The sequence below is a fragment of the Streptomyces sp. GQ60 genome (genome assembly GCF_059758875.1).
This window is the reverse complement of sequence record NZ_JCAXEG010000030.1, coordinates 1-48,976: the sequence shown is the minus strand read 5'-3', so window position 1 is coordinate 48,976 and position 48,976 is coordinate 1. Positions and strand designations below refer to the sequence as shown.

46 protein-coding genes and 8 pseudogenes are annotated in these 48,976 nt (G+C 69.5%); 31 read left to right on the top strand and 23 right to left on the bottom strand.

Annotated elements, in window-relative coordinates; genetic code table 11:
- Positions 1–160: 160 nt before the first annotated feature.
- The gene (locus AC6CKD_RS36200) at positions 161–1,456 is read right to left on the bottom strand and encodes a Fic family protein (RefSeq protein ID WP_498333422.1); all 1,296 of its coding nucleotides are present in this window, start codon (positions 1,454–1,456) and stop codon (positions 161–163) included.
- Positions 1,457–1,637: 181 nt separating this feature from the next.
- Between AC6CKD_RS36200 and AC6CKD_RS36195 the strand changes: the two genes are divergently transcribed.
- Both AC6CKD_RS36195 and AC6CKD_RS36190 read left to right on the top strand, forming a co-directional pair.
- Positions 1,638–1,808 carry a hypothetical protein gene (locus AC6CKD_RS36195; protein WP_498333421.1) on the top strand — a complete coding sequence of 57 codons (171 nt, stop codon included), beginning with the start codon at positions 1,638–1,640 and terminating at the stop codon, positions 1,806–1,808.
- An 89-nt stretch (positions 1,809–1,897) separates the two neighbouring features.
- Entirely contained in the window at positions 1,898–2,080 is a 183-nt protein-coding gene (locus AC6CKD_RS36190; protein ID WP_498333419.1) for a hypothetical protein, read from the top strand.
- Positions 2,081–2,216: 136 nt separating this feature from the next.
- Here AC6CKD_RS36190 and AC6CKD_RS36185 read toward each other — a convergent pair whose 3' ends face one another.
- Entirely contained in the window at positions 2,217–2,777 is a 561-nt protein-coding gene (locus AC6CKD_RS36185; protein WP_498333417.1) for an NUDIX hydrolase, read from the bottom strand.
- A 369-nt stretch (positions 2,778–3,146) separates the two neighbouring features.
- On the opposite strand from AC6CKD_RS36185, the gene AC6CKD_RS36180 reads away from it, so the two are divergent.
- The 6 genes and pseudogenes from AC6CKD_RS36180 to AC6CKD_RS36155 form a co-directional block, all read left to right on the top strand.
- Positions 3,147–5,036: an ATP-binding cassette domain-containing protein gene (locus AC6CKD_RS36180; RefSeq protein ID WP_498333415.1), complete on the top strand. Its 1,890-nt coding sequence runs from the start codon at positions 3,147–3,149 to the stop codon at positions 5,034–5,036.
- 140 nt (positions 5,037–5,176) lie between these two features.
- Positions 5,177–6,064 carry a phosphotransferase enzyme family protein gene (locus tag AC6CKD_RS36175; protein ID WP_498333413.1) on the top strand — a complete coding sequence of 296 codons (888 nt, stop codon included), beginning with the start codon at positions 5,177–5,179 and terminating at the stop codon, positions 6,062–6,064.
- Entirely contained in the window at positions 6,061–6,534 is a 474-nt protein-coding gene (locus AC6CKD_RS36170; protein ID WP_498333410.1) for an NUDIX domain-containing protein, read from the top strand. Before AC6CKD_RS36175 ends, AC6CKD_RS36170 begins: the two co-directional genes overlap by 4 nt.
- A gap of 153 nt (positions 6,535–6,687) precedes the next feature.
- On the top strand, positions 6,688–7,776 hold the full coding sequence (locus AC6CKD_RS36165; RefSeq protein ID WP_498333405.1) for a bifunctional class I SAM-dependent methyltransferase/NUDIX hydrolase: 1,089 nt from the start codon (positions 6,688–6,690) through the stop codon (positions 7,774–7,776).
- 204 nt (positions 7,777–7,980) lie between these two features.
- Positions 7,981–8,574: an NUDIX domain-containing protein gene (locus AC6CKD_RS36160; RefSeq protein ID WP_498333403.1), complete on the top strand. Its 594-nt coding sequence runs from the start codon at positions 7,981–7,983 to the stop codon at positions 8,572–8,574.
- 50 nt (positions 8,575–8,624) lie between these two features.
- Positions 8,625–9,371 (top strand): annotated as a pseudogene (locus tag AC6CKD_RS36155) (PIG-L deacetylase family protein); the annotation flags it as partial.
- Positions 9,372–10,901: 1,530 nt separating this feature from the next.
- On the opposite strand, the gene AC6CKD_RS36150 reads toward AC6CKD_RS36155, so the two are convergent.
- A complete protein-coding gene (locus AC6CKD_RS36150) occupies positions 10,902–11,483 on the bottom strand; it encodes a YdeI/OmpD-associated family protein (protein WP_498333401.1) in 582 nt (193 codons plus the stop codon).
- 691 nt (positions 11,484–12,174) lie between these two features.
- On the opposite strand from AC6CKD_RS36150, the pseudogene AC6CKD_RS36145 reads away from it, so the two are divergent.
- Positions 12,175–12,340 (top strand): annotated as a pseudogene (locus AC6CKD_RS36145) (ATP-binding protein); the annotation flags it as partial.
- A 1,719-nt stretch (positions 12,341–14,059) separates the two neighbouring features.
- Positions 14,060–14,200, top strand: coding sequence for a hypothetical protein (locus AC6CKD_RS36140; RefSeq protein ID WP_498333399.1), 141 nt, complete (start codon positions 14,060–14,062; stop codon positions 14,198–14,200).
- A 13-nt stretch (positions 14,201–14,213) separates the two neighbouring features.
- Here AC6CKD_RS36140 and AC6CKD_RS36135 read toward each other — a convergent pair.
- A pseudogene (locus AC6CKD_RS36135) lies at positions 14,214–14,596 on the bottom strand (barstar family protein).
- A 367-nt stretch (positions 14,597–14,963) separates the two neighbouring features.
- Between AC6CKD_RS36135 and AC6CKD_RS36130 the strand changes: the two are divergent.
- From AC6CKD_RS36130 to AC6CKD_RS36110, 5 genes are all read left to right on the top strand, one after another.
- Entirely contained in the window at positions 14,964–15,152 is a 189-nt protein-coding gene (locus AC6CKD_RS36130; protein ID WP_498333424.1) for a tetratricopeptide repeat protein, read from the top strand.
- Positions 15,098–15,388 (top strand): tetratricopeptide repeat protein, encoded by a 291-nt coding sequence (locus AC6CKD_RS36125; protein ID WP_498333398.1) that lies wholly within the window; start codon positions 15,098–15,100, stop codon positions 15,386–15,388. The genes AC6CKD_RS36130 and AC6CKD_RS36125 overlap by 55 nt, the downstream gene beginning before the upstream one ends.
- Positions 15,389–15,560: 172 nt before the next feature.
- A complete protein-coding gene (locus AC6CKD_RS36120; RefSeq protein WP_498333396.1) occupies positions 15,561–15,677 on the top strand; it encodes a helix-turn-helix domain-containing protein in 117 nt (38 codons plus the stop codon).
- Positions 15,678–15,955: 278 nt separating this feature from the next.
- On the top strand, positions 15,956–16,468 hold the full coding sequence (locus AC6CKD_RS36115) for a hypothetical protein (protein ID WP_498333394.1): 513 nt from the start codon (positions 15,956–15,958) through the stop codon (positions 16,466–16,468).
- Positions 16,465–17,211 carry a hypothetical protein gene (locus AC6CKD_RS36110; protein WP_498333392.1) on the top strand — a complete coding sequence of 249 codons (747 nt, stop codon included), beginning with the start codon at positions 16,465–16,467 and terminating at the stop codon, positions 17,209–17,211. The genes AC6CKD_RS36115 and AC6CKD_RS36110 overlap by 4 nt, the downstream gene beginning before the upstream one ends.
- Before the next feature lie 434 nt (positions 17,212–17,645).
- On the opposite strand, the gene AC6CKD_RS36105 is transcribed toward AC6CKD_RS36110, so the two are convergent.
- Both AC6CKD_RS36105 and AC6CKD_RS36100 read right to left on the bottom strand, forming a co-directional pair.
- Positions 17,646–17,888, bottom strand: a complete 243-nt coding sequence (locus AC6CKD_RS36105) for a hypothetical protein (RefSeq protein ID WP_498333390.1) — start codon at positions 17,886–17,888, stop codon at positions 17,646–17,648.
- Positions 17,881–18,609, bottom strand: a complete 729-nt coding sequence (locus AC6CKD_RS36100) for a site-specific integrase (RefSeq protein ID WP_498333388.1) — start codon at positions 18,607–18,609, stop codon at positions 17,881–17,883. Before AC6CKD_RS36100 ends, AC6CKD_RS36105 begins: the two co-directional genes overlap by 8 nt.
- An 843-nt stretch (positions 18,610–19,452) precedes the next feature.
- Between AC6CKD_RS36100 and AC6CKD_RS36095 the strand changes: the two genes are divergently transcribed.
- Positions 19,453–20,490: a NucA/NucB deoxyribonuclease domain-containing protein gene (locus AC6CKD_RS36095; protein WP_498333386.1), complete on the top strand. Its 1,038-nt coding sequence runs from the start codon at positions 19,453–19,455 to the stop codon at positions 20,488–20,490.
- 57 nt (positions 20,491–20,547) lie between these two features.
- On the opposite strand, the gene AC6CKD_RS36090 is transcribed toward AC6CKD_RS36095, so the two are convergent.
- Positions 20,548–21,003, bottom strand: coding sequence for a hypothetical protein (locus AC6CKD_RS36090; RefSeq protein WP_498333384.1), 456 nt, complete (start codon positions 21,001–21,003; stop codon positions 20,548–20,550).
- A gap of 137 nt (positions 21,004–21,140) precedes the next feature.
- On the bottom strand, positions 21,141–21,422 hold the full coding sequence (locus AC6CKD_RS36085; RefSeq protein WP_498333382.1) for a hypothetical protein: 282 nt from the start codon (positions 21,420–21,422) through the stop codon (positions 21,141–21,143).
- Positions 21,423–22,411: 989 nt separating this feature from the next.
- On the opposite strand from AC6CKD_RS36085, the gene AC6CKD_RS36080 reads away from it, so the two are divergent.
- Positions 22,412–25,003, top strand: a complete 2,592-nt coding sequence (locus AC6CKD_RS36080) for an NACHT domain-containing protein (RefSeq protein ID WP_498333380.1) — start codon at positions 22,412–22,414, stop codon at positions 25,001–25,003.
- 692 nt (positions 25,004–25,695) lie between these two features.
- Here the strand turns inward: AC6CKD_RS36080 and AC6CKD_RS36075 are convergent.
- A complete protein-coding gene (locus AC6CKD_RS36075) occupies positions 25,696–27,093 on the bottom strand; it encodes a glycoside hydrolase family 43 protein (RefSeq protein ID WP_498333379.1) in 1,398 nt (465 codons plus the stop codon).
- A 313-nt stretch (positions 27,094–27,406) separates the two neighbouring features.
- A complete protein-coding gene (locus AC6CKD_RS36070) occupies positions 27,407–27,625 on the bottom strand; it encodes a GNAT family N-acetyltransferase (RefSeq protein WP_498333377.1) in 219 nt (72 codons plus the stop codon).
- Between the two features lie 258 nt (positions 27,626–27,883).
- Here AC6CKD_RS36070 and AC6CKD_RS36065 point away from each other — a divergent pair, with 258 nt between their 5' ends.
- Together AC6CKD_RS36065 and cutA are read left to right on the top strand one after the other, a co-directional pair.
- Positions 27,884–28,108, top strand: coding sequence for a hypothetical protein (locus tag AC6CKD_RS36065; protein ID WP_498333375.1), 225 nt, complete (start codon positions 27,884–27,886; stop codon positions 28,106–28,108).
- 108 nt (positions 28,109–28,216) lie between these two features.
- Positions 28,217–28,534 (top strand): divalent-cation tolerance protein CutA, encoded by a 318-nt coding sequence (gene cutA, locus AC6CKD_RS36060; protein ID WP_498333373.1) that lies wholly within the window; start codon positions 28,217–28,219, stop codon positions 28,532–28,534.
- A 498-nt stretch (positions 28,535–29,032) separates the two neighbouring features.
- On the opposite strand, the gene AC6CKD_RS36055 is transcribed toward cutA, so the two are convergent.
- Together AC6CKD_RS36055 and AC6CKD_RS36050 are read right to left on the bottom strand one after the other, a co-directional pair.
- Positions 29,033–29,914 (bottom strand): hypothetical protein, encoded by an 882-nt coding sequence (locus AC6CKD_RS36055; protein ID WP_498333371.1) that lies wholly within the window; start codon positions 29,912–29,914, stop codon positions 29,033–29,035.
- 148 nt (positions 29,915–30,062) lie between these two features.
- Entirely contained in the window at positions 30,063–30,578 is a 516-nt protein-coding gene (locus AC6CKD_RS36050; protein WP_498333369.1) for a hypothetical protein, read from the bottom strand.
- Between the two features lie 9 nt (positions 30,579–30,587).
- Here AC6CKD_RS36050 and AC6CKD_RS36045 point away from each other — a divergent pair, with 9 nt between their 5' ends.
- Positions 30,588–30,878, top strand: coding sequence for a hypothetical protein (locus AC6CKD_RS36045; RefSeq protein ID WP_498333368.1), 291 nt, complete (start codon positions 30,588–30,590; stop codon positions 30,876–30,878).
- 72 nt (positions 30,879–30,950) lie between these two features.
- Here the strand turns inward: AC6CKD_RS36045 and AC6CKD_RS36040 are convergent, their stop codons facing one another.
- Positions 30,951–31,211 (bottom strand): hypothetical protein, encoded by a 261-nt coding sequence (locus AC6CKD_RS36040; protein ID WP_498333366.1) that lies wholly within the window; start codon positions 31,209–31,211, stop codon positions 30,951–30,953.
- A 330-nt stretch (positions 31,212–31,541) separates the two neighbouring features.
- Between AC6CKD_RS36040 and AC6CKD_RS36035 the strand changes: the two genes are divergently transcribed.
- The 7 genes and pseudogenes from AC6CKD_RS36035 (at position 31,542) to AC6CKD_RS36005 (ending at position 37,417) form a co-directional block, all read left to right on the top strand.
- Positions 31,542–32,135, top strand: a complete 594-nt coding sequence (locus tag AC6CKD_RS36035) for a hypothetical protein (RefSeq protein ID WP_498333365.1) — start codon at positions 31,542–31,544, stop codon at positions 32,133–32,135.
- A complete protein-coding gene (locus AC6CKD_RS36030; protein WP_498333364.1) occupies positions 32,024–32,413 on the top strand; it encodes a recombinase family protein in 390 nt (129 codons plus the stop codon). The genes AC6CKD_RS36035 and AC6CKD_RS36030 overlap by 112 nt, the downstream gene beginning before the upstream one ends.
- Before the next feature lie 212 nt (positions 32,414–32,625).
- Positions 32,626–34,341 (top strand): LPXTG cell wall anchor domain-containing protein, encoded by a 1,716-nt coding sequence (locus AC6CKD_RS36025; protein WP_498333363.1) that lies wholly within the window; start codon positions 32,626–32,628, stop codon positions 34,339–34,341.
- A 108-nt stretch (positions 34,342–34,449) separates the two neighbouring features.
- A pseudogene (locus tag AC6CKD_RS36020) lies at positions 34,450–34,644 on the top strand (YceI family protein); the annotation flags it as partial.
- An 892-nt stretch (positions 34,645–35,536) separates the two neighbouring features.
- Entirely contained in the window at positions 35,537–36,073 is a 537-nt protein-coding gene (locus tag AC6CKD_RS36015) for a hypothetical protein (RefSeq protein WP_498333362.1), read from the top strand.
- A gap of 701 nt (positions 36,074–36,774) precedes the next feature.
- The gene (locus AC6CKD_RS36010) at positions 36,775–36,867 is read left to right on the top strand and encodes a transposase (RefSeq protein ID WP_498333361.1); all 93 of its coding nucleotides are present in this window, start codon (positions 36,775–36,777) and stop codon (positions 36,865–36,867) included.
- A gap of 97 nt (positions 36,868–36,964) precedes the next feature.
- The gene (locus AC6CKD_RS36005; RefSeq protein ID WP_498333359.1) at positions 36,965–37,417 is read left to right on the top strand and encodes a DUF6463 family protein; all 453 of its coding nucleotides are present in this window, start codon (positions 36,965–36,967) and stop codon (positions 37,415–37,417) included.
- A gap of 73 nt (positions 37,418–37,490) precedes the next feature.
- Here AC6CKD_RS36005 and AC6CKD_RS36000 read toward each other — a convergent pair whose 3' ends face one another.
- The 6 genes and pseudogenes from AC6CKD_RS36000 to nhaA form a co-directional block, all read right to left on the bottom strand.
- On the bottom strand, positions 37,491–37,649 hold the full coding sequence (locus tag AC6CKD_RS36000; protein WP_498333357.1) for a hypothetical protein: 159 nt from the start codon (positions 37,647–37,649) through the stop codon (positions 37,491–37,493).
- 61 nt (positions 37,650–37,710) lie between these two features.
- On the bottom strand, positions 37,711–37,851 hold the full coding sequence (locus AC6CKD_RS35995) for a hypothetical protein (protein WP_498333355.1): 141 nt from the start codon (positions 37,849–37,851) through the stop codon (positions 37,711–37,713).
- A 136-nt stretch (positions 37,852–37,987) separates the two neighbouring features.
- Positions 37,988–38,637, bottom strand: a pseudogene (locus tag AC6CKD_RS35990) (ATP-dependent DNA ligase).
- Between the two features lie 189 nt (positions 38,638–38,826).
- Positions 38,827–38,997: a hypothetical protein gene (locus AC6CKD_RS35985; RefSeq protein ID WP_498333353.1), complete on the bottom strand. Its 171-nt coding sequence runs from the start codon at positions 38,995–38,997 to the stop codon at positions 38,827–38,829.
- Between the two features lie 214 nt (positions 38,998–39,211).
- Positions 39,212–39,655: a hypothetical protein gene (locus AC6CKD_RS35980; protein ID WP_498333352.1), complete on the bottom strand. Its 444-nt coding sequence runs from the start codon at positions 39,653–39,655 to the stop codon at positions 39,212–39,214.
- Between the two features lie 379 nt (positions 39,656–40,034).
- Positions 40,035–41,365, bottom strand: a pseudogene (nhaA, locus tag AC6CKD_RS35975) (Na+/H+ antiporter NhaA).
- A gap of 730 nt (positions 41,366–42,095) precedes the next feature.
- Between nhaA and AC6CKD_RS35970 the strand changes: the two are divergent.
- The 3 genes and pseudogenes from AC6CKD_RS35970 (at position 42,096) to AC6CKD_RS35960 (ending at position 44,946) form a co-directional block, all read left to right on the top strand.
- Positions 42,096–42,770 (top strand): HalD/BesD family halogenase, encoded by a 675-nt coding sequence (locus AC6CKD_RS35970; protein ID WP_498333350.1) that lies wholly within the window; start codon positions 42,096–42,098, stop codon positions 42,768–42,770.
- 370 nt (positions 42,771–43,140) lie between these two features.
- Positions 43,141–44,141: pseudogene (locus AC6CKD_RS35965) on the top strand (IS5 family transposase).
- 64 nt (positions 44,142–44,205) lie between these two features.
- Entirely contained in the window at positions 44,206–44,946 is a 741-nt protein-coding gene (locus tag AC6CKD_RS35960) for a class I SAM-dependent methyltransferase (RefSeq protein ID WP_498333348.1), read from the top strand.
- A 358-nt stretch (positions 44,947–45,304) separates the two neighbouring features.
- On the opposite strand, the gene AC6CKD_RS35955 is transcribed toward AC6CKD_RS35960, so the two are convergent.
- Both AC6CKD_RS35955 and AC6CKD_RS35950 read right to left on the bottom strand, forming a co-directional pair.
- Positions 45,305–46,282, bottom strand: a complete 978-nt coding sequence (locus AC6CKD_RS35955) for an NADPH:quinone reductase (RefSeq protein ID WP_498333347.1) — start codon at positions 46,280–46,282, stop codon at positions 45,305–45,307.
- Between the two features lie 18 nt (positions 46,283–46,300).
- Positions 46,301–46,879, bottom strand: coding sequence for a PadR family transcriptional regulator (locus AC6CKD_RS35950; protein WP_498333345.1), 579 nt, complete (start codon positions 46,877–46,879; stop codon positions 46,301–46,303).
- A gap of 126 nt (positions 46,880–47,005) precedes the next feature.
- On the opposite strand from AC6CKD_RS35950, the gene AC6CKD_RS35945 reads away from it, so the two are divergent.
- The gene (locus AC6CKD_RS35945) at positions 47,006–47,398 is read left to right on the top strand and encodes an ester cyclase (protein ID WP_498333344.1); all 393 of its coding nucleotides are present in this window, start codon (positions 47,006–47,008) and stop codon (positions 47,396–47,398) included.
- A gap of 341 nt (positions 47,399–47,739) precedes the next feature.
- On the opposite strand, the pseudogene AC6CKD_RS35940 reads toward AC6CKD_RS35945, so the two are convergent.
- A pseudogene (locus AC6CKD_RS35940) lies at positions 47,740–47,940 on the bottom strand (VOC family protein); the annotation flags it as partial.
- Positions 47,850–48,545 carry a VOC family protein gene (locus AC6CKD_RS35935; RefSeq protein ID WP_498333342.1) on the bottom strand — a complete coding sequence of 232 codons (696 nt, stop codon included), beginning with the start codon at positions 48,543–48,545 and terminating at the stop codon, positions 47,850–47,852. The gene AC6CKD_RS35935 and the pseudogene AC6CKD_RS35940, both read right to left, overlap by 91 nt.
- Between the last annotated feature and the right edge of the window lie 431 nt (positions 48,546–48,976).

Here is a 48,976-nt window from a genome sequence, read left to right as displayed (position 1 = left end):
CGAGAGCTGATCGCCGATCATGTACAGCGCCACTGACAACGACTCTCCGTGTCGGCTGGGATGCATGGTGGCTCACTCGCAAAGAACGATGGCCGTTCGCAAACCGTGCTGGCCGGTGGGACTTAGCGCTGTACTCGGCGACGGTCGCCAACTGGGGCGCTCACCTGGATGTCGAGCCGGTCGAGTCGGCGCTGCGGCGCCGGGTCTCCGTGAGATGGACGTTGATGTAGCGGACAAGGATCAGCGGGTCCTGCGGTGCGTCGGCCTCGAAGGTGATGCGGCGCAGGAGGCTGACTGCGTCGAGTGCGATGCCTTCGCGGGCGAGGACGAAGACGAGGGTGAGGAAGGCGGAGCGGGCGTTGCCGTCGTCGAAGGGATGGACGAAGCAGACGTCGAGATAGGCGCGGGCGGCGCGGGCGGTCAGCCCGAGAGGGCGGCCTACGTCGGGTGCGCTCTCGGCCAGGCACGTGTCGAGGCGGGCAGGTGTGTCCGGTCCGATGCCGTAGCGTTCCCGGCTTCCCTTGGCGAAGGCGGGTACGGTGCGGAACCGTGGCGGCTGTGGGGTGCCCAGGACGTGCTGCTGCCAACTGCTGAGCAGTGTGAAGTCGAGCCGCGCTCCGCGTGCCGCGGCGGCTCGGACCAGTTCCAGGGCGCTGATCAGGCCTTGGGCTCGGGCAGGGTCGATGGCGCCGTCGAAGGCCCGGATGTCCTCCGCCGCGCCGTCGCAAAGGGGCACCACCGGCCCCTCCGTACCGCCGTCCGGGATCTCGTGCCACGGCACCGATTCGCGTACCGCGAGCCAGCGCTGCAAGTGGTCTTCAGTCGGCCCGTCGGCGCGCGTACGGCCGTCTGCCGGCTGCAGAGAGAGCGCGAGCTGCTCCGCGACATCGTCGACCACCACCGTGTCAGGACCTGTCCAGCTGTGGAACCGTCCACCAACCGCCGCGTCGACCAGGCTCTGGGCCACGTCGGGCGCGACTCCCCACCGATTGAGGAACCAGGTGAGCACTTGGCGGCAGTGGCCGTGCCATCCGCTGCCGCACCCAGTGCGGTCGACGACCTGCAGGATCAGATTCCTCGCCGTGCGCTCCCACAAGATCCGCTGGTCCTCGATGCCGGCCAGGTCCAGGGGGTACGCCTCGAACCAACCGGCGAGATACTCCAGCCACTCGCGCCACTCGCGCAAGGCCGCCTCAACACGGGCCAGTGTCTCTTCCGGCGTCGTGATGGAGTCCCGCGGACAGCACCAGTTCCCTACCGGTCCGCCGTCGAAATCCCCCTCGTCGTGCGACCAGCGCCACCCCACTGTCCAGCGGCCGTACTGCTGAACGAGGGCGTACGACATGGCGTCAGCCCAGGACTCGGCCTCGCCGCGACTCCAGGTACTCATCGCGGGGTCCCCGAAAGGGACGTCCGGGCGGGTAGGCACACACCGGGCCGGGCCGAGCGAGCGCACCGTCCGCGCTACGGACGCGCCGTCGAAGGTTTGACGGGCGGGGTCCACGTCGTCCCAGGTCAGGAAGCGAGGAGCCAATTCAACGATCACTACGCAAGCCTGCCAGGCCCACCCGGCGCCCCCAAAGCGGTTTTCCCCGCTCAGGGCCGACCACGTCCCGGCACGCAGCGTCGATGCCGTCGTGTGCAACTCGGCGATACGGAAGACCGACGTCGCCGCCGCCGTGGTCACCGCAGTGCGCCGAATCCTGCGGCCCAGTGGCCGGTTCGTCTTCAACATCGGCGGCCCCTTCGCCGGCGTAGCCCACCCGACTCTCTGGTCCCGCCAACCGGCCCCTCCGTCACCTCCCTGATCCAGCAGATCGCCGCCCCGGACTACGGCATCACGCCGACCCCTCCAGCCGTCCCGCCGAAGCTGCCGCTCCCGGCCATCACGTACCTCTTGGCCGACGCCGGGCTGGCCGTCACCACCGCAGAGGTCACCGGCCAGCGCACCACCCTCGCCGAAAGGGCGGCCTGGATGTCCATCCCGGTTTTCCCCCACGCCGAGGCCCCCTCCTACGAGCAGAAGAGGGGATCCTCGCGGAGGCAACTCCTCATGCCAGACCTGACGACGTCACGGTGACGAGCTGGCTCGTCACCAGCGCCGAACGTCCGCAGGCGGCATTGTGACTCCGATCCGTTCTGCCGCAGCGCTGTCCACCGTGCCGTACATCCCGCGCGCCGGTCGACAGCTGCCGGGACTACCGACGGCGGACGGGCTACACGGTCCCGGCCAGCGTGGTGGCCGCCCGCGCGATCCGGGGCCCGACCAGGCGCTCCGCCAGCTCCAACGGGTACCAGGCGGCCCCCGTCACCTCGGAGTCCTGGATGCGTCCGACCTCGGCTGCGGGCGTCGCGAAGGCATAGCCGATGTCCAGGTGGTAGTGGTCTGGCTCATCCTTCGCGGGCCTGGCCGGCACCTGGCCGAACTCGACATATGCGGGGTGCGCCGAGAGGGGGACGACCAGCTCCGGGTCGATTCCGGTCTCCTCGGAGAGCTCCCGCAGGGCGGCGCCGAGCAGCGTGGTATCGGTCGGTTCGAGATGCCCACCTGGCTGCAAAGTGATCCCGTACGCGCGGTGTTCGATCAACAAGACCTCGCCGCCATCCCGTACCAGCAGGGCTCCAGCAGTCACGTGCATCGGGAAGGCTCGGCGCGAGGCGAACCCTTGGCCTTCCGTCAGGAGGCGCAGCGGCTCGGCCAGCTGTCCGGCCTCCTGAGGGTAGCGCTCCAGGTAGGCGGTGAGCACGCCCGCGATATCAGAATCAGTGATCGCCACAGCTACTCACCCCCATGTCGCCGCAAAGGGGGGATTCCGCCGAGACCGGCCGCTCGAGGCGGCCAACGGGCACGTGCACACTCTGCTCCACAGGGGTCCGTGGGGTACGAGAAGCCTCGAACTCTACAAGCGCGCCCTGCCTGATCGGCCCCAACGCGCCCTCGCCCTTGCGGTGTTTGAAACCCTCGGCGATTCGGCCAACCCCCTTAAGTGGCATAGGCGTTGCAGGGCGCGGGTCGGTGTAGCTCCCACGATCCGACAGCCGCTTGATTCCGGGATTTCATGGCCGACCGAAACACATGTGTTCGAAAAATCAGCGGCTGTCGTTGAGCTTCCGACAGCATCCGAACGGCGATCCAGGGGGACCTGATGACCACATCCGGACTGCACGGCCAACCGGCCGACACACTGCCCCCACCGCCGCCGGCGGAAATCACATACAGCGGGCAGTACTCCGTCAATCCGCTCGCCGAGGTCTCCTTCCGGAAGATGTGCGCCACGCTCCCTGCGGTCCTGGCCCGGATCGGCCGCCTGTCGTGGCGGACCGACCGGCAGGCCGTCCGGCTCCTGATCGGGTGCCAGATCATCACAGGCGTATCCGCCGCGGTGCTTCTGGCCGCCACCGCCCGCGCGATGGGGCCCGTACTCGGCTCCGGAAGTGCCGGCGACCGTCTCCAAGGCGCTTTGCCCGCGCTGCTCGTGGTCGCGCTCGCGGCCACGATGAACCGTGTCTCGGGGGCCGTGGCCACCTACGCCGAACGGCGGGTCACTCCCCGGCTGACCTCGGAGACGGACAGCGCCCTGGTCGAGGCGGTCTGCCGGGTCGAGGCCGCGGCCTATGCCGGGGACGGCTTCTCCGACCGGCAGGAGGCGGCCGAGATGGGGGTGGTTCGCACCCACGTGATGGTCACCGATGCCCAGCGCTTCATGTCCTCGGTGATCCGCCTGGTCGCCGCCGGCAGCGTCCTGTCCTTGCTGAACGTGATGATGCTGCCCCTGTTGCTCCTCGCCGTGCTGCCAGCCGGTATCGGCGCCGTGCTGACCGCCCGCGTGGACTACGAAATCCACTACTCCAACATCTCCGACAGAAACGTGCGGGGGATGATGCGCTGGTGGGCCACCGCATCCCAGTACAGCGACGAGGTCCGCGCCAACAGCATGACCGACTACCTCGTCTACTGGTACCGGGCCCTGTCGGACCGGTGCGACAGGCGGAACCTCACTGCCGCGCCCCGGACCCTGCGGATCTCCCTGCTTTCCGCGCTGGCCGGCGGCGTGTTCCTACTGGCGACCTGGGGAGCGCTCGCCTGGCTCGCGGTGACCGGCCGGATCGAACCGGCCATCGCCGCCACGGCAGTCATCGCCGTCCAGACCGCGCTCGCCGCCCTCTCGCAGGTCGTCATCAACGGCGCCGCGATCTTCCACACCAGCCTGTACCTCACCGACATGCAGGCTTTCCTCGACGAGGCCGCCGCCCGCACTCCCCAGCGCGGACCGCACGAGATCACCGGCCCGGTCGAGGAAATCCGGCTCGACGAGGTCGTTTACCAGTACCCGGGCAAGGACCGCCCCGCAGTGGACGGTGTCTCCCTCACCCTGGAGCGTGGACAGATCCTCGCGATCGTCGGAGCCAACGGCTCGGGGAAGTCGACCCTGTTGCGACTGCTCACAGGGATCTACCTGAGCGACAAGGGCAAGGTCACCTGGAACGGAAGCGACCTCGCCGCCACCGACCCGGGCACCGTCTGGCGGCGCACCGGCCTGGTCCCGCAGGACTTCGCCAAGTGGCCGCTGCGGGTGCGCGAGAACATCACCCTCGGCCAGCCCCGGACCCACGACGACGGCCCCGTATGGGAGGCCATCGACGCAGTCGGTCTGCGCGAAGCCATTGAAGAACTGGCCAACGGCTTGGACAGCCTCCAGGCACGCGACATCTGGGGAGGTGTCGAGTTCTCCGGCGGGCAGTGGCAGCGCGAGGCGTGCGCCCGGGCGCTGTACCGCAAGCCCGATCTGCTGATCTTGGACGAGCCGACTTCTCAGATGGACCCTCGCGGTGAGCACCTGATCTTCGAGCAGATCAAGGCGATCGCCGCCGAGCGGATCACGATCATGGTCACCCACCGCCTGGAGAACACGAAGATCGCGGACCACATCGTCGTGATGGAAGACGGCCGGATCTCCGAGCAGGGCCGCTTTGACGATCTTGTCCACGGCGGTGGGACCTTCGCGGAGCTCCTGGCGCTCTCCCAGGACCGCTAACCACTTCGCCTGCTCCTGCGGCCCGCGCGCGAAGCGGCGGGCCGCACATCACCGAGGGAGAAGCCCATGCCTGATTTCCACACCACGGCCGAGGTGCGCGGCTGGCGTGCGGCCGCCCTTTTCATGGAGGGAAGCGCAGCGTGAAGCAGACGTCGAAGCCCCTGCCCTCGTTGCTGCTTCGCTGGGCGGAGGAACGGATCGGGGCCGTCGCGGCGGTACGTGACGCCTCACACGACTGGGACCGATCCCGGGTGTGGGAGCTGGAGGGCAGCGGCGGGGTCTCCTGGTACCTGAAGGTCTCGCCCAGCGAGAAGTTCTACGTGCGGGAGAGCCGGGCGTACCGTCATGTCGTTCCTGCCCTGGGGCACACCCGGGCACCGCAGCTCGTCGACAGTCAGGCCAGGGACCTGGTCCTGCTGCTCACCGCGATCCCCGGCGCCCCGGCGAAGGAGCTCGGCCTGGAAATCGTCGAGTGGCGGGCGGTGCACCAGCAGGCGGGAGTGCTGTGTGCCCGGCTTCACGAGGCCGGGGAACTCGAGTCCGCCGATCGAGGCGAGGCCGAAGCCTCCCTGGACGCCGCTGCAGACGGAGCGGAGAAGTACCTCGCTCGCGCCGGGGACCGGCTGACCGAGGACGAGCAGCAGCTGATCCGGGACCACGCTTCCCGGCTTCGCCGCGTCGGCCCCGTACCCGTCGGCTACATCCATGGCGACAACCAGCCCAGGAACTGGATGGTGTCCGAGGGCGTGCTCGCGCTCATCGACTTCGAGCGGGCCAGGCCGGCGGCCTGTGTGCAGGACTTCGTCGTCCTCACGGCCACCCAATGGGCCGACCATCCGGACCGCGAGAAGGCGTTCTTCCGGGGGTACGGGCGGTCGCTCACCGACGCCGAGCGGCAGGCCCTGCGCTGCCTGACCGCGCTGGACGCGGTCAACTGTCTGGCCTGGGGGCCGGACAACGGAGACGAGCTCGTCACGGCCCGGGGACGGCGGACCCTGGACCGCCTCATGAGGGAGGACCGCCCGTGACCGCGGTACACCGAAGCATCGGCAACGTCATGGTCCTGCTCCAGCGCCCCGGCGACGGCCGGGTCCTGACCGTGCGGCACCAGGAGACGTCGTGGCACTCCCCCGGGATGCTGACTGTGGTCGGGGGGCGCCTGGAGGAAGGCGAGTTCCTCGACGTGGGTGCGGCGCGGGAGCTCGCCGAGGAGGTCGGCATCCAGCTCGCCCCGGACCGGCTGCGGTTTTGCCAGCTGCCCCACTTCCACGCGGCGGACGTCGAGCGGGTGATCGGCGCCGTTTTCACGGTGCGGGAGTGGGAGGGCACCCCGTACAACCGCGAGCCGCAGACGCACAGCGAACTGGTGTGGGTCGATCCTGTTGCGCCGCCGCCCGACTGCCATCCGTTCACGCACTCGGTCGTAACCCATTTCGCCATCGGCCAGCTCTACGCGAACGTCATCGCCCCACAGCTGCCGGGTGGTGAGACCGGGTGACGACGGCCTCCACCCAGCCGACCCAGGCGCGCAAGCGCGTCTCCCCGGACCTGCGGCGTCTCGTCGGCAGCGAGTGCGCGAGCTTGTCAGGCTCGGCGGTCAGCACCGTCGCCCTCCCCACCCTGGCCGTGCTCGATCGCCCGCGGGATCGAGGTGCCCGAACTGGAGCAGTGGAACTGGGGAATCGAGGGCGCCGGGCCCGGGATCGAGGTCCTCGGCGAGGTATCGGGACTGCGGGTCCTCGACCTCGGCAGCGGTCTCGGACGGCATGCCGCACGCTTGGCCGCCGCGGGCGCCGACGTCACCGCCGTGGACGCCTCCCCCGCACAGCACGAGCGTGCTCTGGCACGATACCCGCAGACTCCCGGCCTGCGCCTGGTGTGCGCGGACGCCGTGAACCACCTGCGGGACTCAGATCCGTACGACCTGATCTACTCCGTCTGCTCGTTCCCGTACCTGGACCCGGCCCGCCTCCTGCCCGCCCTCACGAACGCTCTTCGGCCCGGAGGGCGCCTGCTCTTCTCCGCGCTGCACACGAACTCCGCCGGGGTCGGCCCCGCCACCCAGGTGGCTGCGCGGCCCGAGATCCTGCGGCTGCCCGGCACCACCGAGGACCATCCCGTGAACATGTCGACACTGACTCCGCAGCTGTGGGAGGACCTCCTCGGCGAGCGCGGCCTCATCATGGAGTCGGTCACCGCGATCGACTCCCCGCAGCCGGACAGCACGGTCTCCTACCGGCTGTACTCTGCCCGTCGCCCCGAGCGGGTACCGAGCCGCCCACGCAGCAGCGCTCCACCAGCACCGACGGCCGCGCTGGGCGTCGGCGTGATCGTCCACAGCCCAGAGGGCGTCCTGCTCGGGCTGCACCGCCGCGGAGCCTGGGAGCTCGCCTGTGGAACTGTGGAGCCAGGCGAAAGCCTCGCCGAGGCCGCTGTCCGTGAACTCCACGAGGAGACCGGGATCGTGGCCGACCCCGATGCCGTGCAGGTGCTGGGCACGCTCCTGGACCGGGTGGGCGACGTCGTCCGGATCACGGTCCCCGTCCTCGTCACCCGCTGGACCGGCACCCCCCACCAGCGTGAGGAGGCCCTTGGGTCATGGAGGTTCTGGCCCGCCGACGCACTGCCCCAGCCGCTCTTCGTGCCGAGCGCCCAGTGCCTGACGGCCTGGGACCCCACCCTCCCCCTCGACCACCCGCCCGCCCACTTCCAGCCCTACGAACGGCGCGGCCAGCCCTAGCCCGACGGCGCCACACGGGCCCGCGTGAGCCTGGGGCCTTCGGGACCCGCACGACCACCCTCACCACCTTGGGAGTGCCATGCCCCCGTACACGTTCCACGCCAGTTCGCCGCGCATCCACCGTGCTCCGCCGGGCAGGCGGGTCGCCCGCCGAACAGCCTTGGGCCTCCAGCCGGTGGAGCAGTCCCAGACGAAGGAGTCGGCATGATCGACGGCTGGACCACGGTCTCGTCGACCGTCCAATACACGGGAGTCCGGGTGGTGGTGCGCCGGGACTCCGTCCGGCGCACCGACCAGAGCATGGGCACGTACGAGTACACCGACTCCGCCGACGGCGTTCGCGTCGTGGCCCTTGACGCCTGCGGCCGGATCGCCCTGGTGGAGGAGAACGTCTACGTCTGCGGACAACGGCTGCTGATGTGCCCCGGCGGCGGATGCCGGCCCGGCGAAGATCCCCTGTCGGCCGCACGCCGAGAACTCGCTGAGGAAGCCGGGATCCGCGCCTCCGAGGTCGAGCTGCTGACGATGATGTGGCGGATGCCTGCCGGCGCGCGTACCCGCGAGCACCTGTACCTCGCCCGGGGTCTGAGCATCGGCGAGCACCACCGGGAACCGAGCGAGGCCGACATGGAGCTGCGCTGGGTCACCTTGGACGAAGCGGTGGCGATGTGCGGCGACGGCCGGATCACCGAGGCCGGCACCCTCGCGGCGATCTTGCTGACCGCGCAGCGCACCACCGTCGAGTCCACTGCTCCGCCCGCCTCAGCCACCGACAAGGGCTCGGAACCAAGCCCGTAACCGCCAACCACCACGTCCCCGCACACCGACTCCCCTGTCTGGAGACACCCGTGACACAACCAAAGCCCTCCCTCCTCGCAGTCTTCGCACACCCCGACGACGAAGCGCTCCTCGCTGGCGGCGTCCTCGCGCAGCACGCCGCCTCGGGCGCGGCGACCGCCGTGGTCACCGCCACCTGGGCCGCCGACACGCACCGGGCCGCCGAACTCGCCGATGCCCTCGCGATTCTGGGGGCCGGGAAACCCCGGATGCTCGGCTACGCCGACGCCCGCGTTCCCGAGTCCGCGCCCGGCCGGACCCGCCTGTGCGAAGCACCCCTCGATGATGTGGTCGGGCAGATCGTCGGCCACATCCGTGAGCTGCGGCCGGACATCGTGATCACCCACGACCAGTACGGCCAGCTGACCGGCCACCCCGACCACCTGCACACCCACCGCGTCACCCAGCTCGCCGTTCACGCCGCCGGTCTCCCGCACCTCTACCCCGAGGCAGGCGAACCCTGGACGCCAGGCGCCCTGTACCTGGCGACGCACCCGCAGTCGGGCGTCGGTGACCTCGGCCCCCTTCTCGCGCGCGTTGGCAAGACGGTCCGCAGCAGCCCCGACGGCCAGGTCACCGCGAGCGTCGACGTGGGGCCCGTGGCGGCGACGAAGTGGGAGGCCATCCTCGCGCACCGGAGCCAAGTCGAAGGCCAGCGTGCCCTGCCCGCTCTTCTTTCCGGCGTCCCGGACGACGTCCGGCACCGGATCCTGGCCACCGAGTGGTACACCCGCCTGGACACCAGTCCCCTGGCCGGCCCCGTGCAGGGCTCCCTCACACCGCAACCGCCGTACCCCGCCGTGTGGGACACGATCGCCATGCTCGGCGAACTGTTCACCGGCCTGGACACCGAGCGGGGCATGACCCCGGAGCAGCAGTGGACGCTGCAGGTCCTCAAGGTCGCCGAAGAGGTCGGCGAAGCCGCGCAGGCCGTGGTCGGCGCCTGGGGCACGAACCCCCGAAAGGAACAGGGTTCCTGGCTGCATGTCCAGGAGGAAGTCGCGGACACCGCAATCACCAGCATGGTCACGCTGTACCGGATGCTCGGCGCCCAAGCACCCGGGTACCTCGCTGAGGTGCTCGCCCAGAAGTCCGCAAGGTTCAAGGAGCTGTGATGCGGAGATTCATGAGGCCAGAGCGGCTGTGGGGTGGATCGCAGTTCTGGACGCGGATCCACCTCGGCTCCGCTCGCGCCGCTGCACCCGCACGGGCCTGAACCCTGGCTACGGTCGTGCAGTTGCCGAGGAGGTTTGACGGCCGGTTCCGTACCTGCTGCCGTGGACTTGCGCCACCAGTCCGTTGAGGGGGTACTCATCCGGGTGGAGCAGGGCCTGAACGTCCGGCTGAACCGGGACACCGTGGTGCGTAAGCGCCGTTCCGTCGGAGCCCGCACGGAGCGGAGGACCTGGGTACGTATCGAGCGCCGGGGCTTCGAGCGGATTGGTCAGCAGGGGGCTGGAACGGCACCGAAGCCGCCGCGGTGTTGCAAGGGGTCTGATGCCCCAGTGGTACCAGGGCGTGACGTGGCGGGAGGCAGGCGAGCCGGCGATGTGGAGGGCCGACGTACTGGAGCTGGTCACCGCGCAGCCGCTCGGCGAGGGCGCCCTCGTACGGGAGAATCGGGGGCTGCCCGAAGCCTGGTGGGCTGGACTGAACGGCTCGCTCGATGCCCTGTCCTCGCAGCCCACGTACCGAATCGCCCCTCCGGACACGGAGCGGATCACGCAGCAGCTCGTCACCAGGAAGTTGGGGCGAGGTGTTCCCTTCGACCACGGACACCACCGTCGAAAAGTGGGTGCCCGCCCACGGGGACTGACGTGGGCGAACGTGATGGGGCCGGCGTTCTGCCTCATCGACCGGGAGGACTGGGGGAATGGCCCCCGCGGGCTGGACGCAGCGACCCTTTGGGGGAACCCATCGCGGCCGCGTTGTCCGGCCATGCCGGGGAGAACAACATCGCGTCGCGCACCAGGGACCTTCCGGCATCGTCGCCTTCAGGAGGTCGGCCCACCGGTCGGTGCCCTCCGCCTTCAGCCGGGCCGCGTTGGCCACAACGGCCTTTGGCTCCGGCGGTCACACGGCCCATCTGCGGCAGAAATGTGCCGCGGTCGGCTCTGGCCTGCTGGAGCCCGACGAGCTGGCGGGCCATCACCGGCCGGTAGGTCATCGCGGCCGTCTGCGGGGCGCAGGCTCGCTTCTGCGGTGCATCCGGCCGCCCGCGCGGGTGAGTTTCCCGCCGAGGGCCTTTCGGGCAGGTGTCGGACCCGCTAGACCCCCAGCGCGGTTGATCATGATGGCCGCTCGGACCTCGCCATCGTCGCCACCATCCGCTCCAGGCGGACCAGCCTGGTCTTCTCCGTGCGGGCGGTCACCAGGCTGAGATACAGGGCGAACTGGTCGGACTTGGCGAGTGTCTCGTAGAACGCCCGCGCCGTCGGGTTCGCGTCGAGCGCCTCGACGAGATCCGGCGGTGCGGTGGCGTTCTTCTGCGAGGCGTATGCCGTCGCCCAACGACCGTCCGCACGCGCCGCCTCGACCTCGGCGAGGCCGCGGGGGCGCATCCGCCCCTCGGCGATCAGGGCCTCAGCCTTGTCGACGTTCACCTGCGACCAGGGCGAGCGCGGGCGGCGGGGTGTCGTGCGCTGCAGGAAGTACGTGTCGTCGAAGCCGCGCCGCAGACCGTCGATCCAGCCGAAGCAGAGCACCGTGTCGACCATCTCCTCCCAGGTGAGCGACGGGATACCAGTATGCTTCTTTGCGATCTTCACCCAGAGCGCGGTCCGCTCCCCGTGATGCTCGTCGAGCCATGCCTCCAACTCGGCCGGACTCGCGGGGACAAGAATCTCGACACCGTCCTCGTATTTCTTCATAAACAGCAGGCTAGAGTCCATATAGGACAGATTCTGACCTATTCCAGCTTGCCGTTTAACTCGAGCACGCGGACACGGATGCCCTGGGGCAGCCGGACGCTGCGTCCCCGCCGGCCGCGGACGGTGGAGATCCACGAACCGTCGGGAAGAACCTCCTCGACCGGCAACTTCCAGAAGCCCGGGCTCCGCCACAGCAGTCGGCCCCGATCGCGGCCAGGCGCTGCCACACATGAGCTCCGGGCAGGCGCCAGTCGGCCAGGACCAGCAGCGCGAAGGCCGCCGAGACCGTCAACAAGGCCTTTGACGCCCAGCGCCCAGACGAGACGTCGGTATTTGTCGTGGTCGTAGCCGCGGTCATCGAGGACGCTGTCGGGTCGGTTGCGGGGCCGTCCGACCAGGCCGGCGGACGGGCGAGTTACAGGTTCTGGCGCAGATCTTGGGGAGCGGTCACGGAGCGGTGGTCTCAGTGTTCGATTGTGTAGGGCGGACGGGTCAGGGACGGCGTACGCTCCGCTGCCGGAGGGTCTCCAGTGACGCTCCGGCAGGTGCGAGGATCCCTCTGCCGCAGTTGACTGCCATCCGCACCACCGAGCAGACCGACTGCTCAACCAGCGATGATTTCGCACGCTGATATAGCCCTCGACATAGTCGCGCTCTCGGCATAGGTCGATCTGTGCGGATATCTGCATAGATCGACGAACTCGGCTACATGGAACTCGACCACCGCGGCGCCGAACCCCTCTTCCAGGTTCTGACCGAACGCGAGGAAAAGAACAGCGTGGCGATCGCCTCGAACGTTCGGAGGGTGGACCAAGACCTTCACCGACCCCCGGCTCTGCGCGGCCATCGTCGACCGCAAACGCTCCGTCCTTTCTGGGGGGCGAGCCCGTCCGCCCCGCCCCGGTCATCGATGCCGGCGACGGAGATACGGGAAGCCGCCGTTACAGCCGAGGGACGCCCGCCACCTCTACGTGACGCCCCGACACGCCCTCGTGGCGACACCGGCGGCCCTGCGCCGGATCACCATGACGACCCGCGACCAAACGGCCACCTGGACTCCGCGGCGCAGGAGCCGTTCGAGGTGCGCCGCGCTACGGCGATCGCAAGGCCGGCGTCCGAGTCCCGGTATGAAGGTGAGCGAGCCGCCCACGTGCGGCCGAGTGCAGGGTGGGCGTTCAAAGGAGCTCTGGGCTCAGGGCGGGGACGGTCTGGGCGTTGCCGCGGCGTACGGCTTCGACGACGGCTTCGTGGAGGTGGCGGCTGGCTTCTTCGGAAGGGCAGGGCGCCGGGCTCCCGGCCATTGCGAACCATTCCGACCCGCCGCGGTACTGGACCGCTACGTCAGCGTGTTCTCCGGTCCAGGTGGTGTGGATGTCGAGTTCGCCGTTGAGTGTCAGACGTTTGTCGGTCCAAACGCCCCCGCGTCCGGCGAAGACTGCGACTGTCGTCCAAGAGGCCCAGCCCATAGTCGACCATCCGATCATCGAGAAAGGTTGTTATCTGCAATATAGGCCGATATGTGGCATACCCGACTTCGTGGCGGTAAACGCCTAACGGCCTACCGGTGTCTGTGGCGCGGACGGCGCCGACGGTGGGCCGTGCCACGCCGTGTGCGCAGGACCGGTTGATCGGCCGCCGGGAGCCCGGTATGAGCCCGGTAGGCGGCTAGGACCGTCAATGCTTGCGGGCTGACCGGGACCGCCTCGCGGTCGTCCGCGCCCTCATGGCGCTGCTCCTGAGTGCGACGATCCCGCAATCCAAGCATGCATTCGATTTCCTCGGCGACGGGCGAGCGTCAGGCAGCGGTAGGTCTGATGGCACAGCGCGGTAACGGCGGGGCTGGTCACGCCGTGCGCGGAGCGGCACAGGGCGGCCATTTCCCCGGCCCGTACCCCGGGGGCGGGATGCCCGGAGCGGCGCGGTGCGGCCGTACGGGCATCGGGCTTCGTCTTCGCCGTGCCCGTGGTTTTCGGCCTGGCCCCCGCGGTGGGATGCGCCGCGGGTCTGCGCGGGGTGGCTCGGTGCGGCCGGGTGGGTGCCTGATGGGCCCGGCGAGGAGTGCCTGCGCTCCGCCGGCCGTGCGCGGCCGCGGCGGCCGGAGCGCCTCGGTCAGGGGCAGGCGCACGCTGTGCGGCGTCGGTGCGCGGCTCGGCGGAGGGTTGGGCGCCGGCAGTGAGGAGAGGGGCAGTGCCGCCGGCTCGGTAGCCCGCTGCCCCGGCCGGGTATGACCCGGGTGTTTGTGGTCGGCCTCTGCTACGGCCGGGGAGGCCCTCGCGGCCGGGCCAGGGGCGGGGTGGATGGTGACGCATCCGGAGGCCGCGAGCAGGGCGGCGAGGAACAGGGGCAGAGACCAGCGGCGCATGCCGCCACCGTGCCGCACCCAGGCCCCAGACCACCCCAGACGGCCCCACACACCCCCTCGGATGGATGACCCGGCAGCCCTTCCGCCGCACGGTGCCGCGCGGGGCGGGGCGACCCTGGAAAGGGGCGACTGCGAGGGAGGCTCCGGGGATGGTGCTCAGGCCGCCGGTTGAGTCGATGCTGACATTCTTGACGCCTGCGGCTTCCCGCCCCGGATGATCCGCAGCACCCGTCTGGTCGACCTGGTGAACCCGATGGACCCCAAGCTCGTCGCCGCCGCCTTCGGTATGGACCCGCAGGCTGCCATGATCCATCTCGCCGACCACGTCGACGCGGGCCGACTGCCAGCTCCATGACCGGTCCGCCTGGCTAACGAAGGCGCAGGCCCCCGGGAAGTTCCTCTTCAATGATTCGACCAGCCAGTCGAAGGCGGTCGGGCCACGTCCAGCACGGGCTTCTGCAAGCTCGGCGCTCACGAGGTCCCTGTTCGTCGGATGACACCGAGCGAGCCTCATCTCGAGCTGACGGGCGGTCTCGGGGTATCCGAGATGCTGACGGGAGGCTGCGTGATTGCGCCACTCGATCATGAAGTCGCCGTCGTCCGGTGTCCCGAAGCCGCCGCGGAGACAGTCAGCGAAGGCGTCGAGGTTCCGACCGAAGTATCCGCCGCAGCCAATGCTCTCGCCGGCGACCCGCCAGAAGTCCTCCAGGGTCCTGACCTGGCTGCCGTCCAACACATATCTCACCGTCACGGCACGCAGGCTACGTCCGACCCGGCGGGCCCGCCTATTCGTTTTGAACCCGTGCTGTTCAGGCACCACCTCACACGGGTTCGCCGGAACATGTGCGCTTGCGTGCCGGTGGCCGGTGATGATCAGAGAGCTGCCCTGCCGTTCGCTGACCAGCTCGTAGAGGTCATCGGCCAGGGCCGCTCCGAGCTGGCGCATGGCGAAAGTCGTCGAGGATGAGCGCATCGGGCCGTACCAGTTCACGGATCCGCTTGTCCCAGGTCCTGCTCGAGGGCGCACCCCGCTGGACCGGCCACGCCCTGCGCCGCGGCTACGCCATGGCCACCCGCGAGGCCAAGACCAGCCCCGGGCCCATGACGTGCTCTACCGCATGGGTATAAGCCTTGGCGAGACAGGCCAGGTCACCGCCGCCACCACACACTTCCAACACCTCGCCGACACCGCCCACACGCGCCTCGGCCCGGACCACCCCGACACCCTCACCGCCCGGCACTACCTCGCCTGGTGGCGGGGGAGGCGGGGGACCCGGCGGGTGCTGCCACCGCCTTCGAGCAGCTAGTGGAGGTCTCACGGAGGGTGCGGGGCCCGGACCACCCCGACACCCTCACCACCCGGCACAACCTCGCCCACTGGCGGGGGGAGGCGGGGGACGCGGCCGGCGCCGCCACCGCTACCGCCGAGCTCCTGGAGGACCAGCTGCGGGTGCTGGGCCCGAACCACCACCAGACCCGCGCCACCCAGCACAACCTCGCCCACTGGCGAGGAGAGGCGGGGGAAGCTGACAGTGTTCGGTAACGATCGTTCGTGAGACACGAAGATCCACCTGACGTTCCCACAGGTCACAGATGTAACGCTTTCCGTGCATGCGTCTATGTAATGGCTTACCCCGTTCGCGTTGCGCTTCGGACATGAGAATCGGCGTCGCCCGCGTATCAACCCGGGATCAGCACCAGCCTTCGCCCGCGAGATGTACGACTCCGGTGGCTACACCGTCCAACAGATCACCGACGAATTCGGCGTCACCCGCCCGACCATCTACCGCCACCTCAGCAAGGTCCCCAGCGCGCCGGATGAGACCGGATAGCCACCTAACCCCCCAGTTCAGGGGCTACTCCGTTGTTTCCTCGGCGAGGACTACTGGGACCCCTCGTGGGCAACACGGGTGAACTTCCCGGACATCCTCGTCCCAGCACGTGGGCGTTGCTCCATCCTTTGATCGATCCTGTGTCCTGCGTGCGACCGGGCATATCCGAGGAGAACGACGTGCACCTTTGGATCGGTGCTGCCGTGTGCTCCGGAGCGGCGACAGCCGTGCTTCTGTCGGGTGCGGCGGATTCTCCGGCCACACCCCACCCGCCGGACATGACGGGGGAGAAGCTCGTGGTGATGTCCGACGAGGCCTACGCGGATCAGTTCGGGGCGGGCCGTGCCCGGTCCGAAGGCCTGACCGCACAGTCCGCGCCGCCCGCCCCCGCCCCCGTCCCGCTGAACCGCTCCCTGGCGGCAGGCAGCCACTGGAGCGTGGTGAGGTTCGTCAGCACGGACGGCGAAGGCAAGCCCATCCCGACCAGGGAGGGCAACAAGCACGGTTGGCAGCACTTCGCCGAAGAGCACAACATCCGCGATCCGAAGGTCATCAAGATCGTGACCAGTGAACACCCGGTCAAGAAGGGCGTTCGCCGGGAGTACGGCGGCGTCCTGGTCAACCGGCTGGGCACGATCCTCGCCCGGATCAAAGTCATCGCCCAGTACGACTACAAGACCGCCGACAACCTCTTCAAGCTCGCCGACAAGAGCCACAAGATCGGCACGATCACCGCCTACTGCGAGAGGGTGGCCCGCAACAAGTGCCCGAACGCGGTGAATGAGACGTGAACGCATCAGCGGCCCCCTCTGGTGACGGGCGATCCGAGCAGCCCGCGGCCCGCTGGGAGGGCAACGCACCGGCACAGCGCCAAGCCGCGGCCACCCGGGCCCTGCTCCGCCTGACGGCCACACCGCTGGGTGGCGGCCCCGTGGTCCGGGGCGTCCTGCCCCTGCGGCATCAGCGGGACTTCGTACGTGTCGTCGTGGGGGACGGTGCCGCCCCGACCGCGTCGACGGCGTACGACCTCCCCCTGCTGGACCGCAACGGGAACGAGCTCCCCGCCGCCGGGCTGCCGGCCGCCGTACGACAGCTCGTACGGCACGCCCCGGGTGGCCGCACCCCCACCTTGGACGACCCGTTGGCCGGACTCGATACCCCCGTCGTGCCGGCGGAAACCGTGCGACTGGTCCTGGACGCCCATCCCGCGGAACTCGACCTCACGGACGCGCTCCACACCGCCGCCACCGGCATCGCGCCGAGCGCGGACACCGACAACCAGGACGGCCTGGTCCTGCTGGGGTTCCTCCTGCTCCACGAGGAACGCGCACGGTTGTACCTCACTGGCGACGGCCTGGCGGACACCATCGGCCTCGACGTCCGCCTGCGCGACCGCGACGGCACGGCGATCTCCGCGATCACGGGCCTGTCCGCGGCCCTCCCCAGCCTCATCGCCGACGACCAGTTGCAGTACAACCCGTCGGACGAGACGGACCCCTACTGCGTTGAGGTGTTCGATCTCACCCACTGGTAGGAGGCGTCCCGATCGGCTTCCACGCGGCATCGGCCGACCAGGCCCAGTTCTCGTATGGCTGACGCAAGGCAGCGGGTACCACGGAGTGACTACACGGGGTGCGGTCACGCTGCTGAAAGCGGCGAAGTCGTCGAGGGCTGCGGACTTGTGTCCGGCGATGTCGGTGATCTTGGGGAGGTCGGCTGCGTCCAGGCCGGCGTTTGCCAGGCTGTCTGCCTGGTTCATCCCCCCAGATACGGCGGCGCATCGCTCAGCCGCACAAGTCACCTCAACGACGGGCAGGAGCAAGGAAGGCGGTGGGCAAGCCCGGTCGCGCTGCCCCCGTGTCCCGACCGCGACAAGGGGCAGCCGCCTTCAACCGTGCGACGCCAGTCCAGCCCCACCGGTCCTGGGACCGTCGGGGCGAACTCGCCGGTCTCAAATGCCGCCTCGCATCAGTTGGCGGCCAGCTCGAGCAGCCGCCCTGTGTCGTGGCGGAAGCCGGGCACAGGCGTCTTCGCATCGGTCGCCCGCAGGATGGAGGCGGTGGACCGGACCGCGTGCAGGGCCGCTCCGGCGGGCGGATCGACCCCCTCCTGCAGGTGGCGGAGCACATCGAGGCGGTCGGCGAGGGCGAGGAGCTCCTCGTGCGTCTTCTCGTACTCCCTCGCTCGAGCGCCAACGAGGTCTTCATGCACGGCTGCCCCCGGCGCTCGAGCCGTCGCCGGACGAACTGGCCGCGGGACCGGCTGGGGCCGCCGGCGAGTGGGTGACCGCGTCGGCGGACAGAGTACGGGCCGTGTCCTCCAGGTCCGGGTGGGTCGCGGCCACGCTGCGCAGGATCCGTAGCAGGGACTGGGGTTCCAGGGGGCGGCCGTTGACGGTGGTGAAGAGGTGGCCGGTGTCGGGGAGGGCGGTCGCGCGGTGGGGCAGGTACTCGTCGATGGCGCGGACGGCGTCGCGGTGGACGGGCTGGAGGCGGGTCGCGTCGCTGGCGGCGTTCTTCTGGGGGACGTCCCAGGTGGTGCGGTGCTGTTCCTGGTGGCGGCCGCTCAGGCGCATCGCGGCGATCTGGCCGGGCCGCAGGACGTCCTCCTCGGAGCCGCGGCCCCACAGGTAGTGGTTCAGGCAGAGGTATACGAGGGCCCGGGCGCGGTGCGGGCTCTCGCGCCGGGTGCCTTGGTACCGGTCGGCGGCCTGCGCGAGCCAGCGGCACTGGTCGGGCGTCCAGAGCTCGCGACCGGGCAGCCCGGCGGCGAAGTTCCCGCCGCGCTGGAACTGCAGGGACCTGGCGGTGCCGGTCGGCACGAGGCCGGGCCCGCCCGCAGCCGTCGGGGTTTCGAGCCAGCGGTAGAAGGACCGTACGGCGCCGCACGCGGCATCGCGCGAGCGCGCCGCGCCGGCGTAGCCGACGGCCACTCCTGCAGGGCCGTCGGGGTGGGGCGGAGAAAGCGGTCGGGGTCCGGGATGTTCTCCCCGTCGGCACCGCATCCGACGGTGAGCCAGTGCAGGACCGCCGGCCGGTAGTGCTCGAGGGCCTGGTAGCTGAAGTAGCCGCTCGCCTCGGAGTTCGGGCCGGCCAGCCACTCCTCGACGAGCCCGGCGACATCGTGATCCATCGGACCAAATTAGCGGCTCGGCGCCCAACTGCCCGCAGGTGGGGCTCAGGCGTCCCGTGGAAGGGCCCGGCTCCACCAGCCCACGGGGCCACCTCGCCTCAACTCACCGCGCTTCACCGACGCCGTGCAGTCAGCCATGGATCCGTCCAATCCGAACACACCTGTAGCCACCACCTGCCGAACCGATCATTCATTCGGTAGTTCTGTGGGCCGGAGCAAGCACCGCTCCAGAGCCGATCAGTGGGGGAACATTCATGACCGCACAACAACGTCGACGTGCCCGAATATCTTTGCTGGCCGCCCTGACAGCCTCCGTCATGCTGCCCGTGGGCGGACCTGCGACGGCAGCTGATGGAGGAGCGTCGCAGCTACGTGCCCGAACGTTCATGGTCGCTCCGAGCACGTCGGTCCCGTCGCTGGAAGACCTGAGGACAGGCGACGGGGCTCTGAGGCTGGCCGGCGTCGATGAGCGGGCCGATGCTCCCACGACGCCCCTGGAGGTCGTCGGTCCCGCAGCCGCCTACGGCACCAAGACCACTACACCGGCCGCGGTCGCCTCGGGAAGGCCGGCCGGGACCCTGCCCGCCGCCTCGTCCGTGGCGGCGGCGTACCCGGAGCCCGCCCGCACGCTGACCTTGGCCGAATGCAAGGCGAATCTGGCCGGCTCGGCCCCCAGGTCTACGTCAAGTCCAGATTCGCCGTCTGCACGGGGCTAAAGGTCACCACCGTGTGGGAAAAGCAGAACGGCGCGGTTGGCACCAGCTCGTACACCGTGTACGTACGCGGCACGGTCCCGAAGGAGGCCGACCGCACCACGTACTTCTCCTATGACGTCACCGACTTCACCGTCGTGGGCAGCACCGGCGTCTCCGGGCTGAAGATCGGCCTCAAGGGTTCGATCGCCCAGGACTGGCCCGCCACGGCGACCCCCACCGTCAGCAAGGCCCTGCCGGTGACGAAGACCTGGCTGGAGATGAGGTCCAAGCCGCACTACTCCCACGCGGTCCGCTACGCCCCCGGCCAGGGCACCGGCGCCGGCAACGCAGACCTGGTCGCTGCTGTCTACCAGCCGCAGGTCACTTCCACCCTTCCTGCGGGGTGGGCGGGCGAGAGGGTCAAGACCGGCAAGCCGTTCATGTTCGCCCCGCGCTGGGACTCCGCCTCCTACCTGCGCAACTCCACCGGAGCCGGCAACCCCGCCAACAAGGGCGGCGCAGCGTTCAGCATGATGGCCACCCTCGAGTACAGCTCCCGGCCCGGAGCACCGGAGCAGGCGGTCGCCCAGCACATCAAGAAGGCCTTCACCACCCCGAAGGCGACCAAGCCCCTCAATGGGTTGAAGAACCTGCCCGGCGACACCCTCAGGGAGCCGCTCCACCGCCTGTTCCTCGACTCGAGGCGCAAGGACCGAAACCGGGCCGTCGCCGTCCGGGAGTGCACCCGCGGGTGGGGTGCCAACTACACGGACGGTGGCAAGGAGTGCGACGAGTTCCCCTTCGCCTCGACCTACGAAGGTTCGGCTCAGGCTGAGTTCGACCCGCACGTGGAGAGGAACAACTTCTCCGTCATGCCGGTCCCCGGAGCGCAGAACGGCGCCGCGGGAAACCTCCTCATCGGCTTCTACAACTCCAACCGCATCATCGACGGAATCGAAGACGGCTTCATCGTGAAGATCAACTGACACTCGAAGTCCCGAGGGCCTGCCGCGCAGGAGCACCTTGGCGGCAGGCCCCACCGCTTACGTCGTCTTCGGCCAGAAGTCGATCGTGTACCGCTCCACTCCGTGCGCAGTGCCTTCGGTACGGGTCACCCTCTCGACCTCGGCCCTGCCCGCGCAGCTCACGCGGACCCGCCACAGGCCGGCCCGGCCCAGCCGGATCAGCTGATCGGAGCGGCCGGTTCCCCACACCGCCACGTCGCCCGTGACCGACTCGTAGTCCACCTCGGCCTGCTCGTCCCAGTCGGCTGCTTCCACCTCGGGCTCGCCGTCCCAGACTCGCGCGACCACCGCGGCGGTGTGCGTGTGCCCTGCGCTGAACAGGTCGAAGCGCCGCACGTGCGGCTGTAGAAACACCCCCCACTCAAAGCCGTCGGGATACGGTACGGGCACCAGGTTGTCGTCCGATTCCTGGAACCCGAACGACCTGAACGCGACCTCGGCATCCACCTTCTGTTGCCCCACCAACGTGGCCATAGCCCCTCCAGCCCTGAGCCCCACAGGCCCCCTCGGACCCCACCGTGACGGTAGTACAGGCCGGCATCGAGCCGATCGGGGCTGAGAGCCTAATTACTTGAAACAACGTAACTTGCCGATGTGTGGTGCACGGGGCCTCAGCCTGCCGAGCCGCGGCCTGTGGCGCGGATCCCGACCGTTCCCCTCACCGCTCCCCCGCCACCCGGCCCGAGCACCGCGCACGCCTGGACGACGTCCGCCCGGTGGCTCGACTGCGTCCCGCCGACGGCCGCCAGGACCCGCCGCGTGTGTTCCGTCTCCCGGCACTCCACCGCCCGCACACGCAGCCAGCACCTGGCCAGTCCGCCCAGCACCAGCGCCGCCACCACCGGCCACACCTGCGGCCCGCCCAGGGACTCCAGCACAGTCAGCACCCTCATGTCACCGCTCCTCACCACTCGTTCGGCTGATGCGGCCAACGCTCCCCCAAGCGGCGAATTTCCCTCTAGCCTGCGGAAATACCGAGGAAACTCCTCGGTACCCGGGGGCTTTGTGGCAGCACGCCCCACCGGCCAGAGGGAGGGAAGCCGCATGCCCGCGGGACGACCCAGGACGACCGACCGCCAGACCGTCCCGGAACTGCGCGAGCTGGCCGAGTGGTTCCACGCGCAGCTCAAGGCCGCCGGCCACGCCTCGCCCAACGCACTGCGCACCTCCCACCGGCGCACCGGGCCCCTCCCGGACAAGAACGCGCTCTACGCCGTCTTCGGCGCCTTCGAGCTGCGGAGCCTGGAGACCACCCAGCTCCTCGCCCAGGCACTGGGCCGCCCTCCCGAGGACGTCACCGCAACCTGGCTGCGCACCAGCCGCGCCCTGCAGCGCAAGGAGCTCGCCGAACGCCGCCGGCCCCCGGGCACCGACCCCACGTGGGAATCCATCCCCCTGCCCGACCCCTGGCTCGAGGACCTGCTGCGCAGCCAGGCCGTCGCCGCCGAGCAGTTCCCGTACGACCTCCTCGGCGTACGCAAGCCCCCGCTGTCGGACATCTACGTCGAGCAGGACTTCCAGCCCCTGGCGCAGACGGGCTCGCCCGCGGCCGCGCACCGCACCGCGAGCGCACCGCCGCCAGGCCCCTCGCCCACGCTCGCGGGCGTTCTCGCCTCCCACGAGCACCTGCTCATCACCGGCGGCCCCGGCGCCGGAAAGACGACACTGGGCCGGCACCTGGTCCGCCAGATCGCCCGGTACTGGCTCCGGGCCGAGGACGCCGGACTGCCCTGGTGTCCGCAGGCCGTCACCGCGATCCGGATCACCTGCTCCGACCTCCTCACGCCCCACCCGTGGAGCCGCCAGCTCAGCGCCGCCGCCGTGCGAACCGGCACGCTCCGCAGCCCCGTCGACCACAGCCACTTCGAAGCGCGCCCGCACGGTGCCCGCTGGCTCGTCGTCGTCGACGGGCTCGACGAGGTCTCCTCCCCCGACATCCGCCGCCGGCTGCTGGAAAAGCTGGCCGAACAGGCCCGGCCCGGCAGCCCGTACCGCCTCGTCATCACCTCCCGGCCCCTGCCCAGGAGGAACTCGAGCCCTTCGCGAAGCTGTCCGGCATCGCGAACGCTGGTTCACCGCCCAGGGCGACCCCGACCCCGTCCGCCAAGCCGGTGAGTTCCTCGCCGACATCGCCGACGCCTCCCTCGAGGAGGTACTCCAGGTCCCGCTCCTCGCGACCATCGCCGCGGCGTTCCGCAGCCGCAACCCCGGACGTCCCCTGCCCCGCGGACGCATCGACCTCTACGAGACCTTCCTCGGCGACCTCCGCAACGCGCGGGAGGGCAACACCGACGCCCTCGCCCGCTTCCGCGAACGGTGGACCGTACGGGGCTACGGCGACCTGGCCCAGTGGCTCCTCGACCACCAGGACCGCCTGCTGACCCACCTGGCCTGGGAACGCGTCTCCCGCCATCCCACGGAATCGCTGCTCGACGCCGCCCTGCTCTGGCTGTCCCAGAACCTTCCGGCCGCCCTGCAGTGGCCGCCGGGAGCCCGTGGCGAACTCGGCCAGTTCCTCGCACACACAGGTGTGGTCGCCTTCGACGGCCTCGACCTCTCCTTCCTCCACCAGTCCTTCGCCGAGTTCCTGGCGGCCCGCGACGAGGCCGCCTCCATACCGGCCGACTTCCCCGGCTTCGACAGCTGGTCCCACGCCATCGACAACGCGGCGAGCGGCAACAGGATCCTGTTCACCCTCGCCCTGTGGGCCAGGCGTCCGGGCCACGAGGTCACCCTGGTCGTCCGCCGCCTCCTCGCCGGCAAGCTGGACCACCGCATCATGGCCCTGCGCCTGGTCACCAGCGGAGTTCCCCTGGGAGAAGCACTGGAGGCCGCCGTCATCAACCGGCTCCTCGACTTCTCCCACCACGAGGACGCGAGCGTCTACTTCCCCGCCTCCTCCCAGCATCAGATCCTCTCGGAGCTGGCCCAGCTCCGCGGCAACCGCAGGCTCGCCGGCCGGCTCCTGGCCATCGCCCGGAACGAAGGGGTGCGGACCTCGCTACGTGCCGAGGCCGCATGGGCCTACGCACGCACCACCGACCTGCCCGAAGGCATCCGCCTTCTGCGGGCCCTCACGGAGGAGAGCGACGACAGCCAGGACGTCCTGGCCTGCTGCAGTCACCTGGAGTCCCTGGACCCCGGCGACCCGGTGTACGTCGTGGACCGGCTGCGCACGGTCGTCGCCGACACCGGCGCAGACGTCCGGCAAAGGCTGACTGCGGCGCGCCGCCTGCTGGAACGAGGCAGCGTCGAGGGCGTCGTCCCCTTCGCCCGCTCGCTCCTGAGCGGGCCGGACCTGGACGGACGTCTCCTGCAGGATGCGGGACAGATCCGGTACGAGATCGCCGGACCCGCGGCGGCGACGGAAGTGGCCGAGGCGATCGCAGAGCGAGGCCCGATCCCCTCCTGGACGCTGGTCGGCCTGGCCTGCACTCTGTTCCGGTTCGGGCTTCCCGGTCAGGCGATACCGCTCGCGCGCAGGGCCTTCGAGGAGACGATCGGCACCGGTGACCTCGGCGAGCTCCTCACCGTGTGGCTTGAGGTCCGCGGAGTACAGGGAGCCGATGAGCTCGCGGCCATGACTCCGGGCCTGAAGAACTGGAACGACGACCACCGGTCCCTCGTCGTACTCGAACTGCTCGAGGACCACCCGCATCAGGCGGCCGAGATCGCACGAGGGCTTCTCGAAGAGGGCTCGCGGCGCCGTCAGTCGTGGTCGTTCGAACTGGGCACGCTGGCGCAGGACGGCAATGCCGACGCGCTGGAAGAGGTGAACGCGCGGCTCGAACGCCTTGAGCCGGATCCCGGCACGTACGCGAAGCTGATGCAGTGGCTCATGGACGACGACGTGGCTCCGGAGGCCGTCCTGGCGCTGGCCCGGAAGGCTCTGCACCACCCCGGCTGCGACGACTCCGGATTCACGAGAGCGGCCTCGGTGATCCTCGGCCACGGCGGCCCCGACGCCTGCGCGGAGGTCCTGGGCGCCCTGGACGGCCGCCTGTACGACGGCATGCCCCTGCGGGCCCGCCTCCTACCCGTCCTGGCGGACCACGACGAGGTCGCGGCCGTCATGGAACTGGGTGGCCGGCTGCTCGCCGACCCCGGCGTGACCGGCCCCGAACTGGAGTCGGTCGTCCGCGCCTGGCTGCGGGTCGGGGGCCGGACCGCCGCGCACGAGGTCGCCAAACGTGTCGAAGCGGCCTGTGTCCTGACGGTCGACCAGTCGATCGCGCTCTCGTCACTGTTCGTGGAGCTCGGCCAGGTGCCGGCCGCGACACCGCTGTGGTGCAAGGTGTGCACCACCCGCGGCACGGCCGTCGAGACGCGCTGGCAGACCCTGGAGAAACTGATCGCCGCCGGAGCGGGCAAGAGCGCCGAGAACGCCCTGCGAGGGGCCCTGGCCGCCGAGGCCGACCCGGCGGAGACCCTCGTCCTGAAACGCCTTCTGGCCTGGCTCACCGCAGCCGCCTGAACCCAGCGGCAGCGGACGCCTGCTCAGACCCAGGCGTACCCCGAGGTCGTCGAGACAGCACACGCCGACTTCACCACCCTTCAGCAGCGCGACCGCAGCCCCACGTAGTTACTCAGCGCTACACACCACCTGGCGGTAGCTAGTACGAGAAACGGGCCGTCGCGGTGGCGGCGGCCGCCGTCTGTCTCTTCCTGTGCTTCCTGGGGCCCCAGTAGTTCTCGCCGAAAATACAACGCTAAGTACTGAGTCGCAGGTGAGGCCGTGAGCTCCAGAAGGGCCGTGGCTGTCAGCATCAGCAGGAGGCCGTACGTGCCGCACACCCCGCTATAACACACCACGCTGGACCTGGCGACGAAGACTATCCGGGCACGGGTCAACAAGGGATTCTTCACCGCGGTGGCGGGCCGGATCGATCCGGCGTTCCGGCCTGGCCTGCATCAGCTGATGGTGGTGGACCCGGCGACCCTGCGCAGCGTCTTCGACAAGCTGAAGGACCCGCCGAAGGGCAACGACCCTGACGAAGTTCAAACAGCGCGTGACCGCACTTCCCAATTCCCCAGCGCGCACTGTCGATGGGCCCGTCCGGGCCGCTCGCCCCACGGAAACCGCCTGGCCCCTTCGGGATCACCCCGAAGGGGCCAGGCGGGCGTTTCCCGACGACGGCGAAGGCCACCGGCCGGAGCCGTCCCCCGTCAGTAGCCGACGTGGAAGGTGGCGTCGGCCTTCTCCGTGGTGGTGGCGATCGGGTCGATGCGCAGGACGTAGCCGGTGTGCCGGACGTAATGCGTCGGGAAGTTGTGCGAGCGGAAGGACGACCAGGAGGAGTCGGCCAGGCCGGCGGTCCTGTGGAACGTGGCGTCCGCGGCGAAGGTCGCGGTGCCGTCGTTCTCTTCCAGCCGCAGGTCGTAGTTGTAGTGCCGCAGGTAGCGGCTCGGGAAGTTGACCGACTGGAAGGACACGCCCGCGCTGTCGGCCAGGCCGGGCACGAGCTTCCACTGCGACTCGGGGTACGGGTCGAACGGGTAGACATCGATCCGGGCGACGGAGTTGGCATGACGGACGTAACGGTCGGGGTAGTTGTAGGACTTCAGCCGGTTCCAGGCGGGGCTGCCCCACTTCGCCACGAGGTTGTTGTACTCGGTGGTCGTGATCGTCGCGATGGTGCAGTGCTTGGCGTTGAGCGGCGCGGTGTAGAGGCGCTGGTCAAGCGGGGTCCAGGTGCCGGCGGCGAGGTCGTTGCTCTGCCAGGCGTAGAAGACGCCGTTCGGCGAGTAGGTGTCGCCCCACAGGTACCAGGATCCGGAAGTCAGGGACTTCACCAGGGTCGGCGCCTCGGTGGCACCGTGAGCGACCGCCGTGCTGAAGGGCGTGAAGCTGCCCGGATTGAGGGTGGTCGACCGCGCGCCGACCAGGGTCTGGTCCCTCTTGTGGTAGAGGTAGTTGACGCCGTTGACGCCCACGGCCAGATTGCCGTCAATGATGTCGTAGCCGGGATCGAAGAAGACCTGCGGGGACGACACCGTCTGGAAGTCGGTGGTGTAGTTCACCATGATCACGCCGTGGCCGCTGGTGTTGACGGACGAGTAGATGATCCCGTACGCGCCCCGGCCGGCGTCCCAGAACGACTCGGGCGCCCAGCTGTGGGTGACCATGTCGTGCAGCTTGAGGCGTCGGTAACCCGTGAGGCTGCGCAGGTCCGCGGAGTCCCAGACGTGGATGTACTGACTGTTGCGGCCCCAGTCAAAGCCCTTGAGGTCGGTGGCGAGGATGACAAAGGTGCCGTCCTGCTTGCGCATGATGAACGGATCACGCAGGCCGCCCGCACCCTCGGTCGGGGTCACCACGGGGTTGTTCTGGTTGAGCGGCATCCAAAGGAGGCCGTCGGTGCTGACGGCGAGGTGCAGGCCGTAGTCGGCCTGCAGCAAGGCCGCGGACTCGGTGAAGTAGCCCATGACGTAGGCCGCGTCGGCAGCGTAGGCGGGCCGCGCGCCCAGGGCCAGCGTTCCGGACAGGGCCAGCGGGACGGTGGCGGCCATACCGAGGAACAGTCGGCGCGAGGGGTGGGGGCCGGGGCCGGTTGTTGCGTTCATGTGCGCTCCAGGGTGCGTAGGGGGCGGGCGGCCGTTCTCGGCAGTCACGGCATGCACCGTCGCAGTGCTGGGCGGAGGCGCCCCGGGCCACGGGACGCGATAGGTCCCGCGGATGTCGCGGACGCTGCGTCCCGGGGCAGGAGGTTGCCGCCTGTTCCATAGCGTCCGGCCCATCGGAGCTGCTGGAACGGTGGAAGCGGGATCGAATGTTAGCGTTAACAATTCATTCAGCCACGTCACGCGGCAGATGAGAACGGCTCGGTGGCCATCACTATGGGTCAGCCCGAGTAGTGCGTCAAGATCCCGCGCAAGGTCATCCCGCGGCCCGACCGGGAGTCGAGGCCAGGCCCGATGCGTCATCCCGGACGGGTACGTCAGCCTCGAAGCCCAGCCGCCGGTTCATGCCGATAGCCGCAGCGTTGCCCGGGTGGTGGAAGGCCCGCATCCAGTGCATGCCGTGCGAACGCGCGAAGCTGATCGCCAGAAGCTTCATCGCCAGCGCGACGCCCCTTCCCCAGTGGCCGGCCAGCACGCCTGGAGATCCCGGTGATCGTCCTCACGGAATGTGTACCTGATCCAGGCGTGCACACCACTTGTTGGCCTGGGACGTGGCTAATGGGCGCAGGCAGGAACTCCCAAGATCCTCTGAGGAAAGCGGGTCATGCGCTATGCTGCGGCGCTTCCTACGCGGGGCCCCCGGCTGCCACGTTGTTTCCCCGAGACCGCCCCAGAGCAGGGCTTGGCACACGGCTAGCGTTGATTTTTCGGCGAGAACTACTGGGACCCCCAGATGGAGAAGCGCCGTCCCGAGGCGGCGGACCTGCTCTATGCCGCCCCCGCGTACCTGGCGGCGCTCGCCGGCAACGCCTACGTCGAGTTGGTCCCCGACCCTGTTGACGGGCTGCTTGGCCAGGCCGTCGCGCTCGGCTCCGCCGGGCTTGTCGTCCTCTATCGCTGTCTGCGCCGTGCCCCCGTCACGGGCACCGGCTCCGGCGGCGAGTTCAGCAGGCTGTGACCCGGCCTCGCCGGTAGCAGGGCCGGTAGCAGGACGGGAGCACCTCGCCGGCCGAGGTGCTCCCCGGCACCTGCCGCGGAGGCGTGCAACTCCCGTACGGTGCCCCGCATGGACGAGCATCTGATCGTGTTGACGACCGTGGACAGCAAGGAGGCCGCCGCGAAGCTGTCGCGGTCGGCCGTGGAAGCCGCTCTCGCGGCCTCCGGACAGGTCAGCGGGCCGGTGGAAACGACGTACCGGCATCTTGGCCAGGTGTGCGACGGCACCGAGTGGCAGATCACCTTCCGTACCACCGGCGACCGCTACGAGGCTCTGCAGGAGCACCTGCGCTCCCAGCATCCGTACGACTCCCCCGAGGTCATCGCGCTGCCTGTCCAGACCGGGCTTCCGTCCTACTTGGAATGGGTCACCGGCGCGACCAAGTGAGTCAGCGGCCGGCGCGTTCAAGGAGGGCGCCGACCGGTTCCAGGGAGCGGTGCGGTCGCAGTCGGTCCACCATCAGGCGGATTCGTCCGGCGGGCCGGTTGGAGGCCAGGCCGTCGGAGAGGTCCAGGACGCGCGCGGTGATCGTGGCCGCGCGCTCCCGAGGCCAGCCACGACAGGTACAGGGCCTTGTCGCGTGCGCGGGTGTCGTCGAAGCGGCTGAGGGCTTCCTCAAGCGCAGGGATTGCGGTCTCACCGCCGGTCGGGTTCTTCGGTAAGGCCTCCAGGACCCGAACGGCGTAGGTCTCCGCCCGACTCCGGCCGGCCGTCACCCCGCCATATGCCGGAGCATCCTCACCCTCGGCACTGGAACAACACTCCGGCCAGCTGAGCGGACCGGTGCTGCTAGATACGAATTTGAATCGGCACTTCGCCACCGACTGAGTCAGCCTCACACCCCCTCAGCGGACCGGCCCGTACAGCTCCGCCGCTCACGGCTGCTCACCCCTCGGAGCCGCCGAGCTTCTCAACCTTCCGTGCTGCGGTTTCCGCCCGCTTCTGCGCCTTCGCGGCCGCTCGCCGGGCCTCGCGCAAGCCGGCGGCCGCGTCCGAGCTTGCTGTGGTCGCCGCGTCCAGCCGCTCACGCACAGCCCGAACCTCTTCCTCGATCGCGGCAACAGCGGCCGCCGTGCTGTCCGCCAGCTCCTGAGCCGAAGTCTCGGCGGCGTGCAGGCGGTCCGCCTCGTTCCGTGCTTCGGCCAACTCTGCCCCGGCCGCCTCCACACGCCCACGCCGTGCCTGCTCCGCCCTCCCGTCCGCGTCCGGCGCTGGGGCCCGCTCCGTCGTGGGGCCGGCCGGCCGGGCCGCTGCCTCCCGCCGGGGCGGAGCCGCACCGGGCAGCGGTTCAAGGCCGGTGAAGCCGAGCACGGCGTCCGGGGCCTTCGTCAGCCGGCCCTCCGACCACCGCGCGGCGATGTTGCCGTCGGCGAGGACCGCGTGGAGGATCTGCTCGACCTCGTGGAGGACCGGCTCGCTCACGCTCTGGCCGGTCTCGGCCGCGAGCGAGCGCGCTGTACGGGCGAGGCGACCGATCACCACATGCTGATCATGCGACAACTTCCGCAGCTGCTCGCCGTCCAGGGTCCGGTGCGCGCCGCGCAGCGCCTCGCCGAGCTGGAGGAGTTGCTCGGCCTCCTTGGGCTGGAGGCGGGCCAACAGCCCGGCGGTCCACGCCGCGACGGTCGGTTTGCGCAATTTGGTGATCGCGGCGGCAAGGTCCCGGTCGCCGGCCTTGCGTGCCCGCGCCGCATACGCGTCCCGGGCCGCAGTGAACTCCGCTGGGAGTACTGCGTTCAGCTCCATCATCACCGAGTCCACGTCCATGGGCGGCAGTCTCCCGCTCACTGCCCCGGACCGGCCCGCACCCCGCATGACGCCGCGCGTCGCCGGCCCGCACGGACCAGCTCCCCGGGGCGGCCTGGCAGGGGCGCTGGGCGCTGACGGCGCTGTCCTTTTCTGAAGCGCTGTCAGCCTAGTGGTGGAGGAGCCACCAAGCGCCTCCTGCAATGAGCACCACGGAGACCAATACGACCGCTGGCCGGAAGAACCCGCCCCGCCGCCGTACCGGCGTCTTGGTCGCCGCCCCGCCGTATGGGGACGGGGGCGGAGGTGGGCTGGGGGGCGCCCCGACCCATTCGATGACGGGGGGCTCCGGGTCTCCCCATGCGCCCATGGTCTCCGGGCCGCCCGTGGCCTGTCTGGAGCGCCGCAGGAAACCGCAGCCCTCATGGCGCCAGCGGATGCCGGCAGCGTCTGTGAAGTCGACGGTGATGTGCCGTAGGTAGCCGTACTCGGAGGACTCGGTGGGCGGCAACTGGAAGTCGTCCTCACCCATGCCCAGAAGAGGTGATTCGCCGACCACCTCGTCGCGGAAGGATACGAGCACGTCCCGGACTGGCTGGTTGGACCGGTTGTGGATCACAACCTTCGGGATGATCCAGTTGCGGTCCAGAGGGGACGGGAGTCGGGTGACATTCACGCTGATCATGGATGCCTGATGCCGTTCCTGCTGCCGCCGGGCGCTCTGCTCGCGCTCGTGGAGCCGCTGCTCCAGCTCTCGCTCGCGTTGATGCCTCTGAAGTTCCGCGTCACGGAGCGCGGCTTCCTGCCCCTCCTGCCGACCCTTCTGCCGGTGAGCCGCGTAGCTCAGCGTCAGACCTGCCAGGCCGATGAGCAGGCTGAACGCGGCAGCAAGATCTTGCATCATGCCCGGATTCTGGTCGGCCGGCCCAGTCACGTCACTGCGCAACCCCGGCCGGACGGTCAGTCCGACTCACAAGTCACCTGAACGCCTCTGGCTTCACTCTTAGTTCGGCTCCTTGGCCTCGGGCCAGATCTGTGGGCCTTCCCCCCTCGTACCTCACCCCTTCAGCCGGCCCTCGACGTCGATCCAGCTCTGCCCGCTCTCTCCCGCCCACGCCGCGATCGCTCCGCGAACAACGTCGGTCTGGTCGCCCCACACCTTCCATGCGGCGCTCCATTCCGCATGGGCATCATCCGTCCGCCCGCCCGCAGCCGAGGGCAGCCCAGAGCGGTACTGAATCTCTTGAACCCGCGCCCATGCGGTGTCGGAGCGCTTCTGGAGGAGGATCAGGTCATCGGTGAGTTCGATATCAGCCACCGCCGGAGCCGAGAGCCCGACACTGACAGCGCCCTGCAGGGCGCCCCGGAACACTCCACATACGGCGCGAGCTTCGAAGGGAACAGCGCGATGACCACACCCCCGCCGTCCAGGAGGCAGCCCGTTCTGGACTGCCAGCCTTCACAGCTAGGTCCCCGTGCGAAGTGGCCAGTTGACTGCACCAACGTAAGACTCGGTCGGGCAGGGCGCCCCGCGGCGTGATCGTGCGGCCGTGCCTGCTCCCGGACGTGAGTACCGCGTCCTGCTCGATGTCCCGTCACCGGGCACCCCAGCGACTATGGAGTGGGGGAGGCCGTCCAAACTCAGGCCATGGACGTCCCCAAACTGTTGGAAGCCGCTTCCTTGCTCGTACCCGAGGAACTCGCGACGGAGAACGACATCACGGTGAACGACGTCCGGGAGTACCTCGCCCATGACGAGTGGGAAGTGGCTCTGAACCTGCTGGAGGAACTCGGTGACCGCCGACCCCTTCCCCTCGGCTTCTGGGAATCCCTGGCAGAAGCCGCCGAGCAGATGCAACTCGAAACCAGTGCCGCCTGGTGCCACTGGCGCAGCTACGAATCCCGGAACGGCATCATCCGAGCCGAGCTCACCCTCCGCCCGGCCGCCGAACCCCGACGGCGGACGCCCTTTGCCGGAGCCGGCGCACTGCGCCCGATGTGGAGCATCGGAAACCTGTCCCCGACCGGCGAACCGGCGCACAACATCGCGAGACTCTGGGTGGAGCGCACACCCTTCATGGAGCCCGGTGGACGAGCCTCCGTACGGCTCGCCCCTCTCGACGCTTCACCGTGGCGCCGCCTTCAGCCCGGACAGGAAATCACCATGCACGAGGGCCGACCCGTGACCGGGACCGCGGTCATCCTGGAGGTTCTACGCCCGGTCACCAGGCCCGCCGTGTAGATGCCGGCCTCGCATCGTCGGTGCAGAGAAGCCGGCAGCCCCGTTGTCGCTACAAGCTGCTGTTCGGCTTCTTCGCCGCGATGGCCGAGACCGAGCGGGAGAACCTCCGGGAGTCAACGCTGGAGGGACTCGATACCGCGGCCTGCAAGGGCAAGTACGGGCCGCCCCCGGTCATGACCGACGACTTGCTGCACACCGTGCTGTGGCACCGTCGAGGTGAAAAGGGAGCCCGGGCGTGCCACCGGGGCGCCGGGTCACGGGGTCACCGGGTCCGGTGAGACGGTGCGACCGCGTGTCGGAGAAGAAATGATTGAGACGGCAACCTTTTCGCTCCGAGTGGCCACTTAGGGGTGTACCTACGAGGGCGAGCCATGGTCAGCGGCGCTACGCCCTCCGTGTCAACACCCGATCGGAGCCCCACGTGTCACCAGACAACCCGAGATCCGCCGAGCAGCCGATGCCTCGGGGGCGCACGCCCCGCCGTAGCCGGATGCGCCGGCATGTTGTCGCGGGGGCGGTGGCGGCGCTCGCCGCCTCGGCCGGTGTCGGCGCCCTGGCGCCCAGCGCGGGCGCCGCGCCGACCATCGGCATCAGTGTGGATGCCGGTACCTCCTTGGGCACGGTGCCCAGCAGTGGTGTCGGCCTCAACACGGGCTTCGGCGACGAGCACATGGGTGACGCCAGGGTGACCTCGCTGATGAAGGCCGCGGGAGTTCGGCAGCTGCGCTATCCCGGCGGCTCCGGCGCGGACGACTACCACTGGAAGACCCACACCTCCGGCGACGGCAGCGGCTGGATCCCCTCCAACACCACCTTCGACCACTTCATGGCCACCGCGAAGGAGGTCGGCGCCCAGCCGATCCTGACCGCGAACTACGGTTCCGGCACCCCCCAGGAGGCCGCCGACTGGGTCAAGTACGCCAACGTCGACAAGGGTTACGGCGTGAAGTACTGGGAGATCGGAAACGAGGTCTACGGCAACGGGCACTACGGCGACGGCAAGGGCTGGGAAACTGACGAGCACGCCGACAAGAGCCCGACGGCGTACGCGAAGAACCTGATCGCCTACGCGAAGGCGATGAAGGCCGTGGACCCGAAGGTGAAGATCGGAGCGGTGCTCACCACCCCCGGCGGCTGGCCGGATACGGAGAAGGCTCCCGGTGACAGCGCGGACTGGAACAACACGGTGCTCTCCATCGCGGCAAGCTCGATCGACTTCGTCATCGTCCACTGGTATCCGGGCGGCACCACCACGGCCGACCTGCTGAACACCCCCTCCCAGATCGCCGGTGTCACGTCCACGCTGCGCTCGCTGATCGCCAAGTACGCGGGCTCGCGCGCCGCTTCGGTGGAGATCGCGGTCACCGAGACCGACGCCGTCGGCTCGCCCGCGTTGACCAGCCAGACCGCAGCCCTGTTTGCGCCGGACACCTACATGACGTGGTTCGAGCAGGGCGCCACCCACGTGGACTGGTGGAACCTGCACAACGGCTCGGGCGAAGCACCCACCACCGTCCACGGCGAGACCGACTACCGGGACGGGGGCATTCTCTCCGCTGGAACCTGCGCCGGTGGGAAGTGCCAACCGCCGCGCGACACGCCCTTCCCCACCTACTGGGGCATCCGCTCGCTGACCGCACTGGCGCAGCCTGGCGACACCATGGTCAAGTCGTCCTCGGGCAACCCCTCGGTTGCTGTGCACGCGGTGCGGAGCAGCACCGGCGGTCTGAACGTCATGCTGATCAACAAGAGCCCGCAGAACGCGGCGCAGGTGTCGCTCTCGTACGCCGGATTCGCCCCGGCAGCAGGGGCGGTCACGACCGTTTCGTATGGCAAGGGAGACACCTCCCTGACGACGGCGGAGCAAGGCACGGCGGTCGCACAGACGCTGCCGCCGTACTCGATCACGACTCTGCAGCTGAAGCCCGCGTCGGGTACCGCCGGCGCTGACGAGCCGACGCCCGCCCCCACGCCGACCACCCCCACGCCGGTTGTCTCCGCCTCCGGCAAGACCGGCGGCAGCCGTGCGCAGCTGGAGATCGGCGCACCCGTCGGCCAGCCGACCCCGAGCAGCACGTCCGGCGACCTGGCTTCCACCGGGGTGAGCAACACTGTCACGTACAGCGCCCTCGGTGGCCTGCTGGTCGTTGCCGGCGGCGTGCTGGTGCTTCGCGGACGTCGCCGCAGGGCTGTGCACAGGAAGTGAGACCGCGCGAGTGACTGACGGCCCGGCAGCAACGCCACCCACCCGTGGCGTACGCGCCGGGCCGTCGGCGTCGGCATCGGCATCGGCGGTCAGGAAACAAACAAGGCCCGGGTCGTTGACCTGGACCTGGCCTACCTCGGCACCGGTCCCGACCGGTGGGGCGGCCCAGGGGCCGTGTTCCGGGCCACCGTGGAACTGCCGCGCGAAGACTTCGCGATGAACTACAACCAGGTCGTCCAGGCCGGCCTGGCCGCCATCAGCACCACGCTCCGCGTCGGGATCGACCTCCGGGCCGTCCAGGGCGCCCGGTGCTCCACCCCGGGTCGGCGTTGTTCGAGTTCGGTGCCTTCGCCACGTCCATGCCGAGGATGCCGAGCAGCACGACCAGTGACCGTACCGAGGACCGGGGAAGTTCCTTCACCCGGCCCTGGAACCCTTCGGCCTCTGCGGCGGTGGCCGGGGGCTCCAGCCACGGGTAGATCGGATCCACCCGGAGGTCGAACTCCCCCTCGTCCGGGTTGACCGACCGCCACCCGCGCCGCCCAGGTCTCCGCATTCAGTTCTTGCCGCCTCGGCATCCTGTTCAGGCCGCCGGATCGGGCAGGTGGGTTCCGAGACCCGTCCCCCTGCTCTTTGCCGGCCGGCGCATCCGCCCGGGGCTTGCGAGTCAGGGGACCTCGTCGTCAACTTTGCTCTTCGTTTATGCACACTCCACGCTCCGGGCCACCCTTCTTGCCGTCGCGTCAGCCGGTGAGGACCCCGCTCGGCGAGCACTCGTTCTTGGCCTTCGGCCTGGGCAACACACCAGGGAGAGGTGCGGAGCGTCCACAAGCCTGGTGCATTCGTGAACCTCGACGGCTCGACGGCGAACCAAAGGGAATCCCGGCTCGAACAAACCAGACGGCAGGGACGACCAGCCTCTACGCAGACCGGCAGCGTACAAGGACGGACTACCGGCTGCCCGGGCCCGGTCCGGGGCAGGACCGGGGGCATCCCCGCGTGCGCGGGGAGCAGGTGTGAGGTGGCCTTGTATTTCTTCAGGCGATCTAAAGCGCACATGTTCCGCCGAACCTGTGCAAGGCAGCGCCGAAACAGGGCAGGTTTCCCTCCATGTGGCGACTCGGCCCGTTCATGAGGTAATCGGCCGTAAATACTCAGTACCCGCAGACCACGTGGACATGGAACTCTGTCTCTCGTGAGCGAGCCGACCCCCTACGACCATCACCGATCCGCGTACTCCCGTGAAGGGCTGGCCCGGCTCGTTCTTGCCGACCACGCCACGGAGGTGGCGGACAGCGCCGCCGGGCTGGTGGGTACCCGAAACGACGTCGATACCGGACTCGCCGGCCGCGTCAGCCAAGCCCGGCAACTCATCGAACTGGCTGAGCGGACTCTGAATTCGGCCGTCGTCTACGAAGTAGAACGCGGCAGCTCCTGGGCACAGGTCGCCGCCTACCTGGGTATCAGTGTTGAAGAGGCCCGAGAGCGGTACAGCCCCACTGTCCAAGCGTGGAACACCGCCTTCGAGGAGCCGTATCGATTGGACGAAACGGGCCGCAAACGCATCCCCCAGCTGCCCACCGCGGCATACGATCCCACCTGGGCATGCACTCAGCTGGACCGTTGGGCCTTCCTGCGGCATGTCGGGATCGACGACAGGCAGGCCGTCAGCGCCGGCCTAGTCATGGCCGACACTGCGGACGCACCCATCCCGGCAAAGGACGGGAGCTGAGCGATGGCACTCTCCGGACTCGACGCCGAACGGGTCGTCCGACTCTCGGCCTTGACCGACGAGCTCCGCCCCCTGCTGGCGACAGGCACGGAGATGCCAGCGATTCAGTCGATGCTCAGCGCGCGTGGCATCGGCGTGATGGACTCCATCATCGTCACGCGCGAACTGCTGTGCGCTGGGCCGGGAGACCTTGGTCTGGCAAAGACGCTGGTCCTCGGCACTCCGTCGCGCAATGCCGAACGGGAAACAGCACCACGCACTTGTCGACGAACTGCTCGTGGCGCTCGACGAGGTCGACCAGGCCTGACCACATTCCGAGGCAATGCCGGGCCTGACGCAAGGTCACGGAAACGTCGGACTCTGGGCTTTACGAGCGATCCGGAAGTCACGGTATTCGTCGCACACAATGCCCTGATTGACCCAGCGTCCGGGATCCGCTCCGAGCTCCTGCACGGCCACCTCGAGGGCTTCCTCGGGGGTCGCCAGGACGGCGATTGCCCGCGTCCGTGAGACGCGCCACGAGCGTCGACGGGTAGAGCCCGACGACCTCGCCGCGCGCCTGCCAGTCACGGTCGAACACCACTTCCCCACGGTGAACCGGGCGCCGCCGGTCACTGGTGACCTGCCTGCGCGCAGCGCTTCATGAGGGGGCCCGACTTGAGCCGTTGCTGCCGCGGGGCATCAAGTCGGGTCGGCCGTAGGTGTGGACGCGGCGGCAGTTGATAGACGGCATGCGGTGGCGGACCCGGACCGGCGCCCAGTGGCGGGATGTGCCGGAGCGGTATGGGGCGTAGGAGCGGGTCTATGACCTGTTCCGTCGCTGCCGTCGCCTCTCATTTATACGCTACCGTATACATGAACTGTACGGCACCGTATAGATGAGAGGCCCCCTTGAGCTCCAGGAAAATACTGCTCCGTTGGGCGAGCGGGATCATGCTCGTACTGGGATCGGGACACCTGATCCTGCTGGCGCTCTCCGCCTGGGACGACGTCACCGGCTGGGCAGAGCGGGGGATGTGGGCGGCTGTCCCCCTCGACCTCTCGGAGGGGGCGCCGCAGACAGTGGAGTCCCTCACGAACTCCGTCACCTTCTGGGCGGGTCCGGGGAGCTTCGCCGTGCCCATGATTCTGCTGGGCTGCCTGATATGGCACTTCGCCGGCCGCGGGGTGAGCGTGCCGGCCTGGACCGGCTGGGGCCTCGCGCTGTGGTGCGTGCTGGGCGGCGTGCTCCTTGTGCCGTCCCCGTTCTTCGTCGGCGCCGTCTCCGGAGTGCTCATCGCGCTGGCGGCACGGAAGGAGGACCAGCCGGCAGCCGTCCAGGCCCGGGAGTTGCACGTGTCCTGAACGCGGAAATGAAGCGGTCGGCACTGCCCCCGAGTGGGCAGCGCCGGCCACATCTCGCCCGGCTTGCAGCCCGCTACGCAGCGACGGTGCTGGTCGCAGCCATCAATGAGTGCGGGACGCCGTAGCGGACCACGCCGCCCACGCTGCTCTGCGAGGCGGTGCCGCGCAGGCGGGTCGGCCATTCAAGCGTGATCCGCAGGCCGCCCGACCCGGGCCGGAACCGGTCGGTCACCCTCACCTCGCCGGGCCTCAGGACGGGCACAGGCTGCTTTCGCGCAGCCGCTGCCGACCAGTCACCCAGCGGCGGCAGTCGGCCCGGCCCCGAACCTCGGCACGTCCTCGACCGTGACGTCCAGGCGCAGGCGCTTGTAGCGCAGCGGGTGGCGGAAGTCGCCGCCATGGTCGACGGCCCGGTCGGCACTGACTCCCGCCACTTGGTCCGGCCGGACCAGGACCGCGTCCAGGACGTCACGGCTCCCCCCGCGCCGCGGCGAGGAGCTGCGGGTGGGCCACGGTGCGCGTGACGGTGCCGATGATCGCTTCGGTGGTGTTCCGTCTTCTGATCTTGGTCTACCCGCGCACCGAGGGCCGGTACGGCTGGTTCATGCCCTTGACGACCAGGCCTTCGAGCCCGGACACGTCGGTCCAGGATTTCGGCCACTCGCGTGCCTTGGTGGGGTCGGTAGTCATCGGGCACAGGGCCCACGGGACCGTCAGACGCTGCGCGGTGAACAGGCCCTCCAGGAGTGCGCGGCGCTCCCGGTAGGGGCGCGCCAGGAGCTCCACCCGTCCAGCTCTAACACGTCGAACGCCACGAAATAGGCCGGCCACCGCACGGCCAGACCACGGGCGCTGCGGCCCCGGTCGGCCGCCCGGCGTTGCGACCCCTTGAACGAAAGCCGGCCTGCCTCGGCGTCCCAGACCAGTAGTTCGCCATCGAGGACCAGGCCGCCCGGCGACAGCTGCTCCGCTGCGACCACCGGATCAGGGAAACGATCCCGTACCAGCGACCCGCGGCGGGTCTGCACCATCATCCGCCCGTTGGATGTGTCCGGGGTGAAGGGGATCGCGCGGTGCCCGTCGTATTTCTGCTCGTAGGCGCGCCGCCTACGAGCGCTCCCCGACCGGGCAGCGGCTCGGCGGCCTGCGCCAGCATCGGCTTGACCGGCGGTCTCAGCGTCGCCCTGAAGCCTCCCTCTCGCCTCTCCCCCAGAGTCCACCGGACCCGAGAGACCCGGGCCGGCCGACGCCCGGGGGCGTCATCCATCCGAGGGGTGGGCAACGGGGCCGTCTGGCGAATCTGGGCAGCCGGTGTGCGGCACGGTTGTGCGTGGCCAGTTGAAATCCCCCATGGGCGGCCGGTGAGCAGGTATCTAACTGGCCGCAGACGGTCACTTTGTGTTGGACGCTCATCCGGCAGCGGGACGGGTCCGAAGCCAGTAGGAGCGGGCCGCGATGGTCAGGGCGATGCCGTAGACGGCGAACGCGGCTATCCCGATCCAGCCGGCCAGCAGCGCGTCGCCCGAGGAGTGGAAGTCGCCCGGCCGCATCGTCACTGCGCCGGCTGTGGCCAGGGCCAAGTACCCGACTCCCACAACGCCGTACGGCGCGAGCGTGGCAGCGCCGAGCAGAGCCGGGGCGAGCGGGAGCCAGCGCGGCACTCGCCGGCCGCGCAGGAACAGCGTCCAGCGTGGAAAGACCTGCCCCCACGGGCGGACCAGGCCCCAAGGCAGAAGAACGCCCCGTACGGCCAGGAGCGCGGTGGGGTCCAGGCCCCAGGACTCCAGGGTGAGGTCAAGTGGCCGGATCTGTCGAGGCCTGCTCGTCGCTGATCGCGGTGTGCACGGTGATGATCGATGCGACAGCGTCGATCTCTGCCGGTCCGGAGATCGGCAGCCATACGAGCTCGCACATTTCATCGAATCGCCGGACGCGGCCAGCAGCGTCCGCAGGCCAGGCGTCCGGGAGCGTCGGTAGGTGGGTCAAGGAGATCTCGTCGATGAAGCTACCGGCGATCTGCGGGGGCTTGTCGATCGAGACGTGGTGGAGGTTGGAGAGCACGATCACGACGTCCGGCTTCCGAGGTCCGTCTCCGAGGGTGATCTCCAAGGAGTCTTCCTCGGGGAAGGCATCGAACGAGATGCGGCTGATGAAGTATCCAACGCACGGTGCGAGCGTGCGCGCGGCGTTGGTGCATCGATTCTTGAAGGCGTCTCGCGCCTCAGCCGTATCCGTCACAGCGAGAGGCTACGAGTCCCGCGCGCCCGGGGCGAGCAGATAGTCGGACCAGATCGACCGAGACGACATCGGGTGCCGGACTCCCGGGCCAGATCAGCCGAGGTTCCCGATGGTCAGACGTCTCAGATGATCTGGTCGCCGCAGGTCACTGCCCTATCCCTGAACAAGATAATTTTAGAAGGGACAGTTGGCTCGCCAGGCCAACTACGGTGCTCACGATTCCTGCGGAGACACGTGACGGGGCAGGCGTAGCGCTGTCGGGGGTCACCGTTCGGGTGAATACCAGCCCCCTTCGGCCAGGTCCGCCGAACCGGAGTGCCCATGACCACGGCCCGGTGCTTCAGCTCGGAGAGCAGCAGGGCGGCGTCGCCGCCGGACATCAGGTGTGCGGCCCGTCCGCACGGGCGGCGGCGCTCTCGGTGTCCGGTGTGGATGCGTTCTGGTAGATGTCGGGGCTGCCGTCGTTGTCGGCGTCGATGTTCTCCGCCTCGTACAGGCGCCGGTAGACCGTGTTGCGCCTGCGCAGCAGGACTGCGGCGAGGAGCGCGGCGGCGAGCGAGGCGATGAGGACGGCGGCTTTGACGTGCTCGCCTGTCCCGGTTCCGGGGAAGGCGAGTTCGCCGATGAGGAGGGCGACGGTGAGCCGATCCCGGCGAGCACCGACAGGCCCAGGACGTCGGCCCAGGCGAGGTCGGGGTTGAGCTGGGCGCGGGTGAATCGGGCTGCCAGGTAGGTTCCGGCGAAGATTCCCAGCGTCTTTCCGACGACCAGCCCGATGACGATGCCGACGGGTTCGGGGCTGGTGAACACCGCGCCCAGGGCAGGGCCGGAGATGCTCACCCCAGCGGCGAACAGCGCGAACAGCGGCACCGCGATCCCGGCGGAGAACGGGTGGACCAGATGCGAGACCCGGGCGGCCGGTGAGACTTCTTCGCCCTTGTCGCGGGTGGTGCGCAGGATGAGGCCCATGGCGACGCCGACGACGGTGGCATGGACGCCGCCGTTGTACATCAGCGCCCAGATCGCCACCCCGAGCGGCACGTACCACCACCAGCCTCGTACGCGCATCCGCTGCAGCAGGTAGAAGACGGCCAGGCCCGTGAAGGCTCCGGCGAGGGCCCACAGGTTCAAGTCGGAGGTGAAGAACACCGCGATGATCAGGATGGCGCCCAGGTCGTCGACGACGGCGAGGGTGAGGAGGAAGGCACGCAGCGCGGCCGGCAGGTGCGTGGACAGCACCGCGAGGACAGCGAGGGCGAAGGCGATGTCGGTGGCCATGGGGACCGCCCAGCCCGCGCTGCTGCCTCCGCCCGCCGTGGTGGTGGCGAGGTAGAGGGCGGCGGGCACGGCCATCCCGCACAGCGCGGCAATGACCGGTAGCGCGGCTGTGGCCGGGGTGCGCAGTTCTCCTACGACGAGTTCGCGTTTCAGCTCGATCCCGGCCACGAGGAAGAACACGGCCAGCAGCCCATCAGCCGTCCAATGCCCTACCGACAGGTCCAGGCCGAGGGCCGGTGTCCCGAAGTGGAAATCGCGCACGGATGCGTATGCCGCGCTCCATGGGCTGTTGGCCCAGATCAGTGCGAGAACGGCCGCACCGAGGAGGACCACGCCGCCGACGGTCTCGGTACGCAGGGCCCGGGTGATCGCCTGCCGCTCGGGCAGCGGCAGCAGACCGAGGAAGGGGGGACGCGAGCGGGTGCCGGCCATGGCAGGGGCCTCCGGAGGTGTCAGCCAGAAGAGGGCACACTGCCCCCAGGACGCCGACCAGACTTCCCGGCACACCGCACGCCAATTCTTGACGCGTTCTTTACACCGTATCCACCAGGCGGCCGCTGTCTGCCCCGCACCCCCGCACATGATCACATCGGTGTGAGGTCGTGATCATTCTGACGGCGGCCCACCAGCGGCGCTCACGGGCGGACAGCCCGTAGAACGCCGACCGGCCCAGCTCCGCGCCTGCGGTTGCTGTTGGGTCGCGCAGTGGATGGTGCCGCCGCCGCCGGCGATGCCGTCGCGGTTCGCAACCGAACGCGTCAGCCGTGTCATCCCCCACGCTCCGTGACCGTGGCCCCGTAGGCCATCCCAGGTCGCGGCATGCGGCGCCGACTCCGTTGGCATCAGGAGCCCCGCGCACGAGAGGGCGGGCCCCTCGGGCGATTTTCTGCTCCCGGGTGCTTCCTCCCCAGCTGGAGCCGTGCAGGCCGTGAGACCGCCCGACGTCCCGCCGGCCGCCGGTGCCGACCCTGCCATCAGCAATCTTCGACGTTCGAACAAGGCCACCCCCCAACATTCGCCAGATTGGCTGACAATTCAGTTAGCGATGGAGTAGGGCTAGAGCCGGTTATTGGAACGTTCCTGCCAATGAGCGGCGGCCAGGGCAGGGTCCAGATGGTCGAGGCCCAGTTTGGCCCTCGTGGCCAGGAGGGATGCATCGGCCGTGTTCTCATTGCCTACGTCTTCCCGCTGGGAGTCCCTGCGCCGGCGGTTCAGCGCCGACGGCTACCTGCCCTTGCAGGGGCTCCTCACCCCTGCCGGGCTCGCGGAGCTCGGAAGCGAAGCACGGAGGCTGGAGGCCGATGCGGTGCGGCGGGACTTCCGCATGCCCTGTATGGACGACAGCCCCCGGCACATGACCACCCTCGGCGGGCATCAGATCGCCCAGGCCTCACCAGTGATCACGCGGCTCTACGAGGACCGTGATCTGCTGCGGCTGCTCTCGGCGCTCTTGGACGAGCATGTCGTCGCCGTGCACGACTCGGTCGAGCGGCACGTCCTGAATGTTCTCCACCGCCCCGGGGACACCCATGGCGCGCACACCGACGATTACCCGCTCGCCTTGGTCCTCTTCCTTGAAGCGCCGCCCGATCCCGCGGACGGCGGGCTGCTGGAGTTTCACCCCGGGCGTGGTGACCTCGGCGCTCTCGACGGGCCCGGCACCCGCCGCGTTCACCACCGGCCGGCTGACGGCTACCTCCTGCGCAGCGACCTCACCGCCCACCGCGTCACCCCGCTCGGACGCCCGGGGGTGCGGCGTACCGTCCTCAACTTCGCCTACACCACGGCCGACCGCCAAGCGGCGACCACCACCTCCGCCTCCCTCCTCTACGACTAGAGCCAGACCGGCACCGAGTCATGCAGGTCACCGAGCCGTCGGCCGCGACGGCCCCCGGGACCGCACTCCCCCGCGACACCAGTGGCCTTGTCGGCACCCTTCTGACGGTGCACAGGCATCGCCACCTCGGCCGGGTATCGCCGCCTCCGCCCCGGCAGTACCCGCGGCCGAGGAACCGGCGGCCGTGCCGCGGCGGCAGCGGCGGATCCCCGGCACGGGCGGTGGCGCCAGCGCTGAGGGCTCGTCCGGCGGATCATGGCCAGGGCCGGACCAGGGTGAGGGCGGCCAGTGCCCTAGGGCCTGTATTGAGTCGTGATCGGTTTGCCGGATCTGGCCTCGCTGTGAGGGCCGATCCGGTAGTCCGGTACACATGACGCGTGCGCAACTGACGGACGACGAGTGGGGGTTCGTCGAGCCGTATCTGCCGGTCGGTGAGTACGGCCCGTATCCAAAGCGGCTGCGGGAGCAGTTCGAGGGTGTGATCTGGAAGTTCCGCGCGGGAGCGCAGTGGCGGGAGATACCGGAGCGGTTCGGCGCCTGGTCCACCGTGCACAACAGGTTCAGGCAGTGGCGGGACGCCGGAGTTTTCGAGGCGCTGCTGGAGGGCGTGGTAGCCGAGGCGGCAGGGCGGGGCAGGGTGGACATGTCGCTGGTCAGCGTGGACTCCACGACGGTCCGCGCCCATCACGACGCGGCCGGAATGCGTCTGGAGGAGGATGTTCTGGACGCTCTGGAAAAGGCCGCCGTCGAGGCGGAGGCGGCTCGCCAAAAGGGGGCGGCGAGGCGGAACAAGACGGACACGGCGACGTCGCTGATCCCGGCCGGGCCGAACGGCGGCGCGTCCGGCGACGGCGCAAGCTCCGTTTGAAAGCTGCTTTGCTCGGGCGCTCACGAGGCGGACAGACCAGCAAGATCCACCTGGCTGCCGACCGCAGGTGCCGGCCCTTGGCCCTGATCCTGACCGCAGGGCAAGCCGCGGACAGCCCGCAGTTCATCCCCGTGCTCAAGAAGGTACGGGTCCGCGGGCCCGTCGGGCGTCCCCGCACCCGGCCCGGCGCAGTCGCCGGGGACAAGGCCTACTCATCCCGCGGCAACCGCGCCTACCTGCACAAACGCCGCATCAAGGCAGTCAACCCGAAGAGGGACCAGGCATCCAACCGGAAGAACAAAGGCCGCAGGGGCGGCCGGCCGGTCACCCACGATGCCGACCTCTACAAGGAGCGCAACACCGTCGAGCGCCTGATCAACAAGCTGAAGGCCTGGCGAGGCATCGCCACCCGATACGACAAAACGCCCGAGAGTTACCTCGCCGGACTCCACCTGCGCGCCTCAATGATCTGGATCAAGGACCTCACCCGGACCGTCCCTTGATCACGACCAAATACGCGCCCTAATCGTGTTGACTGCCCCGGCAAGCAGTGCTGGAGTCGGCACGGTGGACAGCATCCCCGCCAACCGGCGGCTCTGGAACCAGATCAGCAGCGCCTACCAGCACGAGCACGACCCCCAAATCGGCGCCGCACCCCGACTGTGGGGTATGTACTCCATCCCCGACGCGCACCTGCACGCACTGGGCGACGTCACCGGCAAACGCGTCCTCGAACTCGGCTGCGGCGCCGGCCAGTGGTCCAAGGCGCTCGCCGCCGAGGGAGCCACCGTGGTCGGATTCGACCTGTCCGAAGCCCAACTGGCCGCAGCAGCAGGCGCGATGGGAGCGGCACGCTACCCGCTCGTGCAAGGCGCCGCCGAACATCTCCCCTTCGCCGCGGACAGCTTCGACCTGGTGTTCTGCGACTTCGGTGGGCTCAGCTGGGCGCCCCCTCACCTGGCGGTCCCGCAGGCCGCACGCGTCTTGCGCCGTGGCGGACGCCTGGTGTTCAACGTCGCCAGCCCATGGTTCGAAGCTTGCTACGACGAAGCCGCCAGCCGCGTGACCACGACGCTGCGGCAGGACTACTTCGGGCTGGGCACCATCGCCGAAGGCGAGGGCGCGACCAGCTATCAGCTCACCTACGGCGACTGGGTCAAGGTCCTGCGCGGCGCGGGTCTCATCATCGACGATCTCATCGAGCCGCGGCCCGAACTCGGAACACGCAACGGCTACAACGAAACCGACCCACCCGACTGGGCACACCGCTGGCCGGCGGAACTGCTCTGGGTAACCCACAAACCGTAAAGACCGCCGCACCGAGACGAGAGGACATCCCCTCGTCGGCCGCGCGTCGGCCGGGCGTCGGCCGGGCGTCGGCCAGTGCCCCGACCAGCACGTGACTCCGCAGTCCTGGGGATCTACGCTGGAGAGGGCGGCCGGCGTGCTGAGCGGCCCCCCGGCCGTCACCCGTGAGCACCTGCCTCACCTCCCCCTCCGTGCAGGTGCTCACCCAGACGCTCGATCCGATGGCCGTGCTCGGCCCGGCAGCGAACACAGGCACGCAGAACCGCGCCGAACGGTGGCGTGCACGGCGCGATGATCCGGCAGCTGGCCATCGAGACAAGCTTGGCTGGCAGCCCTCGACCATCCCACGTCTACGCTTTTAGGGGATGGTGATCAGGATGCGGCCGTGCCCGCCGGCGTCGACGTGGTCGTGGGCCTTGGCGATGTCTTCCAGCGGGTGACGGTCGCCGACGGCGACGGTGAGGGCGCCGACGGCGGCCGCGGAGGTCAGGTCACGGGCGGCCTGACGCTTGGCCTCGGCGGGGAAGTCGTCGCTGCCGAGCAGTCGCAGGGTGACGTTGTTGAACAGCAGCGGCCAGAAGGGGATCTCGGTGCGGTCCGTGCGGGTGGCGTAGGCGGCGATGACGGCGTTGTTGGCGGCGACGGCGTTGTCGAGGTCGGCGTTGTCGGACAGTGCGACCTCGATGATCCGGTCGACGCCCCTCGGCGCGTACGAGCGGATGGCCGCGGCGGGATCGCCGGTATCCAGGGCGATGGCGTGGGAGACGACGGCCGGGTCGACGCGGTCGAGGTCCGCGGTACGGCGGACGGTCGCGATCACAGTCGCGCCGGCCCAGTGGGCGAGCTGGGCGGCCAGGGAGCCGACGCCACCGAGGACTCCGTGGACCAGGACCAGCCGGCCGTCGACCGGGCCGTCGGCGAAGACGGTGCGGTGGGCCGTGATGCCGGGGATGCCGAGGCTCGCCCCCAGCTCGTCACTCAGATGGTCTGACAGAGGTACGGCTTGGTGGTCGGGTACCACGGTGCACTGGGCCGCTGTGCCGAAGGGACGGTAGGACTGGGCGCCGTACACCCAGACCCGCTGTCCGACGCGGCGGGCGTCGACTTGGGTGCCCACGGCGTCGACGACTCCGGCGGCGTCGCTGTGCGGGATCACCCGTGGATAGGGCATGGACGAGCCCAGCCAGCCGCGCCGCTTCTTGGTGTCGCCGGGGTTGATGCCCGAGACGGTGACGCGGACGCGGACCTCACCGGGGCTGGGGACGGGCTCTGGGAGTTCACCGACGCGCAGGACATCGGTGGCGGGGCCTTGGTCGTCGTACCAGGAAGCAAGCACGGGTACCTCCGTGGGTGGTCAGCTCGCGGGAGCGGCGGGCTCATGCGGATCGTTGTCGGCGCCTGTGGTGTCGAACGCGGGCGGCTTCTCCCCGAGGGTCTCGCGCAGCCAGGTCCGCTCCGCGCGGCTGGTGGCGCGGGCGGTGAGCAGCATGCCGCGCCGGTAGGGGTCGGCGATCTCCTCGGCGCGCAGGGGCCGCTCGTGGTCGTAGAAGAAGCTCGCCGGTTCTTCCAGGAACTCAAGCCGTCTGCGCAGCACCGCGTGTTGTTCGGCCATGTCGGGCAGGTGGGAGAGGAATGCCAGGACGATGTAGAACCGTGTGAAGTCGGTGATCTCGTGGTCGGCGGGCTTGCGCAGGCGCTGAAGCATGTCGGCGCGCCCGGTCCCGGTCAGGCTGAGCACGTACCGGGCCGCCCCTGCGGCCGGGTCGGCGCGCCGCTCGATCAGGCCTGCCTTGGTCAGACGGCTGATCGCCGGATACAGGCTGCCGTCACTGACCGGCCGCGTGTAGCCGGTCAGCTGTGAGACGCGGCGGCGCAGCTCGTGTCCTGGTAGGGGTCCTTCGGCGAGGAAGCCGAGTATCGCGAGTTCCAGCATGAGTCCATCTTCGCACGCAGACATCGAATCGATGTACACATCGATTCGATGTTAAGCTCGTAGGCACTCGCCCAAACGTCTTCTGGAGAGGCACAGCAGATGCCATCGCAGTCCACCGAGTCAGTAATGAACCGTTTCGTCGAGTTCATCAACACGGGCAACGAGGATCTCGCCCGCGAGGTCATTTCTCCGGACGCGGTGTTCCACGCACCCAGTCATCCGGAACCGCTGCGGGGGCCCGATGGGTACATGGAAGTTCTCGGGATGATGCGCAGCGGCTTCCCGGACGTTCAGTGGACGCTGGAGGAGACGGTCACCGAAGGTGACACCGTGGCCGCGCGGTTCACCATGCGGGGATCCCACGGCGGTGAGTTCTTCGGGATCCCGGCGAGCGGCAACAGGATCTCGGTGCAGGCCATGAACTTCTACTACCTGGCCGACGGCCGGATCGTCGGCGAACGGGGCCAGCCCGATCTCCTCGGGGTGATGCAGCAGATCGGTGCCGTACCGGCGCCGTGAAACCACGTCGGGCTGGGTGAGCCTTGGATTGGCGGCTGCCCGGATGGGCCGAAAAAACGCGGTGGTAACGGGCAAGGAACCGCATTGGGCCGCGGGGCACCGGCGCGGGTTCACCGCAAGAGGTCGGTCTTCTCTTGGTCCAGCGTCTTCGTGCAGACAGCGCCCGTTGCGGCGAGAGCTTGTCACCCTGACGTGGCTGGGCCGTGGGAGTGCTCGACCTGCATTTCTTCTGCTTGAACGCCGACTCGCCCAGCGCGCCGCTGACCCCGTGGCTCCCTGAGCTGGGCCTGCGTTCTGCCGGCCTGCCGGGTCGTGAAGCCACTTGTCACCCAGCCGGCCGGTCATGGCTCCTGGGGGCTACGGGTCGTGGCGTCGAACTGGTCGAGGGTGAATAGGGCGCCGTCGGGGTCCCGGAGGGTGGCGTGTTCGGCGGGCAGCCGGTTCGGTCTGCTCAGGGCCATCGCCCCAAGCCCCAGGGCAGTGGCCTGCGCCTGCTCGAGGTCGGGCACCTTGAAATGAACCAGCCAGCGGGGCCGCTCGTGGGACCTGCGCCCGCCACCTCCACCGGCCCGCTGTTCAGCCGGGCGACCGGCTCCCCACCCGCGCGCAGGACCACCTGATCAGCCTCGTAAGAAGTGTCGCAACAGCCTGGCTCTCCCCCCTCGCCCCAGCCGAGGACCCCACCATAGAAAAGAGCGGCGTCCAGTGCGTCGCGTGTGCGCAGTTCGAGCCAGGCCGGGGCCCGTCCTGGGCCGACGGTCCATCCGGAGAGGACGAGCCCCTCCCACAGGCCGAAGCCGGCGCCGTGGCGGTCGGCGACCAGGGCCGCTCTGCCCCGCAGTGGGTAGGAGATCGGGCCGACGCCCACCGCGCCGCCGCGCTCGCGGACCCGCGCCGTCGCCGCATCCGCATCGTCCACCGAGAAGTACGCCGTCCAGGCCACCGGGACCGCCAGCTCCCCGGCCACCGCCGCGATCCCCGCTGCTGGCACACCCTCACGCTCCGCAACCGAGAAATCCTCCCCGAGGCCGCCGGCACGGAATGTCCAACCCAGCACGGCTCCGTAGAACCGCTCCGCCGAAGCGAGATCTCGAGCTGCCAGGCTCAGCCAGCACGGTGCCCCGCGAAACTCCGACGCCACCAGCATGACGGCCTCCTGACCGGTCGGCCTTGTCAGACTTCGCCACGGGGCGCACCGTTCTCAGTACCGAGGAGGCGCCCGGCCTCGACGATGGGGGGCGATCGTGCGTGGCGAAAGCTGTCACGACGCGCCTGCCCACACTTCCCCCGAAAGCAACACCAGCCCACTAACCCGGGCATTCCTGTCAACGTGGCGGCTTGGGCGCTGCACGAGCTCGAGAGTGGACCGCGCCTCGCGCCGCCGCACGAATCAGGAGGTCTGGGGCGGAGGCGCCGGGCCTGGCGCCGTCGGAGCCCTGATACGCAAGATCCACTGGGCAAAGGCGCCATCGCCCGAGCCACAGCTCTGAACATCAGGAACCGATCAGTCAGGCAGCGGCCGGCTGGGGTTGGCGCAGTTCTGCCTGGCCGAAGAGAAGGGCGTAGCCGCCGGGAAGT

Bases quoted from the DNA above. Each gene is read 5' to 3' on its own strand.
- AC6CKD_RS36180 (WP_498333415.1), top strand. From the start codon at position 3,147: ATGACCACATCCGGACTGCACGGCCAACCGGCCGACACACTGCCCCCA.
- AC6CKD_RS36160 (WP_498333403.1), top strand. From the start codon at position 7,981: ATGATCGACGGCTGGACCACGGTCTCGTCGACCGTCCAATACACGGGA.
- AC6CKD_RS36150 (WP_498333401.1), bottom strand. From the start codon at position 11,483: ATGAAGAAATACGAGGACGGTGTCGAGATTCTTGTCCCCGCGAGTCCG.
- AC6CKD_RS36140 (WP_498333399.1), top strand. From the start codon at position 14,060: ATGATCCGCAGCACCCGTCTGGTCGACCTGGTGAACCCGATGGACCCC.
- AC6CKD_RS36130 (WP_498333424.1), top strand. From the start codon at position 14,964: ATGGGTATAAGCCTTGGCGAGACAGGCCAGGTCACCGCCGCCACCACA.
- AC6CKD_RS36120 (WP_498333396.1), top strand. From the start codon at position 15,561: ATGTACGACTCCGGTGGCTACACCGTCCAACAGATCACCGACGAATTC.
- AC6CKD_RS36115 (WP_498333394.1), top strand. From the start codon at position 15,956: ATGACGGGGGAGAAGCTCGTGGTGATGTCCGACGAGGCCTACGCGGAT.
- AC6CKD_RS36095 (WP_498333386.1), top strand. From the start codon at position 19,453: ATGCAAGGCGAATCTGGCCGGCTCGGCCCCCAGGTCTACGTCAAGTCC.
- AC6CKD_RS36090 (WP_498333384.1), bottom strand. From the start codon at position 21,003: ATGGCCACGTTGGTGGGGCAACAGAAGGTGGATGCCGAGGTCGCGTTC.
- AC6CKD_RS36085 (WP_498333382.1), bottom strand. From the start codon at position 21,422: ATGAGGGTGCTGACTGTGCTGGAGTCCCTGGGCGGGCCGCAGGTGTGG.
- AC6CKD_RS36075 (WP_498333379.1), bottom strand. From the start codon at position 27,093: ATGAACGCAACAACCGGCCCCGGCCCCCACCCCTCGCGCCGACTGTTC.
- AC6CKD_RS36065 (WP_498333375.1), top strand. From the start codon at position 27,884: ATGGAGAAGCGCCGTCCCGAGGCGGCGGACCTGCTCTATGCCGCCCCC.
- cutA (WP_498333373.1), top strand. From the start codon at position 28,217: ATGGACGAGCATCTGATCGTGTTGACGACCGTGGACAGCAAGGAGGCC.
- AC6CKD_RS36055 (WP_498333371.1), bottom strand. From the start codon at position 29,914: ATGGACGTGGACTCGGTGATGATGGAGCTGAACGCAGTACTCCCAGCG.
- AC6CKD_RS36050 (WP_498333369.1), bottom strand. From the start codon at position 30,578: ATGATCAGCGTGAATGTCACCCGACTCCCGTCCCCTCTGGACCGCAAC.
- AC6CKD_RS36045 (WP_498333368.1), top strand. From the start codon at position 30,588: ATGCCGTTCCTGCTGCCGCCGGGCGCTCTGCTCGCGCTCGTGGAGCCG.
- AC6CKD_RS36035 (WP_498333365.1), top strand. From the start codon at position 31,542: ATGGACGTCCCCAAACTGTTGGAAGCCGCTTCCTTGCTCGTACCCGAG.
- AC6CKD_RS36025 (WP_498333363.1), top strand. From the start codon at position 32,626: ATGCGCCGGCATGTTGTCGCGGGGGCGGTGGCGGCGCTCGCCGCCTCG.
- AC6CKD_RS35950 (WP_498333345.1), bottom strand. From the start codon at position 46,879: ATGCTGGAACTCGCGATACTCGGCTTCCTCGCCGAAGGACCCCTACCA.
- AC6CKD_RS35945 (WP_498333344.1), top strand. From the start codon at position 47,006: ATGAACCGTTTCGTCGAGTTCATCAACACGGGCAACGAGGATCTCGCC.
- AC6CKD_RS35935 (WP_498333342.1), bottom strand. From the start codon at position 48,545: ATGCTGGTGGCGTCGGAGTTTCGCGGGGCACCGTGCTGGCTGAGCCTG.